The 57,274-nt window shown below is 67.7% G+C and carries 49 protein-coding genes (2 of these 49 running past the window's edge); 10 read left to right on the top strand and 39 right to left on the bottom strand.

The genetic code is table 11. The features are described from left to right. The 29 genes from hrpA to AC3WT6_RS06135 form a co-directional block, all read right to left on the bottom strand. Positions 1-760, bottom strand: partial view of an ATP-dependent RNA helicase HrpA gene (gene hrpA, locus AC3WT6_RS06275; protein ID WP_492652705.1) — the 5' end (the start) only. Its footprint begins 3,230 nt before the window's first position; 760 of the gene's 3,990 nt are visible here — the first part of the coding sequence; the start codon lies at positions 758-760; its stop codon lies beyond the left edge, outside the window. 124 nt (positions 761-884) lie between these two features. Beyond that, on the bottom strand, positions 885-3,941 hold the full coding sequence (locus AC3WT6_RS06270) for a parallel beta-helix domain-containing protein (protein WP_492652704.1): 3,057 nt from the start codon (positions 3,939-3,941) through the stop codon (positions 885-887). Positions 3,942-4,097: 156 nt separating this feature from the next. Beyond that, complete coding sequence (locus tag AC3WT6_RS06265; protein ID WP_492652703.1) at positions 4,098-4,727, bottom strand: YceH family protein; 630 nt, start codon at positions 4,725-4,727, stop codon at positions 4,098-4,100. Beyond that, a complete protein-coding gene (tal, locus tag AC3WT6_RS06260) occupies positions 4,724-5,830 on the bottom strand; it encodes a transaldolase (protein WP_492652702.1) in 1,107 nt (368 codons plus the stop codon). Before tal ends, AC3WT6_RS06265 begins: the two co-directional genes overlap by 4 nt. An 83-nt stretch (positions 5,831-5,913) precedes the next feature. After that, positions 5,914-6,264 (bottom strand): phage holin family protein, encoded by a 351-nt coding sequence (locus tag AC3WT6_RS06255; RefSeq protein ID WP_492652701.1) that lies wholly within the window; start codon positions 6,262-6,264, stop codon positions 5,914-5,916. A 42-nt stretch (positions 6,265-6,306) separates the two neighbouring features. After that, entirely contained in the window at positions 6,307-6,849 is a 543-nt protein-coding gene (locus AC3WT6_RS06250) for a CcdC protein domain-containing protein (RefSeq protein WP_492652700.1), read from the bottom strand. 7 nt (positions 6,850-6,856) lie between these two features. Continuing rightward, the gene (locus AC3WT6_RS06245; protein ID WP_492652699.1) at positions 6,857-8,275 is read right to left on the bottom strand and encodes an FAD-dependent oxidoreductase; all 1,419 of its coding nucleotides are present in this window, start codon (positions 8,273-8,275) and stop codon (positions 6,857-6,859) included. A 14-nt stretch (positions 8,276-8,289) separates the two neighbouring features. Beyond that, on the bottom strand, positions 8,290-12,762 hold the full coding sequence (gene gltB / locus AC3WT6_RS06240; protein WP_492652698.1) for a glutamate synthase large subunit: 4,473 nt from the start codon (positions 12,760-12,762) through the stop codon (positions 8,290-8,292). 213 nt (positions 12,763-12,975) lie between these two features. Then, complete coding sequence (locus AC3WT6_RS06235; protein WP_492652697.1) at positions 12,976-14,130, bottom strand: deoxyguanosinetriphosphate triphosphohydrolase; 1,155 nt, start codon at positions 14,128-14,130, stop codon at positions 12,976-12,978. Beyond that, positions 14,127-15,221 carry a 3-dehydroquinate synthase gene (aroB, locus tag AC3WT6_RS06230; protein ID WP_492652852.1) on the bottom strand — a complete coding sequence of 365 codons (1,095 nt, stop codon included), beginning with the start codon at positions 15,219-15,221 and terminating at the stop codon, positions 14,127-14,129. The genes AC3WT6_RS06235 and aroB overlap by 4 nt, the downstream gene beginning before the upstream one ends. Positions 15,222-15,223: 2 nt before the next feature. Beyond that, on the bottom strand, positions 15,224-15,754 hold the full coding sequence (gene aroK, locus AC3WT6_RS06225) for a shikimate kinase AroK (RefSeq protein ID WP_492652696.1): 531 nt from the start codon (positions 15,752-15,754) through the stop codon (positions 15,224-15,226). An 11-nt stretch (positions 15,755-15,765) separates the two neighbouring features. After that, a complete protein-coding gene (locus tag AC3WT6_RS06220) occupies positions 15,766-18,570 on the bottom strand; it encodes a hypothetical protein (RefSeq protein WP_492652695.1) in 2,805 nt (934 codons plus the stop codon). 82 nt (positions 18,571-18,652) lie between these two features. Continuing rightward, positions 18,653-20,827 carry a type IV pilus secretin PilQ gene (locus tag AC3WT6_RS06215; RefSeq protein WP_492652694.1) on the bottom strand — a complete coding sequence of 725 codons (2,175 nt, stop codon included), beginning with the start codon at positions 20,825-20,827 and terminating at the stop codon, positions 18,653-18,655. Positions 20,828-20,846: 19 nt separating this feature from the next. After that, positions 20,847-21,362, bottom strand: coding sequence for a pilus assembly protein PilP (locus AC3WT6_RS06210; protein ID WP_492652693.1), 516 nt, complete (start codon positions 21,360-21,362; stop codon positions 20,847-20,849). Continuing rightward, on the bottom strand, positions 21,359-22,000 hold the full coding sequence (locus AC3WT6_RS06205; protein ID WP_492652692.1) for a type IV pilus inner membrane component PilO: 642 nt from the start codon (positions 21,998-22,000) through the stop codon (positions 21,359-21,361). Before AC3WT6_RS06205 ends, AC3WT6_RS06210 begins: the two co-directional genes overlap by 4 nt. Next, positions 21,997-22,593, bottom strand: a complete 597-nt coding sequence (locus AC3WT6_RS06200; protein ID WP_492652691.1) for a PilN domain-containing protein — start codon at positions 22,591-22,593, stop codon at positions 21,997-21,999. The genes AC3WT6_RS06205 and AC3WT6_RS06200 overlap by 4 nt, the downstream gene beginning before the upstream one ends. A gap of 10 nt (positions 22,594-22,603) precedes the next feature. Beyond that, complete coding sequence (locus tag AC3WT6_RS06195; protein ID WP_492652690.1) at positions 22,604-23,692, bottom strand: pilus assembly protein PilM; 1,089 nt, start codon at positions 23,690-23,692, stop codon at positions 22,604-22,606. Between the two features lie 216 nt (positions 23,693-23,908). Next, complete coding sequence (locus tag AC3WT6_RS06190; RefSeq protein WP_492652689.1) at positions 23,909-24,271, bottom strand: DUF1475 family protein; 363 nt, start codon at positions 24,269-24,271, stop codon at positions 23,909-23,911. Further along, positions 24,268-25,551: a class I SAM-dependent methyltransferase gene (locus AC3WT6_RS06185; RefSeq protein WP_492652688.1), complete on the bottom strand. Its 1,284-nt coding sequence runs from the start codon at positions 25,549-25,551 to the stop codon at positions 24,268-24,270. Before AC3WT6_RS06185 ends, AC3WT6_RS06190 begins: the two co-directional genes overlap by 4 nt. After that, a complete protein-coding gene (locus AC3WT6_RS06180) occupies positions 25,548-26,372 on the bottom strand; it encodes a DUF1365 domain-containing protein (RefSeq protein ID WP_492652687.1) in 825 nt (274 codons plus the stop codon). Before AC3WT6_RS06180 ends, AC3WT6_RS06185 begins: the two co-directional genes overlap by 4 nt. 21 nt (positions 26,373-26,393) lie before the next feature. After that, entirely contained in the window at positions 26,394-27,704 is a 1,311-nt protein-coding gene (locus tag AC3WT6_RS06175; protein WP_492652686.1) for an NAD(P)/FAD-dependent oxidoreductase, read from the bottom strand. A gap of 131 nt (positions 27,705-27,835) precedes the next feature. After that, positions 27,836-28,777, bottom strand: a complete 942-nt coding sequence (locus AC3WT6_RS06170) for a LysR substrate-binding domain-containing protein (protein WP_492652685.1) — start codon at positions 28,775-28,777, stop codon at positions 27,836-27,838. Positions 28,778-28,806: 29 nt separating this feature from the next. Then, positions 28,807-29,193 (bottom strand): ACT domain-containing protein, encoded by a 387-nt coding sequence (locus AC3WT6_RS06165; protein ID WP_492652684.1) that lies wholly within the window; start codon positions 29,191-29,193, stop codon positions 28,807-28,809. Further along, positions 29,190-30,110 carry an oxygen-dependent coproporphyrinogen oxidase gene (hemF, locus tag AC3WT6_RS06160; protein WP_492652683.1) on the bottom strand — a complete coding sequence of 307 codons (921 nt, stop codon included), beginning with the start codon at positions 30,108-30,110 and terminating at the stop codon, positions 29,190-29,192. The genes AC3WT6_RS06165 and hemF overlap by 4 nt, the downstream gene beginning before the upstream one ends. Before the next feature lie 27 nt (positions 30,111-30,137). After that, positions 30,138-30,689, bottom strand: a complete 552-nt coding sequence (gene tsaC / locus AC3WT6_RS06155; RefSeq protein WP_492652682.1) for an L-threonylcarbamoyladenylate synthase type 1 TsaC — start codon at positions 30,687-30,689, stop codon at positions 30,138-30,140. Positions 30,690-30,699: 10 nt separating this feature from the next. After that, on the bottom strand, positions 30,700-33,132 hold the full coding sequence (locus AC3WT6_RS06150) for a DNA topoisomerase I (RefSeq protein ID WP_492652681.1): 2,433 nt from the start codon (positions 33,130-33,132) through the stop codon (positions 30,700-30,702). A 110-nt stretch (positions 33,133-33,242) separates the two neighbouring features. Beyond that, a complete protein-coding gene (locus AC3WT6_RS06145; protein ID WP_492652680.1) occupies positions 33,243-33,707 on the bottom strand; it encodes a Smg family protein in 465 nt (154 codons plus the stop codon). A gap of 80 nt (positions 33,708-33,787) precedes the next feature. After that, a complete protein-coding gene (dprA, locus tag AC3WT6_RS06140; RefSeq protein ID WP_492652679.1) occupies positions 33,788-34,909 on the bottom strand; it encodes a DNA-processing protein DprA in 1,122 nt (373 codons plus the stop codon). A 20-nt stretch (positions 34,910-34,929) separates the two neighbouring features. Then, positions 34,930-36,129 carry a LysM peptidoglycan-binding domain-containing protein gene (locus tag AC3WT6_RS06135; RefSeq protein ID WP_492652678.1) on the bottom strand — a complete coding sequence of 400 codons (1,200 nt, stop codon included), beginning with the start codon at positions 36,127-36,129 and terminating at the stop codon, positions 34,930-34,932. Between the two features lie 119 nt (positions 36,130-36,248). On the opposite strand from AC3WT6_RS06135, the gene def reads away from it, so the two are divergent. Genes def through rsmB form a run of 3 tightly spaced genes read left to right on the top strand, consistent with a single transcriptional unit; the run spans position 36,249 to position 39,035 of the window. Beyond that, positions 36,249-36,758 (top strand): peptide deformylase, encoded by a 510-nt coding sequence (def, locus tag AC3WT6_RS06130; protein WP_492652677.1) that lies wholly within the window; start codon positions 36,249-36,251, stop codon positions 36,756-36,758. A 25-nt stretch (positions 36,759-36,783) separates the two neighbouring features. After that, positions 36,784-37,710 (top strand): methionyl-tRNA formyltransferase, encoded by a 927-nt coding sequence (gene fmt, locus AC3WT6_RS06125; RefSeq protein ID WP_492652676.1) that lies wholly within the window; start codon positions 36,784-36,786, stop codon positions 37,708-37,710. Between the two features lie 11 nt (positions 37,711-37,721). Continuing rightward, positions 37,722-39,035, top strand: coding sequence for a 16S rRNA (cytosine(967)-C(5))-methyltransferase RsmB (rsmB, locus tag AC3WT6_RS06120; protein ID WP_492652675.1), 1,314 nt, complete (start codon positions 37,722-37,724; stop codon positions 39,033-39,035). Positions 39,036-39,238: 203 nt separating this feature from the next. On the opposite strand, the gene AC3WT6_RS06115 is transcribed toward rsmB, so the two are convergent. The 5 genes from AC3WT6_RS06115 to AC3WT6_RS06095 all read right to left on the bottom strand — a co-directional run bounded on the left by AC3WT6_RS06115 (position 39,239) and on the right by AC3WT6_RS06095 (position 46,040). Next, positions 39,239-40,213, bottom strand: coding sequence for a magnesium transporter CorA family protein (locus AC3WT6_RS06115; RefSeq protein ID WP_492652674.1), 975 nt, complete (start codon positions 40,211-40,213; stop codon positions 39,239-39,241). A 73-nt stretch (positions 40,214-40,286) separates the two neighbouring features. Beyond that, a complete protein-coding gene (locus tag AC3WT6_RS06110; protein WP_492652673.1) occupies positions 40,287-41,270 on the bottom strand; it encodes a malate dehydrogenase in 984 nt (327 codons plus the stop codon). 105 nt (positions 41,271-41,375) lie between these two features. Then, positions 41,376-43,847 (bottom strand): ABC transporter permease, encoded by a 2,472-nt coding sequence (locus tag AC3WT6_RS06105; RefSeq protein ID WP_492652672.1) that lies wholly within the window; start codon positions 43,845-43,847, stop codon positions 41,376-41,378. Positions 43,848-44,310: 463 nt separating this feature from the next. Continuing rightward, on the bottom strand, positions 44,311-45,270 hold the full coding sequence (locus tag AC3WT6_RS06100; RefSeq protein WP_492652671.1) for a hypothetical protein: 960 nt from the start codon (positions 45,268-45,270) through the stop codon (positions 44,311-44,313). A gap of 92 nt (positions 45,271-45,362) precedes the next feature. Continuing rightward, a complete protein-coding gene (locus AC3WT6_RS06095) occupies positions 45,363-46,040 on the bottom strand; it encodes an ABC transporter ATP-binding protein (RefSeq protein WP_492652670.1) in 678 nt (225 codons plus the stop codon). Between AC3WT6_RS06095 and AC3WT6_RS06090 the strand changes: the two genes are divergently transcribed. Continuing rightward, on the top strand, positions 46,039-46,659 hold the full coding sequence (locus AC3WT6_RS06090; protein WP_492652669.1) for an arylesterase: 621 nt from the start codon (positions 46,039-46,041) through the stop codon (positions 46,657-46,659). The two genes, AC3WT6_RS06095 and AC3WT6_RS06090, sit on opposite strands and share 2 nt — an antisense overlap. A 30-nt stretch (positions 46,660-46,689) precedes the next feature. On the opposite strand, the gene AC3WT6_RS06085 is transcribed toward AC3WT6_RS06090, so the two are convergent. Further along, complete coding sequence (locus AC3WT6_RS06085; RefSeq protein ID WP_492652668.1) at positions 46,690-47,601, bottom strand: AraC family transcriptional regulator; 912 nt, start codon at positions 47,599-47,601, stop codon at positions 46,690-46,692. 130 nt (positions 47,602-47,731) lie between these two features. Here AC3WT6_RS06085 and AC3WT6_RS06080 point away from each other — a divergent pair, with 130 nt between their 5' ends. Beyond that, positions 47,732-48,571 carry a peroxiredoxin family protein gene (locus AC3WT6_RS06080; protein ID WP_492652667.1) on the top strand — a complete coding sequence of 280 codons (840 nt, stop codon included), beginning with the start codon at positions 47,732-47,734 and terminating at the stop codon, positions 48,569-48,571. Positions 48,572-48,589: 18 nt separating this feature from the next. Here the strand turns inward: AC3WT6_RS06080 and AC3WT6_RS06075 are convergent, their stop codons facing one another. Together AC3WT6_RS06075 and AC3WT6_RS06070 are read right to left on the bottom strand one after the other, a co-directional pair. Continuing rightward, positions 48,590-49,582, bottom strand: coding sequence for a peptidoglycan-binding domain-containing protein (locus AC3WT6_RS06075; RefSeq protein WP_492652666.1), 993 nt, complete (start codon positions 49,580-49,582; stop codon positions 48,590-48,592). Positions 49,583-49,646: 64 nt separating this feature from the next. After that, on the bottom strand, positions 49,647-50,441 hold the full coding sequence (locus tag AC3WT6_RS06070) for a sulfite exporter TauE/SafE family protein (RefSeq protein WP_492652665.1): 795 nt from the start codon (positions 50,439-50,441) through the stop codon (positions 49,647-49,649). Between the two features lie 26 nt (positions 50,442-50,467). Here AC3WT6_RS06070 and AC3WT6_RS06065 point away from each other — a divergent pair, with 26 nt between their 5' ends. The 3 genes from AC3WT6_RS06065 (at position 50,468) to AC3WT6_RS06055 (ending at position 54,071) form a co-directional block, all read left to right on the top strand. After that, a complete protein-coding gene (locus AC3WT6_RS06065) occupies positions 50,468-52,435 on the top strand; it encodes a lytic transglycosylase domain-containing protein (RefSeq protein WP_492652664.1) in 1,968 nt (655 codons plus the stop codon). After that, a complete protein-coding gene (locus AC3WT6_RS06060; RefSeq protein ID WP_492652663.1) occupies positions 52,432-53,724 on the top strand; it encodes a multifunctional CCA addition/repair protein in 1,293 nt (430 codons plus the stop codon). The genes AC3WT6_RS06065 and AC3WT6_RS06060 overlap by 4 nt, the downstream gene beginning before the upstream one ends. Before the next feature lie 92 nt (positions 53,725-53,816). Then, complete coding sequence (locus AC3WT6_RS06055) at positions 53,817-54,071, top strand: hypothetical protein (RefSeq protein ID WP_492652662.1); 255 nt, start codon at positions 53,817-53,819, stop codon at positions 54,069-54,071. A gap of 66 nt (positions 54,072-54,137) precedes the next feature. Here AC3WT6_RS06055 and AC3WT6_RS06050 read toward each other — a convergent pair whose 3' ends face one another. After that, complete coding sequence (locus AC3WT6_RS06050) at positions 54,138-54,923, bottom strand: undecaprenyl-diphosphate phosphatase (protein ID WP_492652661.1); 786 nt, start codon at positions 54,921-54,923, stop codon at positions 54,138-54,140. Positions 54,924-54,965: 42 nt separating this feature from the next. Here AC3WT6_RS06050 and AC3WT6_RS06045 point away from each other — a divergent pair, with 42 nt between their 5' ends. Further along, positions 54,966-55,721: an SDR family oxidoreductase gene (locus tag AC3WT6_RS06045; protein WP_492652660.1), complete on the top strand. Its 756-nt coding sequence runs from the start codon at positions 54,966-54,968 to the stop codon at positions 55,719-55,721. Here the strand turns inward: AC3WT6_RS06045 and AC3WT6_RS06040 are convergent. Beyond that, complete coding sequence (locus AC3WT6_RS06040) at positions 55,718-56,473, bottom strand: NRDE family protein (protein WP_492652659.1); 756 nt, start codon at positions 56,471-56,473, stop codon at positions 55,718-55,720. The genes AC3WT6_RS06045 and AC3WT6_RS06040 overlap by 4 nt on opposite strands. A gap of 66 nt (positions 56,474-56,539) precedes the next feature. Here AC3WT6_RS06040 and AC3WT6_RS06035 point away from each other — a divergent pair, with 66 nt between their 5' ends. After that, positions 56,540-57,274, top strand: the 5' portion of a protein-coding gene (locus AC3WT6_RS06035) for an EcsC family protein (RefSeq protein WP_492652658.1). The gene runs 147 nt beyond the window's last position; only the first 735 of its 882 coding nucleotides appear in the window; its start codon is at positions 56,540-56,542; its stop codon lies off the right edge, out of view.

Raw genomic sequence — 57,274 nt, 5'->3', positions numbered from 1 at the left:
CGGATTCGGGATCGACCTCGCGGTAATAGGTGTCGACCGGATAGGTGCGGCCGGAGACGGTGAGGATCGGCGCGTTGTTGAAATGTCGCGACAGCCGTTCGGGATCCAGCGTGGCCGAGGTGATGATGATCTTGAGATCGGGCCGCCGGCTCGCAATGCGCTTGAGCCAGCCGAGCAGGAAGTCGATGTTGAGGCTGCGCTCGTGGGCCTCGTCGATGATGATGGTGTCGTAGGCGTTGAGCTCGCGGTCGTGCTGCAACTCGGCGAGCAGGATGCCGTCGGTCATCAGCTTCACCAGCGTGCGCTCGCCGACGCGGCGGTCGAAACGCGTCTCGTAGCCGACCAGCTCGCCCAGCGTGGTCTGCAATTCCGAGGCGATACGGTTGGCAACACTGCGCGCCGCCAGCCGGCGCGGCTGGGTATGGCCGATCAGCCCGCGCGTGCCGCGCCCGAGTTCCAGGCAGAGCTTGGGCAGCTGGGTGGTCTTGCCGGAGCCGGTCTCGCCACAGAGCACGATGATCTGGTGCTTGCGGATCGCCTCGGCGATCTCGTCCTTGGCCTGCACCACCGGCAGCTCGGCCGGCCACTGGATCTGCTTGGGCAGCAGCGCGCGACGGTTGGCGGCGCGTTGCTGCGCCGCCTGCAGATCGCGGGCGAAACGCGCGGCGTCCAGCGGCTTGCCGGAGGCCTGCGCGCGACCGATCTGCCGCGCGAACTGCGCGGCATCGCGGACCAGCAGGGACTCGGGATCGAAGCGCACCGGAACAGGCGGAGACGGGACGGGGCGCGAATTATGCCGGCTGAGCCACCGGGCGCCCATGCAGCGCCCAAAAGAAAGCCCGCCCCTGCACCAGGCAGGAGCGGGCTGATTTGAGGGCTACGGCTTACTGGGCGCAGCTGGTCGAGCCCGGGTACTTGGACTCGTCGGCGACCAGCACGTTGTCGATCCACTGCTTGACCAGGGCATGGCCCTCTTCATCGACCACGCTGCGCGCCAGCGGCGGCATGCGGGCAGCCGGCGTGGTGGCGGTGGGACCGATGCGGTGCTCGACGATGGAATCGGCCGAACTGCCCGGATGGAAGTCCACCGTACGGCCGCCCTTGCCTTCCTGGCCGGTCGCGGTCGGCTGCTTGCAGATGCCGTAGGTACCATCCACCGGCCGCAGGGAGTCGAGGTAGAAGCCGGTCGAAGCGGCGAAGCCCTTGACGTTGTGGCAGTGCTGGCAATTGACCTCCAGCCAGGCACGGGCGCGGGCTTCAACGTCTTGCGCGGAGTTGGCGGTAAAGCCGGAGTCGCCGGGCTTGTTGTAGGTCGGCACGCGCTCCAGCTTGGTGGCGATCTGCTTCATGTTGTCCACGCCCAGGTCGCTGGGGCAGCCGGCCATCAGACCCTTGCTGCACCAGTAGGCGATCTGGTTCTTGCCGGCCACCTCGTGCTGGCTCTGGCCGCTGACTTTCTTCGACTCCGGCGCGTAGGGCTTGTTCATGAACCGCACCTTCGGCCCGATCGGCGCCGCGCCCGGCTCGGAGTCCTCGCGCGAGTGGCAGCTCAGGCACTGGTTGGCGTGCGGAATCAGATAGCCAGCGGTAGAACCGGTGTGCTTGACGCCGGAATCGACATCGACGTGATCCCAGCTCACCGAGGCGCTGCCGCCGCCCATGGCCAGCTTGGCCACCCGCTTGCCGGTGGTGGCGTCGGTGGTCCAGACATAGGGCACGCCATCCCAACGGGCGACGCCCTTGGAGTTGACACGCTTGATCAGCAAGCGGGTTTCCACCGGCGTCTCGGTGCCCTTGCTGTCGTCGGCGAAGGAGAAGGTCTTGGCGATGATGGTGCCGGAGGGGAACACGATGGTGGCATTGGCGCCATCGCCGGCGGCGTCGCGGTACACCGCCTTGGTGCCGGGCGGCAGGTAGGCGACGCGGTACTTCACCGCATAGTCGGAGAACAGCTTGCTGTTCAGCGAGTAGGGCACGCCGCCGCCGTTGGGCGTGCTGGTCGGGTCTTCCGCGTCGGCGAACAGGTGGTACTGATCGAGCGTCGGGCAGTTCACGCCGGAGGCTTCGAAGTTGACCTTGCCATTGCCGACGGTAGCGCCGCAGAGCTTGGCGACCAGGGCCTCGCTCGGCGCCGGATCGTAGTCGCCACTGCGCACGAAGGGCGGGATCACCACCGCCGGCAGCGGCGTCAGCTCCTTGCCGTAGGCCTTCTTGCACTGGTGCGGGCTGTCGTCCAGGTCGGCGGCGAACTGCAGCACCGCCAGCGGGTTCACCGTCAGCAGATTGGTGAGCAGCGCCACCGGATCGGAGGGGTCAGCGGTCGCCACCGCCAGCACCGCTTCCAGACCCTTGGTGCCGTGGAAGTTGCTGTAGCGCAGGCTGTCGCTGCTGAACTCGTTGTCGTCGTCGATGCAGGACGCATACCAGTCCGGCGTGATGCGCGCGTGCTCACCGTCCGCCGCGAACTTGTAGGCGTTGTAGTGACAACTCGGATTCGGCACCTCGTTGGTGAGGATGGGCTTGCCTCGCGCATCCTTGGGTACCGGGTCGCCATTGGCGTCCACCGGGTAGGGGCAGTCGGCGTCGTAGCTGTCGAGCAGGCCGTCCCAGACGATGTGGGCGCCACGGAAGTTCGGACCGCCGGCGGCGACGCAGGTGGTCAGCCCCTGCGGCAACAGACAGCCGGCGAGGGTCTTCAGGCCCACCAGCGTGGGCAGGATGCGGGCGACGTCACCATTGGAAAGATCCGTGCTGCTGGGCAGACGCAGATGGTTGCCGTTGTTGATGAACTTGTTGCGGAAGATGCGCACGCCCTCGGTGTAGAAGTCGATGCGCTTTTCATCCGGCCGGCCGGCGCCTTCGGGGAACAGCTCGTAGCTGGCGTGGATGATGCCGCCGGTGTTGTTGTTCTCGAAGGTGTTGTCGAAGATGTCGATGCGGTCGTAGGCGAGCGTGAGCATGCCGGTGCCGACCGGCACGCTGCCGACGATGCCGCCGGAAGTGAAGTTGTAGGTGTTGTTGTTGCGCGAGATGTTGCCGTACATGCGCGAGCGCTCGCCGTACTGGCGCAGGCCGTCGAGATCGTAGATCAGGAAGCCACCGGTGTTGCACTCGGCGAGATTGCTGGCGTACTCGCCGCCCTGCACGTTCTCGATCTCGAAACCGAACACGTTGAACGCCGCGCGGCTGTTTTTGATGATCGCGTTGTTGGTCTGGCCAACGTAGATGCCGGCATCGGAGGCGCCGATCGACTCGGAGTCCTCGATCAAGATGTTTTCGGAAGCCACCGGGTAGATGCCATAGCGGCCGGAGAGCTTGCTCACCGTGTAGTCCGGCGAGGTGGTGTCGCCGAGGAAATTCTCCGGCACCGCGGGGTCCTGGCTGGCCGGATCGGTGCAGGGTACGTTCAGTCGCTCCGCGAAGTTCTCAGCGGTGATCGGGTCGGCGCTCTGGCGACCGCCGCCCGAGGACCACATGGCGCGCACCCGGCGCAGGGTGCCGTGATCGACACCGCGCAGCTCGAAGCCGTTACCGCCGGTGTCGAGCACGGTCAGATCCTGCACGGTGACACCGTGGACATTGACCGCCAGCACGCCTTCCGGCGAATTGCTGCCCTTGAACGAGAGCACGGTCTTGTCCTTGCCACAGCCTTTCACCAGCACGTCTTCGGTGTTGGTGAGCTGCAGGGACGAGGTGAGCTCGAAATAGCCGCAGCCGAATTCGATGACGTCGCCCGGCGCCGCCTGGATCATGGCGCCGACCATGTCGGTGGTGGCCGTCGCACCCGGCTTGATGACGAAGGTGCGTCCCGTCGCGGCAGGCGGCGGCGTACCGTCGTCGCCGCCCGCGTCGGGCTTGCTGCCGCCGCAAGCGGCCAGCGTTAGCGCCAGAACCACGGTCAGCAGATGGCGTGGAGCAACTCGAATTCCTGGGTGAAGCATGGCTCTCTCCTTGGATCCCCGCCCGCGTAGTCCCTGGGCGCGTCATAAGCGGCCAGGGAAATCCCACCGGCCGGGTTTAAGCTTATGCAGGCACCAGCGGGGCGCCAACGAGAAATATTGCTTAAAGGTGACAGCGCGACGCGGCGCTGCAGGCGTTTAGCCGCCCAGCGCGTCCAGTCGCTGCTCCAGGCTGGCCAGACGCTGCTCCAGCTCTGCCACCCTCGCCTCCAGACCCGCGTTGGCGCCGCCACGACTAGGCAGCTCGGCGGCCGCCAGGGCACTGAGATCGGGCTCGCCGCTGAGCAGGTGCACATGCCGCACCGCCGACTGCCCGGCCATCCGTGGCAGGGTCTGCACCAAAGGCTGGGCGCGGTCGGCGAGGTCATCCAGCGCCGCCTGCACGCCCTCGGCTTCCACCGGCCCCGCCAGGGCGGCGGCATTGGCGCGCAACTCGGCGGTGGTCTGCGGGCCGCGCAGCATCAGCGTCACTAGCACCGCCTGGGTGCTGGCCTTCAGCAGCAACTGATGCTGGAATTTCTGCCGCCACTTGGTGGCGCGCGGGCTGGAGTCGTCGCGGGCGACCAGGTTTTTCTCCTCCAGGCTGAGCAGGGCGTTGCCGACCTCGCCCTCGCTCAAGCTCATCACCGGCTCGCGGCTGCTCTTCTGGTTGGCCGCTGCCACCAGGGCATTGACCGTCATCGGGTAATAGGCCGGGGTAGTGATCGATTTCTCCACCAGCGAGGCCAGCACCCGCGCCTCGGCCGGGCTCAGCAGCAGCGGACTCATGCCTGCCCCAGGGCGTCGCGCTTGCCGGCCACGGCCTTGAGCAGCTGATTCCAGGCATCGACGAACAGCTGCACGCCATCGCTGCTCAACTGCTCAGTGATCGCCTCGAAAGGGACGCCCAGACGCTCCACCGCCGCCATCACCGTATGGGCGAATGCGACCTCCTGATCCAGGCCGCGCACGGCGACGCCGTGGTCACGAAAGGCGTCTAGCGTGGCCGGCGGCACGGTGTTGACCGTCTCCGGGCCGATCAGCGCCTCGACGTACAGCGTGTCGCGCCAGGCCGGATTCTTGACCCCGGTGCTGGCCCAGAGCAGGCGCTGCGGGCGCACGCCGCGGCTGGCCAGGGCCTGCCAGCGCGGGCTGGCACAGAGTTCCAGATAGTCCTGATAGGCCAGCTTGGCATTGGCGATCGCCACCTGGCCACTGAGCGCCATCGCCTCACCACCGAGCTTGCCCAGCGCGGCATCCATCGCGGTATCGATGCGGCTGACGAAGAAGCTGGCGACGCTGGCCAGCTTGGCCGGATCGCCACCGCTCTTGAGCCAGGCCTCGGCACCGGCCAGATAGGCCTCCGCCACCGCCCGGTAGGCGGTCCGCGAAAACAGCAGGGTGACATTGACGTTGATGCCTTCGGCGATCAGCTGGCGCACCGCCGGCACCCCAGCCGGCGTGCCCGGCACCTTGATCATCAGATTGGGCCGCCCGACCGTCCGCCACAGCCGACGCGCCTCGCTGAGCGTGCGGGCACTATCGTTGGCCAGTCGCGGCGACACCTCCAGGCTGACGTAGCCATCCTGACCACCGCTCGCGCGATACAGGCGGTCAAAGGCATCGGCGGCGAGGCGGATGTCCTCGATCGCCAGCGCCTCCACCAGCTGCTCCGGATCGCGCTGCCCGGAACGGATATGGCCGGCCAGCGAAACGTCGTACTGGCTGCTGCCGGCGATCGCCTTCTCGAAGATCGCCGGGTTGGAGGTGAGGCCGCGCAGGCCGTCCTCGGCGATCAGGCGCTCCAGCGCCCCGGTCTCGACCAGATCGCGGCGGATGTAGTCGAGCCAGATGGATTGGCCCAGTTCGGCGACGGCTAGCAGGCGGCTCATGGCGTGAGGAACAGGGGCGACGGTGTGGGCGGGGTGGCGAGCATAACGCCCACCGCACCCCGTAGAAACCGGCGCGACCTTCCTCAGTCTCGCTCGCGCAGCAAGATGGAGTTGGCGATCCAGCTCAAGAAGCCGTACGCGAGCGCACCCCAGAGCGCCGGCCAGAAGCCATCGACTCCGAAGCCGCGGATCAGGTAGGCGGCCAGGCCGAACATGGCGGCGTTGAGCACGAAGCTGAACAGCCCCAGAGTCAGAATGGTGATCGGCAACGCCAGCAGGCCAAGCACCGGACGGATCAGGGTGTTGACCACGCCCAGTACCAGCGCCCCGATCAGCGCCGAACCGAAGCCAGTGATGTGCACACCCGGCACCAGCATCGCCACGCCCAAGAGGCAGAGCGCATTGACCAGCCAGACCAGCAGGAGATTGAGCATCACCAGGCTCCACGAGGGCCGGGATCGGCCGAGGTCAACACCTTAAGGGGCGGCGCGCTCGGCGGGAAGGGCGGCGGTCTGCTGGCCACGACGCAGCACGCCCAGGCAGTAAGCAAAGAAGTAGCCCAGCACCAGACCCAGCAACGCCATCGTCAAGACACTGCGCGAGCCGCTCATTGCACTCTGCAGGGCGGCGGCGCCACCGGTCTCGCTGGCCGCCTGCACGGCCGGCAGCACCACGACCATGCGATAGCCGATACGCGCCAGGAACAACAATGAAAGGCCGACGCCCAGCGTCGTGTTGGGCGTGTAGTAGCGGCCTTCGGGCAGGGTCTCGAAGCGGGTCAGGCGCACACCCAGACGCGCCAGCAGCCCTCCGGCGACCGCGCCTGCCACCATCGCCAGCGCCAGCTGCGAATCAAACGCCGGCCAGCGCAGCAGGGCGAGAAAGATCAGGGCGATCACGCCGCTGCGGATTGCCAGGCGCAGCGGCCGGTAGGCTTGGCGGCCGATGTTGCGACGCACGCGCCGGTAGGTGCTCAAGGCCAGCAGCGGCCCCGCATACGCCAGCACCGGCAGGTGCATCACCGGCTCAGACGCCCAGGTAGTCGAGGATGCCCTGCGCCGCCTCGCGGCCTTCGAACACCGCGGTCACCACCAGGTCGCTGCCACGCACCATGTCGCCGCCGGCAAACACCTTCTCGTTAGCGGTCTGGAACTTGTGCTTGGCGAGCACCGCGCCGTGCACCTTCATGCGGCCGTCGTCGTGCAACTTCAGCGCGTGCTGGGCGAACCAGGGCGCCGGGCTGGGCCTAAAGCCGAAGGCGATCACCACGCGGTCGGCAGGGATGATCTGCTCGGAGCCAGGAACCACTTCCGGCTTGCGCCGGCCCTTGGCATCGGGCGCGCCGAGACGGGTCTCGACCACCTTCACGCCCTCGACCTTGCCCTTGCCGACGATCTCCACCGGCGCGCGGTTGAACAGGAACTCCACGCCCTCTTCCTTGGCGTTGGCGACTTCGCGGCGCGAGCCGGGCATGTTCGCCTCGTCGCGACGATAGACGCAGGTCACGCTGTCGGCGCCCTGGCGGATCGAGGTGCGGTTGCAGTCCATGGCGGTGTCGCCACCGCCCAGCACCACCACTCGCTGGCCCTTCATGTCGATGAAGTCGGCCGGGCTCTGCTCGCTGCCCATGATGCGGTGGATGTTGCTGATCAGGAACGGCAGCGCCTGCACCACGCCGGGCAGATCCTCGCCCGGGAACTCGCCCTTCATGGCGGTATAGGTGCCCATGCCCAGGAACACCGCGTCGTAGTCCTTGAGCAGCGCGTCGAAGGCGATGTCCTTGCCGATCTCGGTGTTGAGGCGGAACTCCACGCCCTCGTGTTCGAGGATGGCGCGGCGGTTCTTCACCACGTCCTTTTCCAGCTTGAACGGCGGGATGCCGTAGGTGAGCAGGCCCCCGATCTCCGGGTACTTGTCGAACACCACCGGAGTGACGCCATTGCGCGCCAGCACGTCGGCGCAACCCAGGCCGGCCGGGCCGGCGCCAACGATGGCGACGCGCTTCCCGGTGGGCACGACCTTGCTCATGTCCGGCCGCCAGCCCTGCTTGAAGGCCTCGTCGGAGATGTACTTTTCGATGCTGCCGATGGTGACCGCGCCGAAGCCGTCGTTGAGCGTGCAGGCACCTTCGCAGAGGCGGTCCTGCGGGCAGACGCGGCCGCAGATTTCCGGCAGCGAATTGGTCTGGTGCGAAAGCTCGGCGGCGGCGAAGAGGTTGCCCTCCTCCACCAGCTTCAGCCAGTTGGGGATGTAGTTGTGCACCGGGCACTTCCACTCGCAATACGGATTGCCGCAGGACAGGCAGCGTCCGGCCTGGGAGCCGGCCTGATCGGCGGGGAACTGTCCGTAGATTTCGCGGAAGTCGTGGATGCGCACCTCGGCCTGGACCTTCTTCGGGTCCTGGCGCGAGATATCGAGAAACTGCATTGCGTTCTTGGCGGCCATGGGGGTTCGTCCTGTTAGGCAGCAGCGCGGATGGCCGTCAGCAGCGAGCCGATATCAGCCGCCTTCGGCTTCACCAGCCAGAAGCGCCCAACGTAGTCGCGGAAGTCGTCGAGGATGGTCTGACCCCAGGCCGAACCGGTGGCGGCCACATAGTCCTTGATCAGGGCCCGCAGGTAGTGCTGATGGCCTTCCATGCTCTCGGAGATGACCCGGTGGATGTCGATCAGCTCGTGGTTGTAGCGGTCCACGAAGTTGCGCTGCTGGTCGAGCACGTAGGCGAAGCCGCCGGTCATGCCGGCGCCGAAGTTCACACCCACCTTGCCGAGCACCGCCAGCACGCCGCCGGTCATGTATTCGCCGCCGTGGTCGCCGCAGCCTTCCACCACCGCGGTGGCGCCGGAATTGCGCACGCCGAAGCGCTCGCCCGCCGTGCCGGCCGCGTACAGGGTGCCGCCGGTGGCGCCATACAGGCAGGTGTTGCCGATGATCGCGGTATCCTGGGTCTTGAAGCGCACGCCCTTGGGCGGCTTGACCACGATGCGACCGCCGGCCATGCCCTTGCCAACGTAATCGTTGGCATCGCCTTCCAGCTCGATGTTGAGACCGCCGGCATTCCACACGCCCAGCGACTGGCCGGCGGTGCCGGTCAGCTTCAGGGTGATCGGCGCGCCTTCCATGCCGAGATTGCCGTGGCGGCGGGCGATCTCGCCCGACAGCCGCGCACCGATGGAGCGCGTGGTGTTGTTGACCTGGTAGTGGAACTCGCCGCCAGACTTGGCTTCGATGGCCGGCAGCGCGTCGCGCACCATCTGCTCGGCCAGCTCGGCGCGGTCGAAGGGCGGGTTGGGGCCGGTGCAGAACTGCGCACTGGGCAGGATCATTCCCGAAGCCGAAAGGATCGGCGACAGGTCGAGATGCCGCTGCTTGTCGGTCTTGCCCTCGGCGAGCCCAAGCAGGTCGGTGCGGCCGATCAGCTCCTGCAGGCTACGCACGCCGAGCAGGGCCAGCCACTCGCGGGTTTCCTCGGCGACGAAGCGGAAATAGTTCATCACCATTTCCGGCAGGCCGATGAAGTGCTTCAGGCGCAGCACCTTGTTCTGCGTCGCGACACCGGTGGCGCAGTTGTTGAGATGGCAGATGCGCAGGTACTTGCAGCCCAGCGCCACCATCGGCGCGGTGCCGAAGCCGAAGGACTCGGCGCCGAGGATGGCCGCCTTGACCACGTCGAAGCCGGTCTTGAGCCCACCGTCGGTCTGCACGCGGACCTTGTCGCGCAGGCCGTTCATGCGCAGGGTCTGATGGGTCTCGGACAGACCCAGCTCCCAGGGCGTACCGGCGTACTTGACGCTGGTCACCGGCGAGGCGCCAGTACCGCCGTCGTAGCCGGAGATGGTGATGAGGTCGGCGTAGCACTTCGCCACACCGGCGGCGATGGTACCCACGCCGGGACCACTGACCAGCTTCACGCTGACCATCGCCTGCGGATTGACCTGCTTCAGGTCAAAGATCAACTGCGCGAGGTCTTCGATGGAGTAGATGTCGTGGTGCGGCGGCGGCGAGATCAGCGCCACGCCGGGTTTGGCGTAGCGCAGCTTGGCGATCTGCTCGTTGACCTTGTCGCCGGGCAGCTGGCCGCCTTCGCCGGGCTTGGCACCTTGCGCGACCTTGATCTGCAGCACCTCGGCATTCACCAGATAGGCCGGTGTCACGCCGAAGCGGCCGGAGGCGACCTGCTTGATCTTGCTGGTCTTCTCGGTGCCGTAACGGGCCGGGTCTTCACCACCCTCGCCGCTGTTGCTGCGGCCGCCGAGGCGGTTCATGGCGATCGCCAGCGCCTCGTGCGCCTCCGGGCTGAGCGCGCCCAGCGACATGCCGGCCGAGTCGAAGCGCTTGAGGATGCTCTCAACCGGCTCGACCTGATCCAGCGGGATTGGCTGCGCGGCGACGTTGAGCTTGAACAGGTCGCGCAGCGCCGCCACCGGCCGCTCGTTGACCAGCTTGGCGTAGCTCTTGTAGACGCCGTAGTCGCCTTCCTTCACCGCGGTCTGCAGGGTGCGGATGATGTCGGGGTTGTAGGCGTGGTATTCGCCGCCTTCGACGTACTTGTAGAGGCCGCCGTGGCTGGGCTGCTTGCGGGCGATCCAGGCCTCGTGGGCGAGCGCCTTCTGCTCGGCTTCGAGGTCCTCGAAGGTCGCGCCCTGGATGCGATTGACGGTGCCGGCAAAGCAGCTATCGACCACCGCGCTGGAAAGGCCCACCGTCTCGAACAGCTGCGCACCGCGATAGCTGGCGATGGTCGAGATGCCCATCTTCGAGATGATCTTGTACAGACCCTTGTTGATGCCCTTGCGGTAGTAGAGCGCGAGGTCGGCCGGGTCCTTGCCCTTGATCTCGCCATTGCGCGCCATCTCGTAGAGCGAGGCGTAGGCGAGATAGGGGTACACGCAGCTCGCGCCGTAGCCGATCAGGCAGGCGAAGTGGTGCGGATCGCGCGCGGTCGCGGTCTCGACGATGATGTTGCAATCGCAGCGCAGCTCCTCGTGGATCAACCGGTGCTGCACCGCGCCCACCGCCATCAGCGCCGGGATCGGCAGGTGATCGCGGTCGATGGCTCGGTCGGACAGCACCAGCACCACTTTGCCGCCGCGCACCGCCGCCACCGCCTTGTCGCAAACGGCGTTGAGCGCGGCCTGCAGGCCCAGAGCGGGGTCGTAGTTGAGGTTGATCAGCTCGTGGCTGTAGCGCGGATCATCCAGCGCCAGCAGCTTCTTGAACTTGCCTTCGCTCAGAACCGGCGAGTCCACCAGCAGGCGCTCGGCGCGCTGCGCGGTCTCGCCGAACATCGAGCCCTCGGCGCCCAGCGAGCATTCCAGCGACATCACGATCTGCTCGCGCAGCGGGTCGATGGGCGGATTGGTGACCTGGGCGAACTGCTGGCGGAAGTAGTCGTACAGCGAGCGCTTCTGCTCGGAGAGCACCGCGAACGGCGTGTCGTCACCCATCGAGCCGATGGTTTCCTGGCCGCTCTCGGCAAGCACGCGCAGGATCTGGTCGCGCTCCTCGAAGCTGAGGTTGAAGAGCTTCTGGTAGATCGCGACGCTTTCCGGATGCAGCTTGTCCAGCGAGTTCGGGTCTTCGCTGAGGCTGGCTTCCAGGCGCTTGCTGCCGTTCTTCAGCCAGAGCTTGTAGGGCTGGCGGTTGGCGAGCATGCGGTCGATGTCTTCCGGCCGCAGCAGCGAGCCGGTATCGGTGTCGATGGCCAGGATCTGACCGGGCGACAGCCGCCCTTTCTCCACCACCTGCAACTGGTCGAAGTCGGACACGCCGATTTCCGAGGCCAGCACGATGGTGCGGTCGCGGGTGATGACGTAGCGGGTCGGACGCAGGCCGTTGCGGTCGGTGGCGCAGATGGCGTAGCGGCCATCGGTCAGCACCACGCCGGCAGGACCGTCCCAGGGCTCCATCTGCAGCGAGTTGTACTCGTAGAAGGCGCGCAGGTCGGCGTCGAGATCCTCGACGTTCTGCCAGGCCGGCGGGATCAGCGCGCGCAAGGCGGCGAACATGTCCATGCCACCCGCGAGCAGCACCTCGAACATGTTGTCCAGGCTCTCGGAGTCGGAGCCCTTGAGGCCCACCAAGGGGGTCAGCTCGTGGATGTCCGGCAGCGCCGCGCACTGGAACTTCGGCGCGCGTGCCTGCGCCCAGGCACGGTTACCGCTGATGGTATTGATCTCGCCGTTGTGGGCGAGGAAGCGGAAGGGGTGGCAGAGCCGCCACTTCGGCATGGTGTTGGTGGAGAAGCGCTCGTGAAAGACGCAGATCGAGCTTTCCATGTCCGGCGCCGCGAGGTCCGGGTAGAAGCTCTCCAGCCACTCGGGCATCAGCAAGCCCTTGTAGACGATCACCCGGCAGGACAGCGAGGTGACGTAGAACTCGCTGTCGTCCTCGGCGGTGAGCAGCTTTTCGGCGCGGCGGCGGGCCTTGAACAGCTTCAACTCGAACTCGAACTTGTGCAGCCCGGCCGGCGCGGCCACGAACGCCTGCTCGAAGCGCGGCAGCACCGCCCGCGCCTCTTCACCGCAAGCATCGGGATTGATCGGCATCACCCGCCAGCCGACCAGGTTCAGGCCGTGATGGGCGCAGGCCTCGGCCAGCACCGCGCGCTCGCGCGCGGCCTTGGTCTCGTCGGGGGAGAGAAAGAGGTTGCCGGCCGCGTACTGGGCGCTGCCCAGCTCGATGCCGGCCTCGCGGGCGACGCGGCGCAGGAAGCGATCCGGCTTCTTCATCAACAGGCCGCAGCCGTCGCCGGTCTTGCCGTCGGCGGCGATGGCACCACGGTGGGTCATCCGCTCCAGGCCTTTAATCGCCCGCTTGACCAGGTCATGGCTGGCCACATCGTCCATCTGGGCAATCAGACCGAATCCGCAGCTGTCACGCTCGAATTCCGGTCGGTAGAGACCTACTGCCTGGTCTTGCGACTGGGTCATTGCGAATCCCACAAAAAAAACTCGGGGCGGCGAGACCCTCGCCGCAGGGGCGCGGCAGCTGGAAGTCTGGAAGTTTCGAGGGAGTCCCGACCCGATTCGATAGCGAATGGGCGGCGGGGTCTTCAGGAAAGACGACGGATTCGCTGCGGTGCAACATTCGATTATAGGAACGTGGACACCGGCGTCAATCTGAACCGCAATTTTTCTTTGCAATCAACGCAATCGGCGCGGGTCGAACAATCGCTCCCATTCATCGAGTGCATAACGATCGGTCATACCAGCGATGTAGTCGGCGACGATCCGGGCCCGCCCCTGCTCGCCGTCCTCCGCCTCCGCCAACAAGGCCTGCCGGTATTCCTGCGGCGGCAGCAGACGGATATCAGCCATGAAGGCCTCGAACAATTCGCGCAGCAGGCGCTTGGCTTTCTGCATCACCCGGTAGACCTGCTGGTGCTGGTAGAGCTGCTCGCGCAGGAAGCGCTTCAGCAGCCGGTTTTCCTCGGCCAGCTCCGGGCTGTAGCCGATCAGCGGCTGGGGGGCGGCGCGCACCGCCTGCGGGCTGTCCAGCCCAGCCTGCGCCAGCCGAGTGCGCGAGGCCCGCACCAGATCATCGACCAGGGTGCCGATGATGCGGCGCACGGTCTCGTGGCGCATCTGCTTGGGCGTGGCCTGTGGGTAGCGGCTCAACACCTCGTCGTGGTGACGGGCGAACAGCGGCACTTCGCGTAGCTGCTCCAGGTTCAGGAGCCGCGCGCGGATGCCGTCGTCGATGTCGTGATTGTTGTAGGCGATCTCGTCGGCCAGGTTGGCGACCTGCGCCTCCAGGCTGGGCTGGCCGCCATCGAGAAAGCGCCGCGCCACCTCGCCCAGCTGCTCGGCACGCGGCCGCGAGCAGTGCTTGAGGATGCCTTCGCGGGTCTCGAACGTGAGGTTGAGCCCGAGGAACTCGGCGTACTTGTCTTCCAGCTCGTCCACCACCCGCAGCGACTGGGCGTTGTGCTCGAAGCCGCCGTAGGGCTTCATACAGGCATTCAGCGCATCCTGCCCGGCATGGCCGAAGGGCGTATGGCCAAGGTCGTGGGCAAGGCAGACCGCCTCGGCCAGATCCTCGTTGAGGTTGAGCGTGCGGGCGATGGTACGGGCGATCTGCCCGACTTCCAGCGTGTGGGTGAGGCGGGTGCGGAACAGATCGCCTTCGTGATTGACGAAGACCTGGGTCTTGTACTCCAGGCGCCGGAACGCGGCGCTGTGGATGATGCGGTCGCGGTCGCGTTGGTATTCGCTGCGGCTGGTCGGCGGCGGCTCCGGGTGCCTGCGACCCCGCGAGTTCTGCGGCGTCGAGGCGTAGGGCGCGAGGCCGTGGCTCATGCCGGGCGGCAGAAATGCTGCAGGCAGGCTTCCAGCGCCACATCGTCGAAGTCGGCGGTCAGTACCGCCTCGCCGAGGGCGCGCAACAGCACCAGCCGCAGCTGGCCGCCGGCAACTTTCTTGTCGCCAGCCATCAGCCGCCGGAAGTCGGCGGGGCTCATGCCCGCCGGCGGGTGCAGCGGCAGACCGGCGGCGGCCACCAGGGCGCAGCAGCGCTCGGCATCGGCGGCGCTGATCCAGCCCAGACGCGCGGAGAGGTCGGCGGCCATGACCAGGCCCAGGCCCACCGCCTCGCCGTGCAACCAACTGCCATAGCCAGCGTAGGTCTCCACCGCGTGGCCGAAGGTGTGACCAAGATTGAGCAGGGCGCGCGGGCCGCCAGCCACCGCCTCGCGTTCGTCGAGGCCGACGATGCGCGCCTTGATGGCGCAGCAGCGTTCGACCACCGCCGCCGGGGTCTCGCCCGCCAGTGCCATCAGGGCCGCCAGCGCACCTTGCTCCAGCTCGCTGAAGAAAGCGGCGGCGTCGAGCATGCCGTACTTGATGACCTCGGCGGCGCCGGCCGAGAGCTCGCGGGGCGGCAGGGTCTTGAGGCTGTCGAGATCGGCGATCACCGCGCGCGGCTGGTGAAACGCGCCGATCAGGTTCTTGCCGCGCGGATGGTTGACCCCGGTCTTGCCGCCGACGCTGGAATCGACCATCGCCAACAGCGTGGTCGGAACCTGCACGAAGTCGATGCCACGCTGGTAGATGGCGGCGCAGAAACCGGCGAGATCGCCGATCACGCCGCCGCCGAGCGCGATCAGCACCGCGTCGCGCGCCAGACGCTTGGACAGCATCCAGTCCAGCACCTGCTCGGCAGTCGCCCAGCTCTTCACCGGCTCGCCGGCCTCGACGATCAGGCGGTCTTCCTCGCCCAGGCCCAGTGCGCTCATCACCGCCGGCAGATGCAGGGCGGCGACGTTGGCATCGGTGACCAGCACCCGCCGCCGCCCGACCAGCGGCGCCCAGCTGGACGGCTCGGCCAGCAGGCCGCGGCCGATGCGAATCTCGTAGGCGCGCTCGCCGAGCGCGACCGACAGTTGACGCAGGTTCACGCCTCCTCTCCGGGCGGCGTCAGCAGCGCGTCCTGAATCTCGCGCGCGAGCTGGCGGGCGTTCTTGCCGTCGGTCTCCACCACCAGGTCGGCCACTTCCCGGTACAGCGGGTCACGGTGTTCGAACAGGCGGATCAAGGTCTCCCGCCGGTCGCCATTCATCAGCAGCGGCCGGTGTTCGCTGCGCTCGGTGCGGGCCAGCTGCTGCTCCAGGCCGGCATGCAGGTACACCACCAGGCCGCGCGCCGACAGGTGCGCGCGGTTTTCCGGCAGCAGCACCGCGCCGCCGCCGGTGGCGAGCACGATGCCGCTACGGGTGGTGAGGTCGGCGATTACCGCCTGCTCGCGCCGACGGAAGCCCTCCTCGCCTTCCTTCTCGAAAATGTAGGAAATATCGACGCCGGTACGCACTTCGATCTCGTGATCGGAGTCGACGAACTCGAGATTGCAGGTTTCAGCAAGCTTCTTGCCGATGGTGGTTTTTCCGGCCCCCATGGGGCCGACCAGGAACAGACTTTTTCGATTCACGGAATCCGCAATTAGGGAGTGGGCTGCTGTACAACTATCGTCCGCGTGCTGCAGAACACCGCGTCCGGATCGGAGCCGCTGCGGCCCCGCACGCATCCCTGGATTTCCACTTCGCAGCTGGTGCCATTCGCCAGTTGCGGACTGAAATTGGGGACAAAGTACTGCGTGGTCGCAGTGCCATTGGCATTGGTGGTGCCGCCACCCGGGAACACCCGCTCATTGAGCGCCCCGGCGCAACTGACCGGACTGGTGATGGTGAAACTCACCTGCGCACCGTCGATCGGCTGGTAGGCATTGTTGCGCACATCCAGGGTCAGCGTCGCGGCGCGCTGCGCGCCGCTCGTGTCCGGCGAGGTGAAAACCCGTACCGGAGCATTGAGGTCGATGCAGTTGCGCCCGTCCGAGGCAGTACCGCAGACCTCGTCGTAAAACTGTACGCCGGTGCTGGCGGTGAGTGGACCGCTGGCGGTGGCCACGCAACCGCGGTTCTCGCGGGCGCTGACCTCCAGAAAGCCCGAGCGGTCGCTGTACACCTTGATCGGGGTCGAGAAGGCACCGCTGGCATTGAGCTGCGCCCGCCGCTGCTGGGTCTGTGGCGTTGGGTCGCTGCCGACGATCAGGCCGTAGGAAGCATTGCCCGAGCCGGTGAAGCTGACGCTGAGATCGACGCACTCCGCCACGCTGGCACCGTCCGCGGTCTGCCAGGTAAAGCTCAGCGGCTGAGCATTGGCGGCCCCCACCGGCGCGGCGATCCCGTAGCTGGGCGCGGTGAACTGGAAGTTGTCCTTGCGCACGGTAACGTTACCGCTGCGGGTGCAGACGGCGTCGGCATTGCTGCTGCACTCGCTGCTCAGCGGCTGCCCGCTGGCGACCGCACCAGTGATGACGGCGGTGGTGTCGGCGGAAATGCTGCTATTGGGCGTCAGCGAGAACGCGACCTTGCCGGTGCTGTCAGTGGCCAGGGAGCCGACGCCCGGGCGCGGTATGCCTGCCTCGTAGACCGTGATCGCAGCATTGGTGGCGCTGAGATTGAGGGTGGCACCCTGCACGGCCGTGCCGTCCAGGCGCAGCAGGCGGGCCAGATAGCCGGTGCGCTCGGCGCCCGGCGAGGCCTCGCCGGGGCCGGTCAAGCTCAGCACCGGCGCCGATGGCGGCGTCGGCGGAACCAGCAGGATCTTGTAGCTGCCGGTCAGCGCGCGGCCGTCCACCGTGCCGCTGGCGGTCAGCGTGGCGGTGCTCTCCTCGGCGATGGTGCTGGGCGCCAAGTAATCGATCAGCAAGCTGCCATCAGCACCGGTGGTGGCGGTAGTGGCGCCGGGCGAGCCGGGAATCTCGATGGTCCCAGCCGTCGCGGTCAGCGTGATCGCCACGTCCGACACGGCATTGCCACGCCCATCCAGCGCACGGATCACCAGACTGCCGATTTCGTCCTGGCCCAGGCTCAGGCCACCGCTGGGCTCGCCGCCATCGCCCAGCAGCACCAGCGAGCCAGTGCCCTTCTGCAGCACTTGCAGGCTCTTGCTGGCGGCGGTGGAACGGATGCACAGCGTGTCATCGCTGGCCCCGGCCGTGAGCGTGACCACCTGGTTTACGCGCAGCCCGGCCTCTGCCTGGTAGTTCAGCACCAGCGTGCCGTTGGCAGGCGCCGGCAAGGTCAGCGGGTTGCCGAAATCACCGCTGACCGGCTCGACGAACTTGCCCACCGGGGTGGAGACGCCATTGGCGACCAGCGCCGCCTGGACGGTGATCGGGGTGCCGGTGACGCCACCGGTGCCGAGCGGCGCCAGACGGTAGCTGATGCCCTGGAGGACATCGCCGGAGTAGATCGAACTAGCGCCCGAGGGCAGCGTGATGCTCAGCTTGGTGGCCCGGGGAATGACATTGAGGTTGTATTCCTGTTCCACCGCTTGATCGCCGATGGTGGCGGTGGCGGTCAGCGTCACCACTTCCTCGGTGGCGCTGGATTCCGGACAACCGGCCTGATAGCCGAAATTCAGCACGCCCCGGCTGTTCACCGTGCCGCCAGACGCCGTGGTGCTGACGATGTCGCCGAGGCTGGTGACCAGCCGCACGAAAGGCCGCGGCGTGGGCAGCGTGCCGGTTTCCGATTCCAGGGTGGCGGTGAAGCCGCTCAGGGTCTCGCCGGCTCCCATCGTGACCGCATCGGTGGGCTCGCCATTGGGTCCGGCGATGCTCAGGCTGTAGGTGTTGGAGGGGTTTTCGACGATCACCGTGAACAGCTGCCGTACCGCGGTGGTAGCCGTGGAACCGACCGCGGTCGGCAGCAAGGTGGTGGCGCGCAGCGCCAAGGCCAGCTCGTCACCGGCCAAAACCTCGGTGGTGGAAGGTGCGACGAAGCAGAATGTCACCTCGCCGGCGGCATCGGTGGTCGCGCCGCGCGCGCCGCCTGACGCTGGGCAGACCCCGTCGGCGCTGAGTACCACGCTGCGGGCGCGGCTGTAGACCGTATCGCCCAGCAGCACATCCAGATTGATGTCATAGCCGGCCAGGGGCCGCGGGTTGTTGAGGTTACGGATGTCTTCCAGGCGGGCAACAAAACCCAGGGTGCGACTGGACGGCGCCACCACCAGCTGTCCGGAGCCGTAGCGATCGCCAGTGGCCTCGCGGATCGGCCCCAGCACTCGCAGCCGCGACTTCGCAGCGGTGACCCCGCTGTTGGTGCCGCCCCCGCTGCTGCTGCCGCCATCGCAGAACTCGGGGATCAGGCAACTGCTGTCATCGCCGCCACCGCCACAGGCGGAAACCAGGCCGGCTAGGGCCAGCAGTGCAACGCGGATACTGGCTTTGGAAGTCATGATCTGGCTCGCTCGCAAGAAACGAGAAACCCCGGGAGTATAGCCAAGCACCCCCGGGGTTCCGATTCGGACGACTGTGGATTTAATTCACCTTCAAGCCTTCGGTGATGATCCTCGGCGTGATGAAGATCAGCAGTTCCGCCTTGGTGGAGATGTTGGAGCGGAACTTGAAGGCATTGCCCAGAAAGGGCAGATCGCCCAGGAAGGGAATCTTGTTGACGGTATCGCGATTGGTCTGCTGGTAGATGCCACCCAGCACCACGGTCTGACCGTTGTCGACCAGTACCTGGGTATTGATCTTGCGGGTGTCGATGGACGGCGCCAGACCGCCATTGCCGGTGTTGACGTCCTGACCGCGACTGTCATTGTTCACTTCCAGATCCATGATGATCTTTTCGTCCGGAGTGATCTGCGGCAGCACCTTCAGCGACAGCACCGCCTTCTTGAACGACACCGAGGTCGCACCGCTGCTGGTCGCCTGCTGGTAGGGAATCTCGATGCCCTGCTCTATGGAGGCCTGCTTGGCGTTGGCGGTGATCACGCGCGGATTGGACATCACCTCGCCACGGCCCTCGGTCTGCAAGGCCGACAGCTCAAGGTCCAGCAGGTAGTCGGCACCCAACAGCGCGAAGGCGATGCGGCCGGCATTGGCCGAGGCCGGCAAATTGACGTTGTAGCGATCAGTGGCAGGCGTGCCGGTGCCCACCGGCCCCGGCAGGTTCACCGGGAAGCCGCCATTGAGGTAGTCGTTGACGATAGTGTTGGTGCCGGACGCGGAACCGGTGGTCGTAACGATGCCATTGTTGCCATTGCGCCCCACCGTGGTAGCACCGAAGCGCGCGCCCAACTCCTTGGAGTAGTCGTCATTGGCGATCACGATGCGCGACTCGATCAGCACCTGCCGCACCGGGATGTCCAGACGGCCGATCAGCTCGCGGATCTCGGCCAGCTTCTCGCGCGATTCCAGCAGCAGCAGGGTATTGGTGCGGTCATCGACGGTGATGCGACCGCGGTCGGTCATCAGCGAGTTGTCGCCCGACTTCAACAGCGCAGCGATCTCGCTGGCCTTGGCGTAGTTGACCTGGATGATCTCGGAACGCAGCGGCGACAGGGTGATCTTGGCCTTCTCGGCCTCGGCCTCGCTTTTCTCGCGCTCGGCCAACTCGCCCATCGGCGCCACCAGCATGACATTGCCCTGTCGGCGGATGCCCAGACCCTTGGTGCGCAGGATGATGTCCAGCGCCTGGTCCCAGGGCACGTTCTGCAGGCGCATGGCGATCTCGCCCGACACTGAGTCGCTGACCACCATATTGGTGCCGGCGACGTCGGCGATGATCTGCAGCAGGGAGCGCACATCCACGCTCTGGAACGACAGCGAGATGCGCTCGCCGGTGTAGAGCGGCTCGTTGCGGCGCTTCTCCTCCAGGCGTTCAGAGGTCAGCGGCTGCAGCTCCAGGGTGAACAGCTCGCCGGACTGGTAGGCCAACTGTTCGAAATCGGCACCACTGACCGGCGTAATCGTCAATACAGTGTTGATGCCCTCGCGGGCGACATCGATGAACTTCACCGGCGTGGCGAAATCGAGCACGTCCAGGCGGCGTAGCAGCTTGTCGGCAGCCCGCGCGTTCTTGAAGCGGACCACCACCTTGCCGCTTTCCTCCTTGACGTCCACCGCGGTGCGGGGGTCGCCGAGCGCGACCATGATCCGCCCTTCGCCCTTTTCACCACGACGGAAGTCGATGGCATTGACGGTGCCGCTGCTGGCCGCGGCGACGGCCATGGAGACCGCCGTGTCAGCACGGCTCGCCATCGGACTACCGCCGCCGGCAGCCAGCTCCAGAAACACTTTGTTGCCGTCCACCCGCACGGTGTAGGCGGTGGTTTCAGTCAGCTCCACCACCACCCGGGTGCGGCCCTTGGCTTCGGCCGCGGCCACCGCGCGCGCCTTGCCGATGCCGATCTTCTTGTAGCGCTCGGCCAGGGCCAGGCGGGTATCGGCGAGATCCAGAGACAGCCGCGCCGGCTTGTCGATGGTAAACACCGTCGGCTCCGGAGCCGCTGCGGACAGGGTCAGGGTCAGCAGCAGACGGTCGCCGTCGAGATTGACGAAGTCGATCGACTGCAGCGCCCGATCGGCCTGCGCGCGCGCCAGTGGCGGCAACAGCAGCAAGGCCAGACCGGCAAGGAGCAGGAGCGCCCGGACCAGGAGCTGAGGCGAGTGCTGCGATTCGTTTCGGGTCATCAGTGCGCTGAGCATGGTTGAGCTCCCTAGTCCGTTATTCCGTGAGAGCCAGGTTGGCGGGGCGTTCCATGAAGCCACCAAAGCCGTCTGGCACGATCTCGACCAGATCCACCTTGGATTCGGAGATCTTCACGATCTTCCCGTAGTTCTGGCCCATGTGATTCCCCAGGGTGACGCGGTGCACGACGCTATCGGGCGCCTTGACCAAAGCGTAGCTGTCGTTGGCGGTGTTGATCACGCCCAGCATGCGCAGACTGTCGAGCGGGAATTCCTCCAAGGGCTCGCGGTTGCGGCTCAAGTCGGGGCGCAGGGAGCTGGCCGGGGCCGAGGCGTCGCGCGGCGGCTCGGCGCGCACGAAAGGATCGCGACGCTCGGGTGGCGCAACGTAGGCGAATGCCTCGTACTGCTTGATCTGCGGGATCGGTTCGATCGCCCGCGTCTTGCGGCCCTTGACCTCGGCGACATAGGCCTCGAGATCGTCATTGCTGCCACCACATGCGGACAGCAGGCTGGCGCCGGCCAACAGGAGAACCAGAAGCTGGCGGTTCATCGCGCGCCTCCCTGCCTGGGCTGGGCCGCCGACAGCTCGGAGTCATCCAGGTAGCGATAGGTCTTGGCCAGTGCCGACATCCGCAGCTGGTCCTTGCCCGCCTGCCCACCAGCAGGCTTGAGCTCCACCTGATCGATGGTGACGATGCGCGGCAGCGCGGCAACCGCGCTCACGAACTGCCCCATCTCGTGATAGCTGCCGGTGACCACGATCTTGTTCGGCACCTCGGCGTAGAAATCACGCGGCAGCTCACCCTGCGGCTCGAACAGCTCCTCTTCCAGCGAGGCCTGAGCCCGGGTCTGGGAGATGTCCTGGAGCAGGTTGGCGACTTCGGTCTTGCTCGGCAACTGGCGCAGCATGGCGCCGAAGGAGCGCTCCATTTCCGCCAGCTGATCCTTGTAGGCGTCGAGTGCCGCCACTTTCTTCTGCTTGCGCTCGAATTCCTCGCGCAGCGTCACTTCCTTGGCCTGCTCGCCTTCCAGCTCCTCGTACACCGGCTTGATCAGAAACCAGGTGCCAAGCGATATCAGCAGCAGAGCAACCAGCACCACCGCGGCGGTGCGCGCCCAGCTGGGCCAGGCGCCCGGATTCTGGGCATCCAGGGATTGCAGCTCTCTCAGGACGTCCTGGAATTTCACGGCTTGCCTCCCGCGCTGGCGGCCTTGGCCTTTTCCTGCTCTTCCTGCGACTGCTTGGTGAGGTTGCGCACCTGCAGGGTGAACTGCCCTTCGCGCTGACGGTTCTGCTCGCTGGTCTTGATCACCACCAGTTTGGGATCATCGAACCAGGGCGAGGCTTCCAGATTCTTCATATAGGACGAGATGCGGCCGTTGGACTCGGCCACGCCATTGATCTGCACCTTGTCGCCGTTCTGCTGCACGGCGGTCAGGGTGATGCCGTCCGGCAGCGTGTTCACGATCTCGTCGAAGAAGTGCACGGTCGCCGAGCGCGAGCTCTGCAGCTGCTCGATCACCCGCATGCGGGCCAAGAGATTCTGCTTGACCTTCTCCAGCTCCTCGATCTCCTTAATCTTCTGGTCGATCTCGGCGATCTGCTGGCTGAGGTAGTTGTTGCGCTCCTGCTGCCGGCTGACGGCATTGCCCATCATGACCCAGCCGAGCGCCACTGCGCCGAGGGCGGCAACGACGCCCAGTCCCATACTTGCGACGAATTCCTGACGGCGCTTCTCGCGCCTTGCGGCGCGCCAGTCGAGGAGGTTGATCTTGGTCATGCCCGCTCTCCTAGTCGGCCTCGTCGAAGGCGCGCCAGGCCAGGCCACAGGCGATCAGCAGCGCCGCCTCGTCCTTGGCCAGCAACGCGGGACGTGCCCGGGAGGACACCGACATACGGGCAAACGGCCGCGCCAGCACGGTGGGAATCTGCAAGCGGTCCTGGATCGCCTGGTCGACCCCGGGGATATGGGCGCAGCCGCCGGCCAGGATGATCTGGTCGATGGCCGAATGGGTGGCCGAGGCGGCGAAGAAAAACTGGAAGCTGCGGTCGATCTGCTGCGCCATATCGGACAGAAAGTGCGCCAGCACCTCGGTCTCGTAGCCTTCGGGCAGATCGCCGCTACGCTTGGCCTTGCCGGCGTCTTCGTAGCTCATGCCGTAGTGACGCATGATGTCTTCGGTGAGCTGCTTGCCACCAAAGGCCTGCTCGCGGGTATAGACCGTCTTGTTGTCATGCAGCACCAACACCGAAGTGGTCGAAGCCCCCATGTCGACGATGGCCACGGTCTTGCCGGCACCTTCGTTGGGCATCTGATGGCTCAGGAACTGGCAGGAACTCTCGAGTGCGTAAGCCTCGATGTCCACCACGACCGGCCTCAGGCCGGCGAGTTCAGCGGCGGCGACCCGCTGGTCGACCTGCTCGCGGCGGCAGGCGGCGAGCAGCACATCGACCGAGCCGGCGTCCTTGTCAGACACCCCCAGTACCTGGAAGTCCATGTTGACCTCCTCGATCGGATAGGGGATGTACTGATCTGCTTCGGCCTTGATCTGTTCTTCCATGTCCGCCTCGCTCAAGGCGGCAGACATCTGGATGATCTTGGTAATGACCGAGGAGCCAGCCACCGCCAGAGCCACATTCTTGGTGCTGGTGCCGGCACGCTGGATCGCCTTCTTCACCGCCTCCGCAACCAGCTCCGGCTGGTTGATCTGCTTGTCGGTGACGGCATCCACCGGCAGCGGCTCGACGGCATAGGCCTCGACCACGAAACGGTCCCCGCGACGGGTCAATTCGAGCACTTTCACCGCGCTCGAGCTGATATCGAGCCCGACCAGCCCGCGGCTGGCGCCCTTGCCCATCAGCTTATCTAGGATCGACATAACGTCAGCCCCGCCCCCAGCACCGGTTGACCCGCATTCCCCTGCACCGCGCTCCAGGCAGCAAACCTGAAACCGGTGGCTAAACTTACTATAACGGAAACGACCTACGACGCAACTAGAACTACATCAGCCAAGTATCTGATGTGGCTGTTAATCCGGTTTTTGGAAAAGGACAGGAAGCCAGTGCAAGAAGCCGGCCAGACGCCACCGGCAGGTTCAGCCGGCGGTTTCGCGACGCCGTAGCAGGAATTGCTCCACCCCTGCCCCCTTGGGTAGCCGCAGCAGGGTCAGCAGGGCATAGGCCGCCATCGCCATATTGCCCAGGCAGAGGATGAGCAGCAACCAGGCCAGGCGAACCGTCCAGCGCGTCTCCTTGTAGGCCAGCCAGAGCCAAAACCAGAGGAAGCCGAAGTAGGCATCGACCAGGGTGGCGATGAACCAAGGGTTGCTGCCAGCCGCGGGCTCCGCCAGCAGATCGCCAATCGCCACCACGATGCCCTGCAAGCCACTGGCCCAGACCGAGACCGCGATCAGGCCGAGCAACGCCGCCAGCGCGAGTGTGGCGATCGCCAGTTTCACGCTTTCTTCAGGGTGAGGTGCATGAGGTCGATACTGCCGGTGCGAAAGCCGCATTCGCAATAGGCCAGGTAGTAGCGCCACATGCGGTAGAAGCGCTGGTCGAACTGACCAACGATCTGCTCGCGCGCCGCCTGCACATTGCGATCCCAGTGCGCCAGGGTGTCGGCGTAGTCCCGCGCGAAGAATTCCGGCCGGTGCGAACTCAAGCCGGCGCTGCCGGCCAGCCGCTGGAACAGCTCCGGAGTGCAGAGCATGCCGCCCGGGAAGATGTACTTCTGGATGAAGTCACGCTTGCCGCGGTATTGGTCGAAAATCTTCGGGCTGATGGTGATGCCCTGCAGGGCAGCGATGCCACCGGGTTTCAGGGCCTTGGCGATGGCGGCGAAATAGCCCGGCCAGTATTCCTCTCCCACCGCCTCGTACATTTCGATCGAGACCACGCGATCGTAGGTTTCGGCTACGTCGCGGTAATCGCACAGCTCAAAGCTCACGCGGTCGCCGACACCCGCCTGCTCGGCTCGCCGCCGCGCCTCGGCCAGCTGTTCCTTGCTGAGGGTGATGGAATGCACGCGGCAGCCGGCGTGCTGGGCGGCGTAGATCGCAAAGCCGCCCCAGCCGGAGCCGATCTCCAGCAGATGATGCTCGGGCTTGAGTTCCAGGCGCTCCAGCATCAGCCGGAATTTATTGAGCTGCGCGTCCTTCAGGCTCTCGTTGGGCTGGATGAACATGCCGGAGGAGTAGGCCATGGTCTCGTCCAGCCACAACTGGTAGAACTCATTGCCGAGATCGTAGTGGTACTCGATGTTCTCCCGCGCTTGGGCCTTGGTGTTGGCGCGGCGGCGGTGCTGCCAGTAGCCGTGCAGCCGGCCCAGCCAGTTCTTCTCGAACGGGCCGCGGTAATGCGGCTCGTTGAGGTAGGTCACCGCCAGCAGCTTGGCAAGATCCGGGGAATCCCAGCAGTCGTCGAGATAGGCCTCGCCAAAACCGACCTCGCCGGCGCGCAGCACATGGCGGATGATGCGGTCGCTCTTGATCCGCAGCACACCATGCGGGCCGGGCTCTATACCTTCAAAGCGACGGGTGGCGCCATTGGGCAGGCTCAGGTCCAGGCTGCCGACCCGCAGGCCGGACAGCATGTAGGTCAATAGCTTCAAGCCCCAGGACAGACCCCGGGTGGTGCCGGCGCCCACGAGGCTGGCCGACAAATCCGGGGAAAAGCCGTCGCGGCCCATGATCCGGTCAAACTCCGCCCGCAGCGGCTGCTGTTCTTGTTCTTTCACGTCGCCTCCAAGTCAGGGGGGCTGGGCTTGCGATGAAACTTCGCCCCGCGCAGCCAGATTTTCAATGCCTGCCAGTGGATCGCGGCCAGCACCTTGAAGGCCTGCACCGGCATCCGTAGCAACTGCCCCAGGAGTACCGCATCCTTTAAGTCCAGACGCTCGCCAACCATGGCGGTATCGATCAGCGGCGCACCCTCGCGGGTTTCGTTGAGCACCACCCGCAGGCGCTCTGCCGGCTCCGAGAAACGGAAGTGGTAGAGGCCCTTGAGATCGAACAGCGGCGAGACGTGGAAGCATTTCTCCTTGGTCAGCTCGACCTCATACGGCAGGACCGAGCCGGCGGATGCAAGCCCGGTGGAGGCGGCGGTGAGCACATAGCTGTGGCGCTCACCGAAAGTGTTGTTGACCTCGGCGATCACCGCCCGCAGCCGACCGTCGGCATGCTCGCAATACCAGAAGCTGACCGGATTGAAGACCCAACCCAGCATGCGTGGCTGGGTCAGCAGCCGGATACGGCCACCGGCCAGATCCACCCCCTGCGCAGCCAGCACCGCCTCTGCCCAGCGCCGCAACCCTCCCGGCTTGCCACACCCGTGGTCGCGGTCGTGAAAGGAGAGCAGGCCAGCACGGTTGTAGCCAAAGCAGCGCAGCCGCCGGTCCAACTGCGGCAGCCGGTCGATATCCAGCAGCAGGTAGTACAGCTGATAGGAAAACCGGTAGCCGGGCGCCACCCGCCGGCGGTGCAGCACCCGCAAGCGGTACAGCGCCGCGTCGGCGCCACCCTCTGGGGCAATCTGCGCGGAGTGGCTCGGCGAGGACATGGCCGTCGGCTTGCCTAGAGACTAGAGCCCGCTCGCCCAGGCCGGCAGGCAGCCCGGATCGATGCCTCGAACCACCCGCAGGCCGGACTTCAGGCCGTCCTCGTGAAAGCCGTAGCCAGTCCAGGCGCCAGCCCACCAGAGTCCGGAGCGACCCTGGATCGCCGGCAGTCGCGCATGGCTCAGCGCGCTGGCCGCCCCGTAATGCGGATGCTCGTAGCTGAGATCGGCGATCAGGCTGCCGGCCGCCGGCTCGCGGCGCGGATTGAGACTGACGATGTACTGGCGCTCGCCGGGGATGCCCTGCAGCAGGTTCATCCAGTAGCTGCCGGAGATCGGCTCGTCATGGATGGCGGAAACCGGGTGCGTGTAGTTCCAGCTCGCCCAGGCGGCGCGGCGGCGCGGCAGGAAGGAGGTATCGCTGTGCAGCAGCACCCGACTGTGGTGGTAGGGAATGCCGGCCAGCATCGCGCGCTCGTCCTCCGCCGGGTCGGCCAGCAGGCGCAGCGCTTGATCGCTATGGGTGGCGCAGATCACCTGGTCATAGTGCGCCAGGCCGGCGTCGGTCTCGACCTGCACTCCCCCCTGATGCCGGCGCAGCGCCAGCACCGGCGCATGCAGTCGAATCTGCCCGCGATAGCGCTCCAGCAGGCGCTGCACATAGGTATGGCTGCCGCCGATCACGGTCCGCCAGGTCGGTTGCTGGGTGGCGGTGAACAGGCTGTGGCTGTCGAAGAAGCGCATGAAGTCGTCGACCGGGTACTCGGCGGCTTTTCGCGGCGAGCAGCTCCAGATCAGGCCGGCCATCGGCAGCAGGTAGTCGCGGCGCAGCTCCTGCGAGAAGCCGGCTGCGTCCAGCCAGTCCCCCAGGCTGCCGGTCGGCAGCCGGCCGGCCTTGAGCGCGGCATTGGCGACGCGATTGAGCTTGAGGATGTCCAGCAGCATGCGGATATGGCCGGGCCGGAACAGGTTGGAAGGCTGGGCAAAGACGCTCCACAGCCGCTCGCTGCCCTTCCATTCGTACCGACCCGCGCCGATCGACACCGCGAACGACATGCTGGTAGGCCTGGTCTGTACGCCCAGCTCGCCGAACAGCGCGCTGAGGTTCGGGTAATTCACGCCGTTGTAGACGATCCAGCCCGTATCGACCGGAACGGTCGATACCGATGATGGTCCGACCGCCTGCACACCGCCGCCCGCCAGCGGCACCTCGATGGTGTGGGTATGCCCGCCCACCCGGCCATCCTGCTCGAACAGCGTCACCGGGTGGCGCTGGGCCAGGAAGTAGGCCGCGGATAGGCCGGAGATGCCGGAACCGACAACAGCGATTTTCATGGGAGCCTGGAGTGGTGGTGCAGCCACAGTACGGCGCAAGCACGGTAAAGGATGCAGGCCTAGGCACTAATCGCAAAAACCACCTCGTAAGCCACGCAGACCGGGTCAAACCGGGCGCGGCTGACGCCACTTCAATGCAGCGGCGACTCCGCTGGCGTGCTGTCCGGCAGCCAGCGCACCCCCTTCATCCCGGAAGCCAGCACCGCCTCGCGCAGCACCCGCACCGCCTGCATGCGCGGGAAGCCGCGCCGGAACAGCATCGCCACCTGGCGCCCCGGCACCGGCTCGGCCAGATCAAGCGCCACCAGACCTTCGGTGTCGCGGTTCTCCATCGCCGCCCGTGGCGCCACGGTGATGCCCAGGCCGGAGGCCACCATATAGCGGATGGTTTCCAGCGAGGAGCCGGTCAGCGCGCGGGCACCGCCGTTTTCCGGCTCGATGCACTTCGGGCAGGCCTGCACCACCTGATCGCGGAAACAATGCCCCGGCCCCAGCAGCAGCAGATGCTCCTCGGCCAGTCGCTTGGAGGGCAGCGAGGACAGCTTCGCCCAGCGATGCCCCTCGGGCAGCACGGCGACGAAGTCCTCGTCATAGACCGGCCAGGCGGCCAGCCCGGTGAGATCGACCGGCAGGGCGAGGATGGCGACATCCAGCTCGTTGTCGCGCAGCTGCTCCAGCAGCTTGGCGGTGAAATTCTCCTCGATGATGAGCGGCATCTCCGGCGCCCGCGCCTTCAGCACCGGCACCAATCCCGGCAGCAGATAGGGGCCGACGGTATAGATCGCGCCCAGGCGGATCGGCCCGACCAGTTCGTCTTTGCCTTCGCGGGCCAGGTCTTCCACCAGCTTGGCCTCGGCCAGCACCCGCCGCGCCTGGCCGACGATGCGGACACCGACATCGGTGGGCCGCACCTCGCCGCGGGTGCGCTCGAACAGGATCACCCCCAGCTCGTCTTCCAGCTTCTTCACCGCCACCGACAGCGTCGGCTGGCTGACGAAGCTGCGCTCGGCGGCGCGGCCAAAGTGCCGCTCCTTGTCGAGGTTGACGATGTAGCGCAGCTCGGTGAGGGTCATTTCGATTGCGGATTGTGGATTGCGGGACGCTAGCCGAGTTGGTGGCCGGCGCGGGCGATGGCTTCGCGGGCGCGCTCGAGATCCATCTCCGGCACCAGCACGAAATCGGTCTCGTAGGTGTTGACCGCGAAGATGCTGACGCCCGCCGCTGCCAGCGGCTCGGCCAGCGCCGCCAGCACCCCGGTTTCCGAAAAGGCGAACGGACCGGCAATCTCCAGCGCCCGCCAGACCAGGCCCTTGTCGCGCTCGTGCACCTCGCGCACCACGGTCACCGATTCCGAGGAGCGCACCACCGCGCCAAAGCCTTCGGCACCCAGGGTATCCACCGCGTCACGTAGCGGCGTGTTGGGCGGCAGCCGCGCCACCACCAGGCGCCAGGGATGCACCATCAGCCGCAGCCGGCGCAGCCCGCTCACAGCCAGTCCTTCGCGATCAGGTAGTCGGTCATCAGCGCCGCCTCCGGGCTGCCGGGCTCAGGCTGGAAATCGTAGCGCCACTCGACCCTGGGCGGCATCGACATCAGGATCGACTCGGTGCGGCCGCCGCTTTGCAGCCCGAAGTGGGTGCCGCGATCCCAGACCAGGTTGAACTCGGCATAACGGCCACGCCGCAGCCGCTGCCAGGTGGTCTCACGCTCGCCGTAGGCCTGGTCCTTGCGCCGCTCGACAATGGGCGCATAGGCGTTCCAGAAGCCCTCACCCACCCGCTGCATCAGGGCGAAGCCGGCGGCAAAGCCACCCTCGGTGAAATCGTCGTAGAAGATGCCGCCGACGCCGCGCGGCTCCTGCCGGTGCGGCAGGTAGAAGTACTCGTCGCACTGGCGCTTGAAGGCCGGGTACAAGGCCGCGCCGACCGCCTCGCGCGCCGCCGCGTGCCAGCCGCGCACGTCCTCGGCGTAGCCGTAATAGGGGGTGAGATCGAAGCCGCCACCAAACCACCAGGCCGGCGCGCCCTCGCCGCCGACGCTGAGCAGGCGGACATTGCAGTGGGTGGTCGGCACATGCGGATTGCGCGGGTGGAACACCACCGACACGCCCATGGCGGTGAACGGCCGTCCGGCCAGCTCCGGCCGCAACTTGGTCGCCGAGGGCGGTAAGGCCGGACCGCGCACCAGCGAGCGGGCGACGCCGGCGCGCTCGAACACCCGCCCCTCCGCCAGCACCGCGGTATCGCCCTCGCCCTGCAGCTTGGCGTCGGCGGGCTTGCTCCAGCGGTCGCGCAGGAAGCGCGCCTCGCCGTCGGCGGCTTCGACGCGCGCGCACAGCCAGTCCTGGTAACCACGCAGCCAGGCTTCGACCACGGTCGGATCGGGGAGAGTGGAGATTTCGCTCATGCGCGGATTGTAGGCCGCGCGACCGGGCTAGCGGCGCAGGATGTGGCCGGTCGCCGCCTCGCGGATGCTGGTGGGGCGTTGCATGCCGCCCAGCGCGCCGGGCACCGCCGGCAGCTCGGGCCCGAAGCGCAGCCGCAGTTCGGCAATGCTGCGCACCGGTGGCTGACCGGCGCGGTTGGCGCTGGTGGAAACCAGGGCGCCACCATAGCGACGGCAGAGCGCGGCCAGCACCGGATGCGCGGTGACCCGCACCGCCACGCTGTCGTGCTCGCCGCTGATCCAGACCGGTGCGGTCGGCGCCGCCGGGAACACCCAGGTGGCCGGGCCGGGCCAGGTCTGGCGGGCCCGCTTGAGCGCCATCGAGGAAGGAATCTCGATGAACGGCGCCAGATCATCGATTTCGCTGGCGACCACGATCAGGCCCTTGCGCCAGTCGCGCTCCTTGAGCCGCAGCAGGCGGTCCACCGCCGCGCGGTCGAAGGGATTGCAGGACAGGCCCCAGACCGCCTCGGTGGGCACCGCCACCACTGCACCGGCGCGCAATTGCCGGACCGCGCGCCGCAGCGCCAAGTCACTCATACGTCAGTTCCTACTTCTTGCTGGCCGGCTTGCGCTTGGCCGCGGCCTTCTTTGCCGGGGCCTTCTTGGCGACGACCTTCTTGGTTGCCGGCTTCGGGGCCGCCTCGCCCTCGGCCTTGGCGGCCTTGCCCTTGGCGCCCTTCTTCACCGGCTTCTTCGCCGCCTCGGCTTCGGCCAGATAGGCCTCGGCCTCGAACACCGTCACATCCTCGGGCTCGCGCTTCTTGGGCAGATTGGCCTTGCGCGTGCCATCGGTGATGTAGGCACCGAAGCGGCCCTTGATGATGCGGATACCGGTGTCGCCGAACACTTTCAGCGTCGCGGCATCGAGTGCAGCGGCCTTCTGTTCGATCAGCTCGATGACGCGCGGCAGCTCGATGGTCATCACGTCGTCGTCCTTCTTCAGGCTGACGAAGTTCTTGCCATGGCGGGCATAGGGGCCGAAGCGGCCGATGTTGACCTCCACCTCGTCGCCATTGGGCAGATGGCCCAGCTTGCGCGGCAGCTTGAACAGATCCAGCGCTTCCTGGACGGTGATGGTGTCGATGCGCTGGGTCGCCTTGAGGCTGGCGAACTTCGGCTTTTCGCCGTCCGGATCGTCCTTGCTGCCGATCTGCACGAACGGCCCGTAGCGGCCCAGGCGCGCGGTCATGGTCTTGCCGCTGACCGGATCGACGCCGATCACCCGGGCGTCGGACACCGCGTCCTGGCGCTTGAGCTCCATCTTCTCGTCGACTTGCGGCTTGAAGCTCTTCCAGAACTCGGCGAGCAACGGCACCCATTCCTTCTCGCCGCGCGACACCGCGTCGAGATCGTCTTCGAGGCCAGCGGTGAAGCCGTAGTCGACGTAGCGGTTGAAGTGATCGGTGAGGAAGCGGTTGACGATCATGCCCACGTCGGTGGGATTGAAGGCCTTGCCCTCCAGCCGCACGTACTCGCGCGCCTGCAGGGTGCTGATGATGCTGGCGTAGGTACTGGGGCGACCGATGTCGTACTCCTCCAGCGTCTTCACCAGGCTGGCTTCGGTGTAGCGCGGCGGCGGCTCGGTGAAGTGCTGTTCCGGCGTGACATCGACCAGGCGCAGGGTCTCGCCGACTTCCAGTGGCGGCAGGCGCTTCTCGTCGTCCTCGTCGTCCGGGGTGTCCTTGCTGTCGGTGTAGACGGCGATGAAGCCGGGCTCGACCAGCACCGAACCGTTGGCCTTGAAGGCGTGCTCGCTGCCGGCGCGCAGCTCGGCGGCGACGGTATCGAACACCGCTTGTGTCATCTGGCAGGCGACGGTGCGCTTCCAGATCAGCTCGTAGAGCTTGGCCTGGTCGGGCGTTAGATAGGGGGCTACCTGCACCGGCAGGCGCATGGCGCTGGTTGGCCGCACTGCCTCGTGCGCTTCCTGGGCGTTCTTCGACTTGCTCTTGTAGTAGCGCGGCTCCTCGGGCACCGACTTGGCGCCGTACTGGTTGCCGATGACGCGGCGGATCTCGGCGATCGCTTCCTGCGCCAGGCTCACCGAGTCGGTACGCATGTAGCTGATCAGGCCGATGGTCTCGCCAGCGATGTCGACACCTTCGTAGAGCTGCTGCGCGGTGCGCATGGTGCGGGTCGAGGTGAAGCCGAGCTTGCGGTTGGCTTCCTGCTGCAGAGTCGAGGTGGTGAACGGCGGCGAGGGATTGCGGCGACGCTGCTTCTTGTCGACGCTGGCAACCTTCAGCTGGCCATGCGCGGCCGCTTCCAGCGCCTGGCGGGCGGCGCTGGCCTGTTCGCCGCTGGTGATACTGAACTGCTCGACCTTCTTGCCATGCAGCTCGACCAGCTTGGCCAGAAACAGGCTGCCCTGCTTGTCGGCGCGGGCGCTGAGCGTCCAGTACTCGCGGGCGATGAAGGCCTTGATCTCCTCCTCGCGCTCGCAGATCAGGCGCAGCGCCGGCGACTGCACACGGCCCGCCGAGAGGCCCGGCTGCACCTTGCGCCAGAGCAGCGGCGAAAGGTTGAAGCCGACCAGATAGTCCAGGGCGCGGCGCGCCTGCTGGGCGTTGACCAGATCGGTGGCCACCTCGCGTGGATGCGCCAGGGCCTCCTGCACCGCCGCCTTGGTGATCTCGTGGAAGACGATGCGGCGCACCGGCTTGTTCTTGAGCAGACCCTTTTCTTTGAGCAGCTCGGACAGATGCCAGCTGATCGCCTCACCCTCGCGGTCAGGGTCGGTGGCGAGGTAGAGCGCGTCGGCCTGTTTGAGCGCGCGGGCGATGGCGTTGACGTGCTTCTCGTTCTTCTCGATCAGCTCGTACTTCATCTCGAAGCCGCGCGTGGGATCGACCGCGCCGTCCTTGGGCACCAGATCGCGGACATGGCCGTAGCTGGCCAGGACTTCGAAGTCCGGACCGAGGTACTTCTGGATGGTCTTGGCCTTGGCCGGCGACTCGACGATGACGAGGTTCTTGCTCATTACCTTCTTTTTTTAACGCAAAGGGCGCAAAACAAAACGCCCGGTAGGGTGACCGGGCGTCAGCTTATAAGCGCTGGCTTGCCGACAATGCAACCGGCAATGGCAAGTCTTCAGTGCAGGAAAGGCCCCGGCGCATAGACCATGTCTTCCAGATGCCAGGCCGACTCCTCCTCGCCCGGCTGGCTCACCAGCACCAGCAGGCAGACCCATTTCACCCGCTCCAGGTCGATGTCGCTTTCCAGGCTCAGCAGGCGCTCGATCACCAGCTCGCGCGATTCGGCGGTGAGGATGCCCAGCTGCTCCAGATAGAACAGGAAGCCGCGGCATTCGGTGCTCAGCACCGCCATTTCCTCCGGCGCGTAGATGCGGATCGAGCCGTGGCTGCCGATGGCCGGCGATTGCCGCTGCTCTTCCAGGCCGCCCAGCCAGGCGAAGGCGTGATTGACCTCGTCGACCGGAAAACCGGCGGCGGTCAGCTCGTCGCGCAGGTTGTCCTGGTTGTCGTCGTCGTGGACCTCCGTGTCGTGATAGTTCTCGAACAAGAACATCAGCACATCCAGCACGGTTTCTTTCATGACGCACACCCAATTGGTTGTGGAGTCCAGACAGCTTGGACACTACCTATAGTTGCCGACAGTTGCAAATGGGTGACGATTCAGCCCTCCCGGCGCTGATAGCCGCCGGCATGCGCCGCCACCCGCCCAAGCAACTCCAGTTGGGTTAGCAAGATATTGACCAGCTCCACCGGCAGGCCGCTGGCGGCGACCAGGCTATCGACGCTGCGCGGCGCGTCGGAGAGCAGGCTCAGGAGCCGCGCGGTCTGGGCATCCGGCTCCGGCAGCGAAGCCACCGGCACGGCCGCCGCCGGTTCAGCGGAGGCCGGCTGGCTGCGCAGCCAGGCCGCCAGCTGCGGCGCCAGCTCCAGCAGGATGTCATCAACGCTTTCCACCAGCTTGGCGCCCTCGCGGATCAGCCGGTGGCAGCCCTTGGCCAGCGGGTTGTGGATGGAGCCGGGGATGGCGAACACCTCCCGCCCCTGCTCGGCCGCCAGCCGCGCGGTGATCAGCGAACCGGACTCCCGCGAGGCCTCGACTACCAGCACCCCCAGGCTGAGCCCGGCGATGATCCGGTTGCGGCGCGGAAAGTGTTCGCGCCGGGCGCCGGCGCCCGGCGCCAGTTCCGAGACCAGGGCGCCACCGCGCTCCACCAAGGTATGCGCCAGGGCCTTGTGCCGCGCCGGGTAGACCCGATCGAGCCCGGTACCGCAGATCGCCAGGGTTGCACCGCCGCCGTCGAGCGCGCCCTGGTGGGCGGCGCCATCGATGCCCAGCGCCAGCCCGCTGGTCACCAGCAGGCCGCGACGCGCCAGCTCGGCGGCGAAGGCGCGGGCATTGTCCAGCCCCTGCGGCGTCGCTGCCCGGCTGCCGACGATGGCGAGCTGCGGCTGCGCCAGCAGACCGGGATCACCGACCACGAACAGCGCCAGCGGCGGCTGGGCGATACCGCGCAGGCGCTCGGGGTAGGCGGGGTGGTTCCAGTCGATCAGATGCCGATTGCCGGCGCCGGCCAGCCAGGCCAGATCGGCCTGGATCTGCGCGTCCTCAACACCTGGGGGCGGCTGCTTGCGCTCGACGCCAGCGCGCAGCCAGGCAGCGGCGGTGGCGTCGATGGCGGTCTGGGCGGAGCCGAAATGCCGCACCAGCCGCAGGGCGGCGGTATTGCCCAGCGCCTCGCAGCGGATCAGCCGCAGCCAGGCGCTGGCGGAGTCCGGCGCCATCGGCGGCCGGTGGTCCCGGCTCAGCGACCCGTCGCCGGGTCGGGCTTCTCGACCAGATCCAGCACGTGGATCGGCCGCTCGGCGTCCATCACCAGCGCGTAGGCAATCTGCGGCGAAACCTTGAACACCATCAGCAGGCCGGCCTTCTGCGGCGGCAGCTTCACGGCCTTGTTGGTGTAGGGGTCGGTCACCGCTCGGCGCGACTGCATGATGCTCAGCACATGGCCGGGCTCCAGGCCTGCTTTCGCCCCGCGGTTGAGGGTGACGATCTGGTACTGGCCAATCTGCGAAACGCCGTTGAACACGGCGATGATCTTGCCGCCCACCGCCCGTGTCGGGGCATGCGGGTAGAAGTTGGCGAGAAAGTTGTCCTTCTCCAGCGGCAGCAGGCGATCACCACGCAGCACTTCCTGGAAGGCCTTGGTCAGCATGCCCTCGGCGGGGCTGCCGAAATTGCGCAACTCCACCTCGCCGGTCGGCAGGGCCTCGTAGCCCAGCAACTCGCGGGTGTCGGGGTCGCGGTAGACCACGCCCTTGCGCACCACCGAGAAGGCAGTGCCGGCATCCTTGCCCAGCTGCTGGATGAACACGCCCATGTCCGCCGCGCCGATCACATGGGCGTCGGTGAATTCCAGGATGTAGGGCGCGCGGTTGAGGGTGTCGGCATCCACCACCCGCGGTCCGCGCAGGAAGTTGCGGATGGTGTCGATCGGGATCGCCGGCAGGGCGGCGTCAAGCGGCAGCTCGCGCACCTGCGGGCTGACCCGCTCCAGGCCGGAACCACCGCGGGCCAGCACCGGGCGGCCCTTGAGGTAGGCCAGCTCCAGCACATCGCCGGGGTAGATCAGGTGCGGGTTGGCGATCTTGCCGTTGACGTACCAGAGCTCCGGCCATTGCCAGGGGTCGGCGAGAAACTTCTTGGCGACATCCCAGAGCGTGTCGCCCTTCTTGACCACGTAGCGCAGCGGCGCGTCCTCGCGCAGACCGATTTCCGGCGCGATCTCACGGGCGTTGGCCAGGCTCTCCATTGGCGTCAGGCCCTCGTCGTTCTCCGACGGCGGCAGCGCGGTGGTGCTGATCTCGGCGACCTGGGCGTTCTGCGCCGGAACTTCCAGCGTATAGACCGGGTCTGCGACTTTCTGCTGCGACGCGCAGGCCGCCAGCGCAAGGGCGATGGCGCTCACGGCAGCGACGCGGGCGTAGGCTTTATACTGCGTCATCTCGGAGGCTCCCTCGGCAGCTGCGACGATTGTGGCACAAGTCCCTTCGTCGTCAAACGCTTGCGGAGGGAACTGCAAGCCCTTTCGCAATTGTTGTCCGTTTTTGGGAGGCCACCGACATGGCCCTGCTGACCATCCTTCACGACCCCGATCCCCGGCTGCGCATCAAGGCCAAGCCGGTCACCGTCTTCGATGCCGCCCTTCAGCGCCTGCTCGAAGACATGTTCGAGACCATGTACGACGCCCCCGGCGTCGGCCTGGCCGCGACCCAGGTGGGCATCGCCCAGCGTATCGCGGTGATGGACTGCGCCGACAAGGACCAGCCGGCGCAGAAGATCGTGATGATCAATCCCGAGCTCAGCGACGCCGAGGATCTGCAGGAAATGGAGGAAGGCTGCCTGTCGATCCCCGAGTACCGCGACAAGGTGCGCCGCTACAACAAGCTGCGCATGCGCGCCCTCGATGCCGAGGGCAAACCCTACGAGCTGCTCGCCGAGGGTCTGCTGGCGCAGGCCATCCAGCACGAGATCGACCACCTCGACGGCAAGCTCTACATCGACCATCTGTCCTCGCTCAAGCGCGAGCGCTACAAGAAAAAGCGCGACAAGCTCGCCAGTCGCGCGGCATGAGCCGGCGCGCCGCTGTGCCCTGCCCGTGAGGCTGGTCTTTGCAGGCACTCCGGAGTTCTCGGTCGCCGCGCTCGATGCCCTGGTCGCCGCCGGGCACCAGATCGTCGGCGTCTACACCCAGCCGGATCGGCCGTTCGGACGCGGCCAGAAGCTGACCCCCTCGCCGGTCGCCCAGCGCGCCAGCGCCCTCGGCCTGCAGGTCCACAAGCCCGCCTCGCTGCGCAAGGAGCCAGATGCCCTGGAAACCCTGCGCGCGCTGGCGCCGGACGCCATGGTGGTGGTCGCCTACGGCCAGATCCTGCCGCAGAGCGTGCTCGACATCCCGCGCCTAGGCTGTCTCAACATCCACGCCAGCCTCTTGCCACGCTGGCGCGGCGCCGCACCGATCCAGCGCGCGATCCTGGCCGGCGACACCGAAACCGGGGTGACCATCATGCGCATGGACGCCGGCCTCGACACCGGCCCGATGCTGCTCTGGGAATCGCTGCCGATCGGCGGAATGACCGCCGGCGAGCTGCACGACGCCCTGATGCCGCTGGGTGCGCGCCTGATCGTCGAAGCGCTGCGACGCCTGGCAGTCGGCGAGCTGCCCGATATTCCGCAGCCCGGCACCGGCATCAGCTACGCCGCCAAGCTGAGCAAGGACGAGGCGCGCATCGACTGGAGTCTGCCGGCAGAAGAAATCGCCCGCCGCATCCGTGGCTACAACCCGGTGCCGGTGGCCTGGAGCGAGCTGGCCGGCGAGCGGATCAAGTTCTACCGCGCCGAGGCGCTGGCCGCCGCAGCTGACGCGCCCGCCGGCACCGTCCTGGGGGCCGATGCCGGTGGCCTGCTGATCGCCACCGGCGAGGGCTGCCTGGGCGTGCGGGAGCTGCAACGCCCCGGCGGCAAGCCGCAGCCGGCCACGACTCTCCTCCGCTCCTGGGATTTGTCTGGGCAGCAGTTCCTTTAGCGAATATCCAAATGCCCACCCCTCCCGCAAATGCCCGCGCCGCAGCCGTCCAGGCCGTGCTGGCGACGCTGTCCGGCAGCAGCCTGGACGACGCCTTCACCAAGCTGCCGAGCAGCCTGCCCGCCCGCGACCAGGCCTTCGCCAAGACGCTGGCCTATGGCGTGCTGCGCGAGCACCGGCTGCTGTCCTGGCTGATCGCGCAGCTGCTCGACAAGCCCTTGCCGGCGACCAGTGCCGCCCACGCCCTGCTGGCGGTGGGCCTGCACCAGCTGCGCACACTGGGCACGCCGGCGCACGCGGCGGTGGGCGAGACCGTGAACGCCACGGAAGCTCTCGGTATCGCCAAGGCGCGCGGGCTCATCAACGCCATCCTGCGCCGCTACCAGCGCGAATCGGCGGCGCTGGAAGAGCGCCTGCCGGCCGATCCGGCGATCCGCCATTCCTATCCCGACTGGCTGGCGCAGGCGGTGTGGCGAGACTGGGGCGAGCAGCACCAGGCGGTCTTGGAGGCCGGCAACCAGCCGGCGCCGATGACGCTGCGGGTCAATCGCCGGCTGGGCTCGCGCGACGATTACGGCGCCCGGCTGGAAGCGGCGGGTATCGGCTCCTGCGCCCTGCCCTCGGTGCCCGACGCCCTGCGTCTCGACGAGCCCTGCCCGGTGGATCGCCTGCCCGGCTTCGCCGACGGCGCGGTCTCGGTGCAGGACGCCTCGGCGCAGCTGGCGGTCAGCCTGCTGGAACTGCGCCCGCGCCAGCGCGTGCTCGACGCCTGCGCCGCACCCGGCGGCAAGACCGCGCAGGCGCTGGAGCGGCAGGACGAGCTCTATCTCACCGCGCTCGACAAGGACCCCAAGCGTCTGCAGCGGGTGCGTCAGAACCTGGAGCGGCTGGGCCTGTCCTGCGTCGGCTTCGCCGCCGACGCCGCCGACACCGCCAGCTGGTGGAACGGCGAGATGTTCGACCGCATCCTGCTTGACGCACCCTGCAGCGGTAGCGGCGTGATCCGCCGCCATCCCGACATCAAGTGGCTGCGCCAGGCCGAGGACATACCCAAGCTGGCGGCGCAGCAGACACGCCTGCTGGAAGCACTGTGGCCGACGCTGGCGCCGGGCGGCGTGCTGGTCTACGCGACCTGCTCGATCCTGCGCCAAGAGGGCGAGGAGGTGGTGCGCAGCTTCCTGGTGAAGACCGCGGACGCGCATGAGAAGAAGATCGAGGCGAACTGGGGCGAGGCGCGCAGCGTCGGCCGCCGGATCGCCCCCGGCGCGCTCAATGATTTCGATGGCGACGGCTTCTATTACGCGCGGCTGGTGAAGAAGGCGTGAGGTCGGGCGCCTGCGGCGCCCTGTAAGGGCGCTCGCCGCTGCGCGGCTTGCTGTGAGGTCGGCCCTGCGGGCCTGTGAGGAAAAGCTCAGCCAGTTTCGGCGCGCCGCTGCTTTTCCTCACAGCGACGGCGCAGCCGGAGCGACCTCACAGTGCCGCGTCAGCGGCACGACCTCACAGGGCGCGTAGCGCCCGACCTCACGTATTAGAAGAAGTGCCGGCGCTTGAACCAGAGCAGCAGGCCGCCGCCGACCATGACCAGTACCGCCAGCACCGCGTAATAGCCGTAGTGCCAGGCCAACTCCGGCATGTGCTCAAAGTTCATGCCGTAGATACCGGTGATGAGCGTGAGCGGGAAGAAGATCGCCGACAGCACGGTGAGGTTCTGCACGATCTTGTTGGTGCGGTGGGCAACGCTGGAAAAGTGCAGCTGCATGGTGACTTCGATGTCTTTCTGGATCGAGTCGGCATGGCGCTGCAGGCGCTGCAGGTGCTCGCGCAAGTCGTTGAGCCGCACCCGCTGGGCGTCGGTCAGCTCCACCCGCATCTCCCGCGCCCAGGTATCGAGCGTCGTCCGGTTCTGCTCGCAGAGCAGTTCCAGCGAGTGCGCCTGCTTGCGCTGCGAGAGCAGTTCGTGCCAATCCTCGAAGGGGTTTTTCGGGTCCAGCAGCATGTCCTGCAAGTGCTCCAGGCGAGTCTCCAACTCGTTCACCACCGGCAGCGAGCGATCGACCATGGTGTCGAGTAGCACGTGTACCAGGCCGAACGGAGTCGAGGGGAAACGCAGCTTGGTCTCGCAGAACTTGCGCTTGACCAGATCGAAAGAGGCGCTGTCTTCCGCATGCACGCTGACCAGCAGGCGGTCGAAGAGGAAGAAGGCGGCGGACTTGGTGAAGATCAGATCCTGATGGCTCTCGCAGTCTTCCGGCACCAGGCCCTGGAAGATCAGCATGTCGTAGTCCTCGGTAACCTCGAAGATCGACGGGTGATCGCCGTTGTAGCTGTCGGCGATGTGGTCCTCGTGCACCTTGAAGCCGGACAGCTGCTCGACCCGCTTCGGCCAGCTCTGGGCCTCGTGGCGGGTGAAGTCCAGCCAGACGAAGCCCTCCTCAGGCAGGGCTTCGACGCTGTCGAGGCGCTGGGGCACCTCGCCTTGGCGGGAGAACAGGAAGATTTGCATCGCCCATTCTGCAACGAAAAAAGGCGCCGCTGGGGAGCGACGCCTCGGTCGATACCGCGCGGGGCGCGTCTGCTTAGACCAGCAGCGACTCGATCGCGGCGCGCTCTTCGCGCAGCTCGGTCTCGGTGGCCAGCATCTTGCCGCGGCTGAACTCGTTCACGTCCAGACCCTGGACGATCTCGTACTGGCCGTTCTTGCAAATGCAGGGGTAGCCGTAGACCACGCCCGGGGCGATACCGTAGCTGCCGTCGGAGGGCACGCCCATCGACACCCACTTGCCGTTGGAACCCAGCGCCCAGTCGCGCATGTGGTCGATGGCGGCGGAGGCGGCGGAAGCGGCGGAAGACAAGCCGCGCGCCTTGATGATGGCGGCGCCGCGCTGCTGCACGGTGGGGATGAACTCGTTGGCGTACCAGGCCTGGTCGATCAGCGACAGCGCCGGCTTGCCGCCGACGGTGGTGTTGTGCAGGTCGGGGTACTGGGTGGAGCTGTGGTTGCCCCAGATGACGATCTTGTCGATGTTGTTGCCGTGCACGCCGGTCTTGCCGGAAAGCAGGCTGATCGCGCGGTTGTGGTCCAGGCGCACCATGGCGTGGAACTGCTTGGGGTCCAGACCCTTGGCGGCGGTGGCAGCGATCAGGGCGTTGGTGTTGGCCGGGTTGCCGACCACCAGCACGCGCACGTCCTTGCTGGCGTTGGCGGCGATGGCCTTGCCCTGGGGACCGAAGATGCCGCCGTTGGCGGTCAGCAGATCCTTGCGCTCCATGCCGGGGCCGCGCGGGCGGGCGCCGACCAGGAAGGCGTAGTCGGTGCCGCTGAAGGCCTCGTTCATGTCACCGGTGGCGGTGATGCCGCTGACCAGCGGGAAGGCGCAATCCTCGACCTCCATCACCGTGCCCTTGAGCTTCTCCAGAACCTCCGGCACCGGCACTTCCAGCAACTGCAGGTGCACCGGCTGATCGGGGCCGAACAGCGAGCCGGAGGCAATGCGGAAGATGAGCGAGTAGGCAATCTGGCCGGCGGCGCCGGTGACGGCGACCTTGACGGGCTTTTTCATGAAAGCTCCCATGGGGGTTGGACGAGTGCTGCGCGAAAGGGCGCACATTTTAGCCAGATCGGCGCGGCGCGGCCGGGCCGCCGCTACGACCTTGGGATGAGCCCCTCAACCAAGTACCGCGCGCGGCGGCGTTTGCAGCACCCGCCGCATCGACAGCCAGCCCAGCGCCGTCACCAGCGCGGTGCCGGCCAGCGCACCCAGCAGCCAGAGCAGCGGCCTGGGGCCGTAGGGGATATCGAAGACTCCGGCGGCCAGACCCCAGGCCACGCCCTGGGCGGCCGCGGCCGCCACCAGGCCGGCCAGCAGGCCGAGCAGGGCGTACTCGGCCAGCAGGCCGGCCAGCAGGGTCGAGGAGCGCGCGCCTAGCGCGCGCAGCAGGGCGGTTTCGCGCGCCCGCTCACCGCGGGTGCCGTCGATCGCCGCCAGCAGCACCAGCAGGCCGGCGAGCAGCGCGAACAGGAAGACGAATTCCACCGCCCGCACCACCCGGTCGACGATGCCGCGCACCTGCTGGATTGCCGCCTCCAGGTCGAGTGCAGTGACATTGGGGAACGTCCGCACCAGCTCGGAGAGCACCGCGCGCTGCTGCGGCTCCAGGCGGAAGCTGGTCAGCCACTGGCGCGGCGCCGCCTCGAGCGTGCCGGGCGGGGTGACCAGGAAGAAGTTGGGCTTGAAGCTGTCCCAACTGACCTTGCGGGTGTTTTTTACCGTCAGCGTGTAGATCTGGCCGGCGATGTCGAGCCCGAGGGTATCGCCGAGCTTGAGCTTGAGCCGCTTCACCGCGTAGTCGTCGGCCGACAGCCAGGGCTGGCCCTGCGCGGAGGCGTCCCACCACTCGCCGCTGAGCAGCTCGTTGTCGGCCCCGAAGTGATCGGTCCAGCTCAGATTGAATTCGCGGTTGATCCAGCGCCGGGTCTCGGGGTCGTCGAAGGATTCCTCGCTGACCGGCTGTCCGTTGAGCGCCACCAGCCGGCCGCGCGCCATCGGCCACAACACCAGTTCGCCGAAACCGCGTTCACGGAAAAAGGCCTTGAGCGGCTCCACCTGCTCGCTCTGGATGTTGATCAGGAACTGGTTGGGGATGTCCGCCGGCAGCTTGTCGCGCCAGCTCTCCAGCAGGTCCTGGCGCACCACCGAGATCAGCAGCAGGGCCAGCAGCGCCAGGCCCAGGGCCACCACCTGCCCCACCGTCGCCGCCTGCCTGCGCGCGACGTTGGCCAGGCCAAAACGCCAGGCCGAGCCACCGCGCCGGCGCAACGGCGCCAGCGCCCGCACCATCAGCCAGGCCAGCAGCGCCAGCGCCCCGCAGGCCAGCGCGGCGCCGACCAGGACGATGCCAGCGAGATCCGGCGCGCCGGTCTGCCAGAGCAGCAGGCCGACCACCGCCAGCAGCGCCAGCACCGGCACCCAGCGGCTGGGCCCGGCGCTCAGCTCGCGCGCCAGCACCCGCAGGGGCGGCGTGCGCACCGCCGCCAGCACCGGCGGCAGCGCGAAGCCAAGCAGCATCACCAGTCCCAGTACATAGGCGGACAGCAGTGGCGCCAGCGGCGGTGCCGGCAGCTCCACCTTCATCGCCTCGCTGAGCAGGGCGCCGATCACCGCCTGCCCGAGCAGTGCCACCAGGGCACCGACCAGCCCGGCGACCAGGCCCAGCAGCAGCAATTGCAGACTCAGGCTCTGCAACAGGAAGCGGCGGCGCGCGCCCAGGGTCTTGAGCAGCGCCACCTCGTCGCGCAGCGAAGCGCCGTGGCCGCGGGCGGTCAGAGCGACCGCTGCCGCCGCCAGCAACGCGGCGGCGAGGCCGGCGATGTCGAGGAAGAGGCCGGCGCGATCCAGCGCCGAGCTGAGCTCGCGCCGGGCATCGCGCGGGGTCTCGAATTTCTGCGTCGGCGCCAATTCGATCTGCTGGGCAGCGGCGATCTGCTCGGCGCTGCCGGCCAGCAGCAGGTTGTAGCTGGCGCGGCTGCCGAGGGTCAGCAGGCCGGATTCGGGAAGATCTTCGGCATTGATCATCAGCCGCGGTGCGAGATCGGAGAAGCCACCGCCACGATCCGGCTCGAAGGCGATCAGCGCACTGGCCTTGAGTTGCAGCCGCCCGAGTTGCAGCGACGCTCCCGGATCGATGCCCAGCTCCTGCAACACCCGCAGATCCACCCAGGCCTCGCCGCGCGGTGGCACGCCGGACGCCGGCTGTGGAGCGCCGAAGGCTTCGCGGGCAATGCGCAACTCGCCGCGCAAGGGATAACCGGCTTCGACCGCCTTCACCGACACCAGGCTGGTGTAGTCACCCGCCACCGCGACACTGGGGAACACGGTGACCGCCGCCGTGCGCAGGCCCAGGGCTTCGAGCTGCGCGCGCAAGGCCGCCGGCAGCGGGTCGCGGCTGCCGAGCAGGGCATCGGCACCCAGGGCCTCGCCGCTCTGCCGCTCCAGCGCCAGCCGCACCCGCTCGGTGAACAGGCCGACGCTGCCAACCGAGGCCACCGCCAGGGCAATGGCGAAGCCGAGAATCAGCAAGCGACCGGAGCGCCAGCCGCGCAACAGGCTGCGCAAGGCGTGAGCAAGGACTTTGTTCATGCGAAGCACAGAATTTGTCACCAGCTAGGACGTTACTACGAGGGTAGGCGGCTACGAGGCAGTTGTAGAAAAGCCAGCAGATCCACTAGCCGACCTGTTCAAAGCATCGGCTAACGCATTTTTATTGCGGTACAGGTTGCGGCGCTTGTGAGCGCCGCTATCCCCCCCGGAAACAGCCTCGGTTGGACATCCTCCACAACTACATCGCGTCGATGCTCCCGCCGCTGGGATTCTCAACATAACACTGGTGCTGCGGTGCAAACCTGGGGCCAAACATCGGCGATGTTGATATCTCGCGGTTGCTCGGTGGTGATCAGCTACTGAATTTTCTCAACGGCATCCTTAACAAGCTTCTAGCTGCACCTCCTCAACCGAAGCTCAGCAACATCGGCAACTCCGCCAGACAGTTATGGGCGGCAACCCCCGAAACCAGTGACAGGCGGGCGGGACGAAACAGGAAGACTCAGGGTTGCGCTACGGCGGTAGGCGCAGCCGGCATGCTGCCCAAGCTCTGCCCGGCTAGTCCAACTCCCGGAGCCAGCAAAGGTGCCAACAGATTCTGTGCCCAGCCTGAAACAGCGGAACTGGGCGCCGGTGCAACCGAACTCGGCGTATACATGGTAGTCGGCGTGCTACTCCCACTGTATGTCGTGGTGGCACTGGCAACGCCACCCAGCCCTCCCTGGAACTTCTTCCAGAGAATCTTTCCTTCACGGAGATCCACCAGCGCAGCCATGTTGGATGCACCTCCGGTAGGGACGCTAGCCACGGTACCCAGGGTCAGAACCGCAGTTAGCACAGCCGTTCCAACAACCTTACCCCCCGACACTTCGAGCGAGTCGCCAGCAACCAGCCAAAGGTAGTCAGCTCCGAAGTGCTGTCGAAGGTCCTGAATCTTTTCTGGCGAAAGGTCCAGCGAAACTACCGGCGGCGTATCACCGTCCTTAGTGATCATCGAAGAAGGCATGTGATAGACCTCTTTGAAGAGCACATGCAGGGTCTCGGCGTCTTGCACGTTAGTCACCGCCCCAGGGGTGAAAATCTTCGGGAACCGGCCCTCCTCCAACTCGGACTCGCGATCCTTGCTAGGGATAAAACGCAGGGACTCCGCCTCGCCAGGCTCATAGCCAGCACACATCATGGTTGTCGGAGCAGCCTTGGGTGGAAGGCCATAGTTGGCAAGGTACTTGACCAACGCATCACTCATGTCCGCGCTGCGTTTTTGCGCTGCTTCTACCAGAAAGTAATCGTCGCCCACCTCATCACGCAAAGAGCAACCACTTACGATGAGAAGAGGCGGCTTCTCACTGAGCTGCCGGGCAATGCCAGCGTAGTAATCAACGGGCTCTGCGATCGGAGCCGTTACGCAGCCGACTAACAGAAAGGCGACACCGGCGACGAGGCCGGTCCGGAATTGGCGCATGACTTTTCCCCTTTTTCGTATGGTCTTTGAACTTCCTTCAATGCCGATATTAAGCCGGCCCAAAAGAGCCAGGGAAGAGTTGGCGGATAACCTCAATTTGCCAAAAGCCGCCCCCCAACCAACCGCAGAGTGCGGCCGCAACGGGCGGCCAGCTGCGCGTCGTGGGTGACCAGCACCAACGTCGCGCCGCGCTCGCGGTTGAGCGCGAACAGCAGGTCGATGATCCGCGCGCCGGTGGCGGTGTCGAGATTGCCGGTGGGCTCGTCGGCGAACAGGATCTTCGGCTCGGCGGCGAAGGCGCGCGCCAGCGCCACCCGCTGCTGCTCGCCTCCGGAAAGCTGCTGCGGGTAATGACTGAGCCGCGCACCCAGGCCCACCGATTCCAGCGCGGCGACGGCAAGCTCGCGGGCATTGCGACGGCCGGCCAGCTCGGCCGGCAGCATCACGTTTTCCAGCGCGGTGAAGCCGGCGAGCAGCTGGAAGGACTGGAACACGAAGCCGACCCTGCCGGCGCGCAGCGCGGCGCGGGCGTCCTCGCTCTTGTCCTCCAGGGTCTGGCCATCGAGGCGGATCGAGCCGGCGCTGGGCGTGTCCAGCCCGGCCAGCAGAGACAGCAGCGTAGTCTTGCCGGACCCGCTGCTGCCGACGATGGCGACACTCTCGCCGGCTTGAATCTGCAACTCCAGCCCCGACAGGATGGTCAGTGCTTCCGCTCCCTCGCCGCTGGTCACCCGCTTGACCAGCCCCTTCGCCTCGATGGCCGATGTCATGACTCGTTTCTTCTCGGTAGTGCTGCTGTGTCTGTACTCGGCGCTGGCAGCCGCCAAGCCGGCGACGCCGCCGGTGATCCTGGTGCTGGGCGACTCGCTCTCGGCCGGCTACGGCCTGCCGCGCGAATCCGGCTGGGTCTCTCTATTGGAGCGGCGGCTGAAGACTCAAGGCTATCCGCACCGGGTGGTGAACGCCTCGATTTCCGGCGACACCAGCGCCGGCGGTCTGAGCCGACTGCCCGCCGCCTTGGAGGCGCAGCGGCCGCAAATAGTTCTGATCGAACTCGGCGCCAACGACGGCCTGCGCGCTCAGCCGGTGAAGGCGCTGCGCGGCAATCTGGAAAAGCTGGTGGGCTTGAGCCGCGCCGCCGGCGCTACACCGGTGCTGTTCGAGATGCGTATCCCCTCCAACTACGGCCCTGCTTACACCGAGAGCTTCGCGCGCGCATTCGGCGACACCGCGCGGGCACTGAAGACGCCGCTGGTGCCGTTCTTTCTCGCCGCCATCGCCGCCGATCCCAAGCAGTTCCAGGACGACGGCATCCACCCCAACGCCGCCGCCCAGCCCGGCCTGCTGGACGCGGTCTGGCCGACGCTCAAGCCGCTGTTGCGACGCTGATCCGGCGCAGACGCGGCGCGCGCGGGGGTTCTAGACGCCGCCAAACTTCTCCCGCACCCAGCGGCGGATCGCGCCAGGGCCGACGCCGTGCACGCGCTTGAACGCCTTGCGGAACGAGGCCTCGTTGTCATAGCCCATCTGCTCGGCGATCGCGGCGACCGACATCCTGGGGTTGCGCAGCGCCAGCTCGGCCTGGGTCATGCGCCAGCGGGTGAGATAGTCGATGGGCGTAGCGCCGACAACCGCCAGAAAGTGCGTGGCGAACGCACTTCGCGACATGTTGGCGAGTCTAGCCAGCGACTCCAGGGTCCAGTCGGCCCCCGGCTCGCGGTGCATGGCGCCCAGCGCCGGACGCAGCCTGGCGTCCGCCAGCGCGGCTAGCACACCACGCCGGTTGGCGAGCCGCAGGATGTGGTGGCGCACCACCATCACGAACAAGGTGTCCGCCAGCTTGTCGAGCACCGTGCGGGTGCCGATGGCCTCGCCGCCGGACTCCGCCAGCATCAGTTCCGCCAGGGCGGCCAGCGGCCTGCCGCCGTCTTCGCGGCGGATGTGGATCAACCCCGGCAGGGCTTCAAGCACAGGGTTCTTCTCGCCCAGCTCGAACTGGAAATATCCGCACACCATAGTCGTGTACGGCCCCTGCCCACCCTGCCCCGGCAGAGGCTCCTCTCCCTGTAGCTGGGGCGCGGCGGAGAGCATGTGCCAGTCGTCGTGCGGCAGCACCACCAGATCGCCTGCCTGCATCGCCACCGGCTCCGCCCCGCCGCGGTGGTGCAGCCAGCATTGGCCTTCGCCTATCAGGTGAAAGGCGCCACGCCGCATCCCGGCCGTACTGTGCTGCCAGGCGCCGCAGAACCGGGGATGGCCGTACACCCCGGCCCGCAGCTGGTAGGCCGACAGCACCGAGGACAGCAGGTCGTCTTCTGGACTCATGGACATATCTTCAGGATTCCTACCCGTTCAGCCGCTCGCCACCCTCGCCTACGGTGGCCGTTGCGGTTCGATGCGGGCGGGACCCACCGGATGTTCCGGGTTATTTGAGTCTGCGATTGTTTTGGGGGAGCTGTCGATGCACCGTCTCAAGTCCGTATTCATCTCCGCCTATCTGAGCCTGCTGACCGCGGCCCTGGTCTGGGCTGGCCTGCGGCTCTGGTCCGATCCGGCGAACCTGGCCTATTGGGGGCTGGTGCTGGCCTCGGGGGTGCCGCTGCTGTTCTTCGCAAGACTGTTTCTCGCCCCGGTGGCCCGCACCGGGGCCAATCTGAGCTGGATACCCTGGGCCGGCGCCGCCGGAACCGCGCTGGCCCTGGATTCGACCGGCGTGGGGCTTGCCAGCGTTCTAGCCGCAGTCAACGGCGTGGTGCTAGCCCTGCTCTACATCCACTGGTATTCCCGCTTCGAAGACCGCCAGCCGGGACCGCTGGCGGTCGGCAGCCTGCTACCCGAGCTCAGCCTGACCGCCATGGACGGAGCGCCCCTGCAAACCGCGGAGCTGACCCGCAAGACCGCGCTCTGGATGTTCTACCGCGGCAACTGGTGCCCCCTGTGCATGGCGCAGATCCGCGAAGTGGCGGCCGAATACCGCCGCCTGAACGAGCGCGGCGTGGAGGTGTATCTGATCAGCCCGCAGTCACAAGAGCACAGTCGCAGCCTGGCACAGCGCTTTGAAGCGCCGATGCGCTTTCTCGCCGACCCGGACAACCGCGCCGCGACGCGGCTGGGCATCCTCGCCGAAGGCGGATTGCCGCTGGGCATGCAGCTGCTGGGTTATGACTCCGACGTGCCGATGCCGACCGTGTTCATCACCGCAGCCGGCGGTCGCATCGTCTATAGCGACCTGACCAGCAACTACCGGGTGCGCCCGGAACCGGCCGAGTTTCTCGCCGCGCTCGACCGCGCCGGCCTGTAACCGACATCAGACCAGGCGCTAGTCGGAGCGCGGGCGGCCGCGTTGGAGGTCGCGTTGGTACTGGCCCAGCGCGCGCTCGGTCTGCGGGCCCAACCGGCCATCGACCGGGCCGGGCTGGTATCCCTGATCGCGTAGCGACTGCTGCACCCGGCCGATCACCTCAGGGGTCATATTGGTCGGGCACAGTACCGGCCGCCATTCGTAGCGCTCCGGCGCCAGCAGCTCCTGCTGCCAGCGGCTCTCCAGCTGCGCCGGCTCCCGCACTCGTTCGGCCGTGGCCGGCGCGACCAGCCGCGTCGCCGGGCGCTGGCCCAGTTGCTCGGGCACCACCACGCGTTTCAGACCGGTCGGCGCCTTCGCCACCCGCCGCGTCACCGTGCGGTAGACCGCCGGCTCCTCGCCCAGACAGTAGAGATCGCCGGTGGCCTGGTCGATGCGCTGCACCGGCCCGCTGCCGCGCCGCCAGACCTGCCGGGCCGGGCGCTCCAGCACCTGCTCGCGGATCGTCTCGTAACCGCCCTCGTCGGCGGCCGGAGTCAGCTCGGTCTGCTCGTAGGCCTCGCGCCGTACATAGGTCTCGCGACCCTGCGCGTAACGCGCTGGCGTGGTTTCCAACCACTCGTTGGCTGGAGCGCGTTGATAGACCTGCTGGCGCTCACGGACTTGCGCCGGAATGCGCACCAGCGCGAAGCACTCGCCGGGACGCGCAACCGGCAGCGGCGGCATCTCGGCGGCGACGATCTCCGCGGCGGGCGTCGGCGAGGTTTCAGCCGCAGGCGGCAGGCGCGCCGCATCCAGGCTCATTACCGGCGAGGTCGAGCCCCGCACCAGCTCGGTCCTTTGCTGCTCCATCAGCCGCTCGACGGTGCGCTGCTGTTCGATCTCGCCTTGCGAGCGCGGCGCAAACGCCGGGCTGCGGTAGGGGTCTACCGGCGTGGTCTGCGCCAGGACCGGAGCCGCCGATACCGCGGACAGCGCGAGGAAACCGAGCAGCCGCTTGAGCGTATCCATCCTAGCCTCCGTGTGGGTCTGCGCGGGCATACCGCGAGTGTAGCGACATGACCGCGACACCCGGTCAGCGCAGCAGCATCAGCAAGCCCACCAAGGCCAGCAGCACCGCGAACGCGCGCTTGAGCGTGCGCGCCGGCAAGGCATGCGCCCAGTGGGCGCCCAGGGGAGCGGTCAGCACGCTGGTCACCGCCAAGCCGAGAAAGGCGTAGAGACTGATGTAGCCCAGGTGCGGCCCAGCCAGACCGACCACCTGCCAGCCGCTGATCGCGAAGCCCAGCGCACCACCCCAGGCGATGGGGATGCCGCCGGCCGCCGCGGTGCCCACCGCCTGCTGCATGGGCACGCCGCGCCAGGACAGGTAAGGCACGGTCAGCGAGCCGCCGCCGATGCCGACCAGGGCCGAAAGCAGGCCGATGCCGCCGCCGGCCGCCAGCAGCTCGCCGGTCGGCAGGCGGTGGCCGCCGGGATGCGCCTTGGGCTGGGCGCCGAAATACATCTGCGCCGCCACCAGCAGGGCGCCGACGCCGACGGTGTTCTTCAGCGCCGTGCCGGACAAGCCATGCGCGACAAAGGCGCCGCCCAGCGCACCCAGCGCCAGGCCGGGCGCGAAGCCGCGCAGCAGATCCCAGCGCACCGCCCGGCGGCGCTGGTGGGCGCGGGTGGAGGAGATCGAGGTGGCGCCGATCACCGCCAGCGAGGTGCCGATCGCCACCTGCATCACCACCGCCGCCGGCACTCCCAAGGCCGGCAGCACGAAGGCCAGCGCCGGCACCATGATCAGGCCGCCGCCGACGCCGAACAGCCCCGCCAGCACGCCAGCCGCGGCGCCGGTGGCGACGAAGATCAACAGGGAGAACATGGGCGCAGGACCTACAATGGCGGCAAATGAGCGCGCATCCTAATTCCCTCCGCTATCGACCGCTGACTCGCGGTCTGCTGGCCGGCTTGATCCTGGCTTTCGCGGGCCAGAGCCACGCCGCGGACGAGGTGCGCGCCACCTTCAGCGCCGCCTACCAGCAGCCCAGCGCCGATCCCGCCGCCGCCGCGGCCGACAGCGCCGCGCTGCGCGCCTACCCGCTCTACCCCTGGCTGCGCGCGGCGCGGCTGAAAGCCCAGTTGGCGGCCGGACAGCCGCAGGCCGAGGCCGGCATCGCCGCCTTTCTCGCCGAGCAGGGCGAGGCGCCGGCCGGCCGCGAACTGCGCCGGCTGTGGCTGGCCAAGCTCGCCGAGCGCCAGGACTGGACCGCCTTCCTCGCCGCCTGGCGCGAAGACCTCGGCGACGAGGCCCTGCGCTGCCGCGCGCTCGACGCCTGGCTCGCGACCGGCGCCACCCCCGAGCTGGCGCAGAGCCTGGCCGAGCGCTGGGTCGCCGAGGCCGAGCTGCCCGCCGAATGCGGCAATGCCCTGGCCTGGCTGCGCCGGCAGCCGGTCTATGACGCCGCGCTGATCGAACGCCGGGCGCGCAGCCGCCTGGTCGAGGGCGACAGCGCCCGCGCCAGACCGCTGCTCGCCGAGCTGCCGGCGGCACGACGCCCGCCGCTGGAGGCCTGGCTGGCCCTGCTCGACAACCCCGCCGCCGGTTTCGCCCAGCTCGCGGCCGGCGCCGGCAGCGCCATCGACGACCAGGGTCTGCGCGAGAGCTGGCAGCGCTACGCGCGGCGCAACACCGACGCCGCCACCGCGCTGCTGCCGCGCCTGCTGGTGGCGCTCAAGCCCTCGATGGCGACCACCGAGGCGCTGACCCTGAGCGCCGCCCTGCCGCTGGCCTGGAGCCGCGACCCCGGCGCGTTGGGCCTGTTCCAGTCCGCGGCCGCCAGCGGCGAGCCGCTCGACGAGCGCGCGCTGGAATGGCGGCTGCGCGCGGCGCTGTGGAACGGCGAGTGGCTACAGGTGCTGGCCTGGACCGACGCCCTGCCCGCCAAGCTCGCCAGCCAGCCGCGCTGGCGTTACTGGCGCGCTCGCGCCCTGGAGGCGCTGGGCAGGACCGACCAGGCGCGGCCGCTGTACCGCGCGCTCACCGGCGAGTTCGACACCTACGGTCTGCTCGCCTCCTGGCGGCTCGGCCAGGCCTGGACGCCGCCCTCGCGTAGGCTGGCAGTGGTCGGCCCGGAGGCGCGTGCCGCGCTCGCCGCCCTGCCCTCCTACGCCCGCGCCGAGGAGGCCTGGGCGCTGCAACTGCGCAGCATCGCCTCGCTGGAATGGCGCGCGACCTTCGACGCGCTCGACCCGAAGCTGCGGCCGGCCCTGGTCGCAATCGCCGGGCAATGGGGCTGGTACGACCAGGCGGTGGTCACCGCCACCCGTCAGGGCCTGTTCGACGACGTGCCGGCGCTGTTCCCGCGCCCCTACGAGGGCGAGGTGCGGCAGGCGGCGGCGCTGTCCGGCACGCCGCCGATGTGGATACACGGCGTGATGCGCAAGGAAAGCGTATTCAAGGCCGATGCGGTCTCCGCCGCCGATGCCATCGGCCTGCTGCAGCTGCTGCCCTCCACCGCCAAGCTGGTCGCCAAGCGCAACCAGCGGCCGGCGCCCAGCCGCGAGCAGTTGTTCGACCCGGCGGTGAACCTGCCGCTAGGCGCCCTGCACCTGCGCGAGCTGGCCGACCAGTACCAGGGTCGCTGGATCCTGGCGCTGGCCGCCTACAACGCCGGCGCCCGCGCCGCCGAGCGCTGGCGGCCCACCGACGGCGCTCGCGAGGCCGATGTCTGGATCGAGAACATCCCCTACAACGAGACCCGCGTGTATGTGCAGCGCATCCTGCTGCATGCCGCCGCCTACGACTGGCTGGAAACCGGCAAGGCGGTGCGCGCCGCTGCCTGGCTACCGCCGGTGACGCCTTCGGGTTCGCCTTGAAGCGCTATCTGGTCGGTGGTGCGGTCCGCGACGCCCTGCTCGGCTTGCAGGCCAAGGAGCAGGACTGGGTGGTGGTGGGCGCCAGTCCGGAGGAAATGGTCGCCGCCGGCTACCGGCCGGTGGGCAAGGACTTTCCGGTGTTCCTGCACCCGGAAACCAAGGAAGAACACGCGCTGGCGCGCACCGAGCGCAAGAGCGGCCGCGGCTATCACGGCTTCACCTTCCACACCGGGCCAGAGGTGACGCTGGAAGAGGATCTGATCCGCCGCGACCTGACCATCAACGCCATCGCCCGCGACGCCGACGGCCGCCTGGTCGACCCCTATGGCGGCCAGCGCGATCTGCAAGCCCGCGTGCTCCGCCATGTTTCGCCGGCCTTTGCCGAAGACCCGCTGCGGGTGCTGCGGCTGGCGCGTTTCGCCGCCCGCTTTGCACCGCTGGGCTTCAGCGTGGCACCGGAGACCCTGGCGCTGTGCCGGCGGCTGGTCAACGAGGGGGAGATCGACCATCTGGTCGCCGAGCGGGTGTGGAAGGAAACCGAGCGCGCCCTGATGCAGACCCTGGCGCCGCCTCTGATCGCCACCGGCGGTGAAGCGATGGCGCGCAGCTGCCGGCCGTCGGTGTATTTCGAGACCCTGCGCGCCTGTGGTGCGCTGGCGCGCTTGTTCCCGGAGCTCGATGCGCTGTTCGGCGTGCCGCAGCGCGCCGACTACCACCCGGAGGTCGACTCCGGCGTGCACACGCTGATGTGCATCGACGCCGCCGCGCGCCTGGGCTTTGGCCTGGAGGTGCGGGTGGCGGCGCTCTGCCACGACTTCGGCAAGGCGCTGACCCTGCCCAGCCGCTGGCCCAGCCACTACGGCCACGATCTTGCCGGGGTGCCGCTGGTGGAGCGCTTCTGCGAGCGCCTGCGCGTACCCAAGGCCTGCCGCGAGGTGGCCTTGATCCACACCCGCGAGCACCTGCTGGTGCACCAGGTGCGGCAGCTGCGGCCGCAAACCCTCTTGGAGCTGCTGGAGCGGATGAAGGCCTTCAAGGACGAGCGCCAGTTCGCGCAGGTCTGCGAGGCCTGCCTCTGCGATGCGCGCGGCCGGCTCGGCTATGAGGACTGCGACTACCCGCAGCTCGACTACCTGCGCGCGGCGGCGGCCGAAGCCAGCCAGCTACAGGCGCGCGAGGTGATGGCCGAGGGCATCCAGGGTGCCGCCATCGGCCCGGCGCTGGCGGCCAAACGCGGCGAACGCCTGAGCGCCTGGGTCAGCCGGCAGCGCGCGGCCGATCCAGGCTAGGCCGGACTCACCAGGGATTCACGCCGGGTTCAGCGCCCAGGCACAGACTACCGGCCGCCCTCTTTGTGGCGACCACTTTCTGGAGCATCCCTATGAACAAGAACCTTGCTGTCCTGCTAATGATCGCCGCTCTCGGCGTCACCACCACCGCCTGCAAGAAGGAAGAGCCGAGCGCCGCCGCGCAGCTGGAAGAGAAGGTGAAGGACGGTCTCGACATGCGCGAAAACGAGAAGCTCAAGGACGCGGGGGAAAACGCCGCCGACGCTCTCGAAAGTGCCGGTGAAGCCGCGAAGGAAGCCGCCGAGGCGGCCAAGGAAGCAGTCACTCCGGAAGAAAAGCCCAACTGATCGGGCCGCTCCTTACAAGAGCCGGTGGCGTTTACGCCACCGGCTTTTTTATGGCCGCAGCGCCGCTCAGAGTGCTACCAGCAGGATCAGGCCCAGCGCCAGCCGATACCAGGCGAAGGGCATAAAGCCGTGGTGGCTGATGAAGCCCAGCAACCAGCGCACCGCCGCGAAACCGGTGATGGCCGCCACCACGAAGGCCAGCGCCAGCTGTCCCCAGGGCTCGGCGGCGGCGGCACCGCCCGACTTCAAGACCTTCAGCAGCTCATAGCCGCTGGCCGCGAACATGGTCGGGATGCCGACCAGAAACGCGAACTCGGCGGCGCGTGGCCGCAGGGTCAGGCCCGCCAGCATGGCCGCAAAGATCGCCGCCGCCGAGCGCGAGGTGCCGGGGAACACGCCGGCGACGACCTGCGCCACGCCGACCGCGACCGCGACTTTCCAGCTCAGCTCGGCCATCGCCGGCTGGCGCTGGGCCCAGGCCTCTACCGCGAAAATGACGAAGCCACCAACGATCAGCGCGACGGCGATCGGCGTCACCGTATCGGGCAGCTCAGCGCCCAGTATCTTGGCGATCAGGCCCAGCACCGCAGTGATGCCGAAAGCCACCGCGATCTTGCTCAGGTAGTCGAAAGCCTCGGGCTCGCGCCAGTCGCGCGCCAACTGCAGCAGGCGGGTACGGTAGACCAGACAAACTGCGAGGATGGCGCCGGCCTGGATGGCGACATTGAACAGATCGCTGCGCCGGCCCAGCCACTCCTCGGCGATCAGCAGATGTCCAGTAGAGGAGATGGGGAGGAATTCCGTGAGGCCTTCGATCACACCCAGCAGCACAGCCGTCAGCCAGTCGTTCACACTTACAGTCCGAATCGAAAAAATGAGTGCGGAGACTAGCGCATGAACGAAGCTCCTGTAGCCCTGGTAACCGGTGCCGCGCGCCGCGTCGGCGCCGCCATCGTCCGCCGCCTGCACGCGGATGGCTGGCGGGTGGCGATCCACTGCGGCCACTCGCGTGACGCGGCTGAAACCCTGGCGCAGCAGCTCTGCGAACTGCGGCCGGCGAGCGCGCGGGTGTTTTCCGCCGACCTGCGCCGCGAGCAGGCGCCGGCCGAGCTGATCGACGCGGTCATCCTGCAGATGGGGCCGCCCACCGCCCTGGTCAACAATGCCTCGTCCTACTACGCGACACCGCTGGCCAGCCTGACGCCGGCGATGATCGACGAGCTGGTGGCGACCAATCTGAAGGCGCCGCTGCTGCTGATCCAGGCCGCCCTGGCGGCCGGCGCCCTGCACAAGGTGGTGAACCTGCTCGACGCCCACACCCGCCAGCAGCCGCGGCCCGGCCTGTCGGCCTACAACGCCGCCAAGGACGGCCTCTGGGCGCTCACCGAGACCCTGGCGGTGGAGCTGGCACCGGCGGTGCGCGTCAACGGCGTGGCCCTGGGCCATATCGCCGCCGAGGTGCATGCCGAGCCCACCGACGCCGAGCGCCAGGATCTGATCGACAAGGACGCCCAGCTGCCGCGCATCCCGCTGCGCCGCTTCGGCACGCCGGCCGAGGTGGCGGCGGTGGTGAGCTGGCTGCTCTCCGAACAGGCCAGCTATCTGGCTGGCGCGGTGATTCCGGTCGACGGCGCGCGGCGGCTGGTCTAGCCGGAAAGCGCGCTGCCGCCGAGCGCCACGCCGTCCGGCCCGAAGCGGCGCTCCTCGAAGCGCCAGCCCTCAGGGCCGAGCAGCACCACGCTGGAGGCGCGGGTGCCGTAGCGGGCGCTGCGGATGAATGGCGGCGCCAGCAGGCGCTCCAGATCCAGACCGACACCGGTGTCGGGTAGCTCGGCATCGGCGGGCGCGCGGTCGTCGGCGAGCGCGGTGAACAGCGGCTCGACCTCCTCCCGCCCCTCATCCAGCCAGGCCTGTAGCGCGGCGCGCAGGCGCAGGGTCTTGGGCCAGGGGGTGTTGAGGCCGGCATTGGAAATCGCATGCACGCCCGGCGCCACCGGCTGCCAGCGCGGCTCGGGCCGGTTGCTGGCATAGCTCAGCGTCTGGCCGTCACTGAGCAGGAGGTTAAAGGCGCCGAAGCGGCCGGCCTCGTCCATCAGGCCCTGCGCCGCCTCCGGTGCGGAGGCGGCGCCTTGCAGAAAGCCGGTGGCCAGGGCGCCGCGCGAGCGCAGGCCGGCCGCCGCTGGCTGCGGCTCGCGGACATTGGTCACCGCCGCCAGCCGACCACCCCCGCTCAGCGCCAGCCAGGCGCCACCGGCGCGCAGATCGCGACCACCGTAGAGGCCGGGCGCGTCCGGCCACTCGGCCAGCGGCGCGGCGGGACGGTCGTGGAATTCGTCGCGGTTGGCGACCACGATCAGCGGGTAGCGCGGGTGGGCGCGCCAGGCAAGGGCGATCAGGCACATGCCGGCATGGTATTGATTTACCCCCATGCCGGGCTATCCCGGCGCCACCGATCGCCACTCGCCACCATGACCCACAGCGCCACGCTCCCCGACGATCTGCCGAACGCCATTCGCGCCTGGCGCGACCGGCCACCCGCCGCCGAGCTGCGCGGCATGCCCAAGGTGGCGGTGCCGGCGGTCGGGGTGGTGCGGCGACTGGTGCCCGAGCACGGTGCGCAGCGGCTGCTGGCGCTGTTCTACCGCAACGCCCTGCGGCTGGCCCCGGCGCGGGTGGTGCTCAATGCCGCCAGCGCCGCTAATCTCGACGAGCTGCGCGCCCGGCCGCTGGCCGATGCCCAGGCGCTGGCGCTGCGGCTGAGCCGTCGCGATCTGGGTTGGGCGGCGGGCTCCGGCACGCTGCTGGGCATCGCCGGTGCCGCCGGTCTCGCCGCCGACGCGCCGGCCCTGGTGCTGCTGTCGATGCGCCTGCTGATCCGCACCGGCTACTGCTATGGCGAGGCGCCGACTCCGCAGCTGGCGGCGGCGCTGTTTGCGCTGGCCTCGGCCGATACCGTGGAAGAAAAGCAGCTGGCCTGGCGCAGCGCGCTAGCGGCCCGAGGCGGCCATGAAGTCGGTGCAGAGATCGCCGACGAGGCGCTGCGCGATGGCTTGGAGCGCGCCGCCGAACGCGAATTCGCCAAACAGGCGCTCTCCAGCAGCCTCAACCGGCTGAGCCTGAGCCTGGTGCAGCGCCTGGGCTGGCGCAAGGTGGCCGGCGCACTACCGCTGATCGGCGCCGCGGTCGGCGGCGCGGTCAATGCC

It is taken from the genome of Stagnimonas sp. FW305-C-60 (genome assembly GCF_058782965.1).
This window is presented reverse-complemented; position numbering and strand designations above follow the sequence as displayed.

Excerpts from the sequence above, each read along its gene's own strand:
- tal (WP_492652702.1), bottom strand. The coding sequence starts at position 5,830 with ATGAGCCGCCTGCTAGCCGTCGCCGAACTGGGCCAATCCATCTGGCTC.
- AC3WT6_RS06105 (WP_492652672.1), bottom strand. The coding sequence starts at position 43,847 with ATGAACAAAGTCCTTGCTCACGCCTTGCGCAGCCTGTTGCGCGGCTGG.
- AC3WT6_RS06115 (WP_492652674.1), bottom strand. The coding sequence starts at position 40,213 with ATGCAAATCTTCCTGTTCTCCCGCCAAGGCGAGGTGCCCCAGCGCCTC.
- AC3WT6_RS06265 (WP_492652703.1), bottom strand. The coding sequence starts at position 4,727 with ATGAGTCCGCTGCTGCTGAGCCCGGCCGAGGCGCGGGTGCTGGCCTCG.
- AC3WT6_RS06215 (WP_492652694.1), bottom strand. The coding sequence starts at position 20,827 with ATGCTCAGCGCACTGATGACCCGAAACGAATCGCAGCACTCGCCTCAG.
- AC3WT6_RS06180 (WP_492652687.1), bottom strand. The coding sequence starts at position 26,372 with ATGTCCTCGCCGAGCCACTCCGCGCAGATTGCCCCAGAGGGTGGCGCC.
- def (WP_492652677.1), top strand. The coding sequence starts at position 36,249 with ATGGCCCTGCTGACCATCCTTCACGACCCCGATCCCCGGCTGCGCATC.
- AC3WT6_RS06070 (WP_492652665.1), bottom strand. The coding sequence starts at position 50,441 with ATGTTCTCCCTGTTGATCTTCGTCGCCACCGGCGCCGCGGCTGGCGTG.
- AC3WT6_RS06065 (WP_492652664.1), top strand. The coding sequence starts at position 50,468 with ATGAGCGCGCATCCTAATTCCCTCCGCTATCGACCGCTGACTCGCGGT.
- AC3WT6_RS06095 (WP_492652670.1), bottom strand. The coding sequence starts at position 46,040 with ATGACATCGGCCATCGAGGCGAAGGGGCTGGTCAAGCGGGTGACCAGC.
- AC3WT6_RS06150 (WP_492652681.1), bottom strand. The coding sequence starts at position 33,132 with ATGAGCAAGAACCTCGTCATCGTCGAGTCGCCGGCCAAGGCCAAGACC.
- AC3WT6_RS06195 (WP_492652690.1), bottom strand. The coding sequence starts at position 23,692 with ATGTCGATCCTAGATAAGCTGATGGGCAAGGGCGCCAGCCGCGGGCTG.
- AC3WT6_RS06045 (WP_492652660.1), top strand. The coding sequence starts at position 54,966 with ATGAACGAAGCTCCTGTAGCCCTGGTAACCGGTGCCGCGCGCCGCGTC.
- AC3WT6_RS06210 (WP_492652693.1), bottom strand. The coding sequence starts at position 21,362 with ATGAACCGCCAGCTTCTGGTTCTCCTGTTGGCCGGCGCCAGCCTGCTG.
- AC3WT6_RS06110 (WP_492652673.1), bottom strand. The coding sequence starts at position 41,270 with ATGAAAAAGCCCGTCAAGGTCGCCGTCACCGGCGCCGCCGGCCAGATT.
- hemF (WP_492652683.1), bottom strand. The coding sequence starts at position 30,110 with ATGAGCGAAATCTCCACTCTCCCCGATCCGACCGTGGTCGAAGCCTGG.
- AC3WT6_RS06135 (WP_492652678.1), bottom strand. The coding sequence starts at position 36,129 with ATGACGCAGTATAAAGCCTACGCCCGCGTCGCTGCCGTGAGCGCCATC.
- AC3WT6_RS06250 (WP_492652700.1), bottom strand. The coding sequence starts at position 6,849 with ATGCACCTGCCGGTGCTGGCGTATGCGGGGCCGCTGCTGGCCTTGAGC.
- AC3WT6_RS06245 (WP_492652699.1), bottom strand. The coding sequence starts at position 8,275 with ATGGCCGCCAAGAACGCAATGCAGTTTCTCGATATCTCGCGCCAGGAC.
- rsmB (WP_492652675.1), top strand. The coding sequence starts at position 37,722 with ATGCCCACCCCTCCCGCAAATGCCCGCGCCGCAGCCGTCCAGGCCGTG.
- AC3WT6_RS06055 (WP_492652662.1), top strand. The coding sequence starts at position 53,817 with ATGAACAAGAACCTTGCTGTCCTGCTAATGATCGCCGCTCTCGGCGTC.
- AC3WT6_RS06080 (WP_492652667.1), top strand. The coding sequence starts at position 47,732 with ATGCACCGTCTCAAGTCCGTATTCATCTCCGCCTATCTGAGCCTGCTG.
- AC3WT6_RS06085 (WP_492652668.1), bottom strand. The coding sequence starts at position 47,601 with ATGTCCATGAGTCCAGAAGACGACCTGCTGTCCTCGGTGCTGTCGGCC.
- gltB (WP_492652698.1), bottom strand. The coding sequence starts at position 12,762 with ATGACCCAGTCGCAAGACCAGGCAGTAGGTCTCTACCGACCGGAATTC.
- AC3WT6_RS06090 (WP_492652669.1), top strand. The coding sequence starts at position 46,039 with ATGACTCGTTTCTTCTCGGTAGTGCTGCTGTGTCTGTACTCGGCGCTG.
- AC3WT6_RS06235 (WP_492652697.1), bottom strand. The coding sequence starts at position 14,130 with ATGAGCCACGGCCTCGCGCCCTACGCCTCGACGCCGCAGAACTCGCGG.
- AC3WT6_RS06255 (WP_492652701.1), bottom strand. The coding sequence starts at position 6,264 with ATGCTCAATCTCCTGCTGGTCTGGCTGGTCAATGCGCTCTGCCTCTTG.
- AC3WT6_RS06075 (WP_492652666.1), bottom strand. The coding sequence starts at position 49,582 with ATGGATACGCTCAAGCGGCTGCTCGGTTTCCTCGCGCTGTCCGCGGTA.
- AC3WT6_RS06100 (WP_492652671.1), bottom strand. The coding sequence starts at position 45,270 with ATGCGCCAATTCCGGACCGGCCTCGTCGCCGGTGTCGCCTTTCTGTTA.
- AC3WT6_RS06220 (WP_492652695.1), bottom strand. The coding sequence starts at position 18,570 with ATGACTTCCAAAGCCAGTATCCGCGTTGCACTGCTGGCCCTAGCCGGC.
- dprA (WP_492652679.1), bottom strand. The coding sequence starts at position 34,909 with ATGGCGCCGGACTCCGCCAGCGCCTGGCTGCGGCTGATCCGCTGCGAG.
- AC3WT6_RS06145 (WP_492652680.1), bottom strand. The coding sequence starts at position 33,707 with ATGAAAGAAACCGTGCTGGATGTGCTGATGTTCTTGTTCGAGAACTAT.
- AC3WT6_RS06200 (WP_492652691.1), bottom strand. The coding sequence starts at position 22,593 with ATGACCAAGATCAACCTCCTCGACTGGCGCGCCGCAAGGCGCGAGAAG.
- AC3WT6_RS06270 (WP_492652704.1), bottom strand. The coding sequence starts at position 3,941 with ATGCTTCACCCAGGAATTCGAGTTGCTCCACGCCATCTGCTGACCGTG.
- tsaC (WP_492652682.1), bottom strand. The coding sequence starts at position 30,689 with ATGAGTGACTTGGCGCTGCGGCGCGCGGTCCGGCAATTGCGCGCCGGT.
- AC3WT6_RS06170 (WP_492652685.1), bottom strand. The coding sequence starts at position 28,777 with ATGACCCTCACCGAGCTGCGCTACATCGTCAACCTCGACAAGGAGCGG.
- AC3WT6_RS06175 (WP_492652686.1), bottom strand. The coding sequence starts at position 27,704 with ATGAAAATCGCTGTTGTCGGTTCCGGCATCTCCGGCCTATCCGCGGCC.
- AC3WT6_RS06040 (WP_492652659.1), bottom strand. The coding sequence starts at position 56,473 with ATGTGCCTGATCGCCCTTGCCTGGCGCGCCCACCCGCGCTACCCGCTG.